Raw genomic sequence first — 56,171 nt, 5'->3', positions numbered from 1 at the left:
CGGCGGGTGGTGGTGCACCACGTAGCTGTAGACCTCGCCGAGACCGGCGGCGACCAGGTGCGTCGGCGAGGTCGCGCCGCACTCCGGGCACATCGGGCCGGGCGGGTGGCGCAGCAGGCCACACCCGCCGCAGCGCTGGATGCGCAGCTCGCGGCGGGCGGTGCCCGCCCAGAAGTAGGCGGTGTCCCGGTTGACGGCGGGCAGGATGGCGGGGGCCGGTTCCGGTGCGGCGGCCGCCGGGGCGGGCGATTCCTGCTGCGGTGGGCGGAACTTCAGCATCCGGAACATCATCTCGGCGACCGGTTCCGCCCCGGAGTACCAGGTGCTGCGGGTGGTGACGAACCAGCCCTCGCCGAGCGCGGTGCGCTTGGGGCCGACCACCGATTCGAGCCGGGTGGTGACGCCGATCCGCTCGCCGTGGCGCAGGTAGCGGTGGTAGGTCTGCTCGCTGTTCGTCGCCACCACCGAGGTGAAGCCGTGCCCGTCCAGCTCGGTCATCATCGCGTGCAGCGGGTCGTCGGTGTCGAAGTCGGGGCGCAGCCCGGGCATCGTCCACACCTGCACCATCGCGGGCGGCGCGACGAGTCCACCATGGACGGACGTGGCGGCCGCGGATTCGTCGGTGTAGACGGGGTTCTCGTCGCCCAGCGCCTCCACCCAGTTGTTGATCATCGGCTGGTTCACCGGGTCCCGCGCGAGCCGCGGCCCCGACTCCCCCGCCGCCCGGATCCGCTCGGCCGCCGCCCGGACCTCCGCATCGACGTCCCGTCCCACCTGCACGTCCATCGCCGTTCCCTCCGCTTCACCGGGGAACTCGGGGCAGCCCGAGCCCGGTCGTGGCGATCAGTTCCCGCTGGACCTCGTTGACGCCGCCGCCGAAGGTGAGCACCAGGTTCCGCTTGGCCTGCACGTCCAGCCAGTCCAGCAGCCGCCCGGTGCCGGGGTCGGCGGGGTCGCCGTGCCGGGCCACCACCTCCTCGAACAGCCTGCCCAGGGACTGGATCCGCTCGGAGGTGAGCACCTTCGTCGTCGAGGCGTCCGCCGCCGCCACCGGCCCGCCCGCGGCGACCTGCCAGTTCAGCAGTTCGTTCACCCGGGTGCAGGCGTGCGCGTGCGCCAGGGCGCGGCGCACGTCGGGCAGTTCCACCAGCGGGGCGCCGTCCGGGTCGTGGCGCACCGCAGCCCAGTCCCGGACCCGCGCGGCCATGCCGTCGAGGCGCCCGGCGGGCCCGAGCATGACCCGCTCGTGGTTGAGCTGGGTGGTGATCAGCCGCCAGCCGCGGTCCTGCTCCCCCACCAGCCGCGATGCGGGCACCCGGACTCCGCTGAAGTAGGTGGCGTTGACGTGGTGCGCCCCGTCGCAGGTGATGATCGGCGTCCACGAGTAGCCGGGGTCGGTGGTGTCCGCGATGAGGATCGAGATGCCCCGGTGCTTCGGCGCGTCCGGGTCGGTGCGGCAGGCCAGCCAGATGTGGTCGGCGTCGTGCGCGCCGGTGGTGAAGATCTTCTGCCCGTCCACCACGTAGTCGTCGCCGTCGCGGACCGCGCGGGTGCGCAGCGCGGCCAGGTCGGTGCCCGCGTCCGGTTCGGTGTAGCCGATGGCGAAGTGCAGCTCCCCGGCGAGGATCTTCGGCAGGAAGTGCGCCTTCTGCTCCGGCGTGCCGTGCGCCAGCAGCGTCGGGCCGACGGTCTGCAGGGTGACCGAGGGCAGCTGCACGTCGGCGCGCGCCGCCTCGCTGGCGAAGATGTGCTGGGCCACCGGGCCGAAACCGCGGCCCCCGTACTCCTCCGGCCAGCCGACGCCGAGCCACCCGTCGCGGCCCATCCGCCGCACCACGTCGCGGAACACCGCGCCGTGCCGGTCGGTGCCCATCGCGGCGCGTTCCGCGTCGCTGAGCAGGCCGCCGAAGTACTCGCGCAGTTCGGCGCGCAGCGCCTGCTGCTGCTCGGTGCAGTCGATGAACACGGGTGCTCCTCACCGCGGTGCGAGCCGGTCGGCCAGGGCGTCCACCGCGCGCCCGGGGCCGCCCAGCAGCCTGGTCAGGTCCTTCACCAGCGCGTGGTGCCGGTGCAGCGGGTAGGTGATGTCGAGCCCGATGCCGCCGTGCAGGTGGTGGCAGGTGTGCAGTGCCGCAGGGGCCTGGTCGGTGAGCCACAGGGCGGCCACCGCGAGGTCGTCGTCCGCGGGGCGCCGCTCGTCGAGCCGCCAGCACGCGGCGAGCACCGCCAGGTGCAGGGTGCGGGCGGCGATGTGCACGTCGGCGATCTGCCCGGCCACGGCCTGGAACGCCGCGAGCGGCCTGCCGAACTGGGTGCGGGTGCGCACGTGCTCGGTGGTGAGCGCGAGCGCGCCCGCGAGGGCGCCGTCGCCGAGCGCGCAGATCCCGGCCCGCGCGCACCGCAGCAGGTCGGGCAGCGCGTCCGCACCGCCGAGCCGTTCGCCGCGCGCCCGCTCGAAACGCACCGTCCACGCGGTGCCGCTGGACAGCGGGGTCGGGTCCAGTGCGACGCCGGCCGCGTCGGGCCGCACGAGCGCGACCGCGGTCCCGCCGCCGTCGACGGTGACCGGGACGAGGATCTCGCGGGCCGCGTCGGCGGCGAGCACAGCGGTCTTGGTGCCCGTGACGAGCAGGTCCGCGCCGTCCGGCCGCGCCGAGGTGCGCGGCGCGGCGGTCAGCGGCGCGGAGGGTTCGCCGAGCGCGGCGGTCAGCACCTGCCCGGACCCGACCTCGGCGAGCAGCCGGTCCTGCTGGTCGCGGGTGCCGTGCCGGGCCACCGGCAGCACGCCGAACGCGGTGGTCGCCAGGGCGGGGACCGGCGCGGCGTGCCTGCCTACTTCGGTGAGCAGCACGGCGGTGGCCAGCGGGCCGAGCCCGGCGCCGCCGAGTCGCTCCGGCACGGCGAGCGAGAGCAGCCCGGCGGCGGCCAGCGCCTTCCAGGTGCGAGAACCGGTTTCGGCTTCGCTCCCGCCGGGCGCACCGCGGCTCCGATCGCGTTCGCGGGTGAGGACGTCGTTCGCCAGTTCCCGCAACGATTCATGCGTGTCGTCGAGCGCGAAATCCACATCGGCTCCCCGCGTCGCACAGCCGTACCTTGGATGAAACTTGTTCTAGTTCTAGCCGGAAGAGCGGTCCGTCCGCAAGCGTTCACCCCCGCGGCAGGCCGAGGACCCGCTCGGCCGCGACCGTGCGCAGCACCTGCGTGGTGCCCCCGGCGATGCTCAGGCAGCGGCTGAGCAGGAACTCCCGCGCCGGTCCCGCCGCGGCGCCGTCGGCCGCCGCGCCCTCCGGCCCGAGCAGCTCCAGCGCGGTCTCCGCGACCTGCTGGCGATGCCGCACCCCGACGAGCTTCTCCACGCTCGCCTGCGCGCCGGGATCGCGTCCTTCCAGGCTCAGCAGCGTCGCCCGCAGCCGCAGCAGCGACACCGACAGGCCTTCCGCCACCCGCGCCCCGACCTGGTCGAGGCAGGGCTCGTCGGCCGCGCGCGCCACCGCCAGCAGCGCCTCCACGTCCGCGCCCAGCGCGGAACCGCCGCCCATCGCGACCCGCTCGTTGGACAGGGTGGTGCGCGCCAGCCGCCAGCCCTGGCCGGGCTCGCCCACCACCTGCTCGTCGGGCACGAACACGCCGTCCAGGAACACCTCGTTGAACACCGACTCGCCGGTGATCTCCCGCAAGGGGCGCACGTCGATGCCGTCGGCGGCCATGTCCACCAGGAAGTAGGTGATGCCGCGGTGCTTCGGCGCGTCCGGATCGGTGCGGGCCAGGCAGATCGCCCAGTGCGCCTCGCGGGCCATCGAGGTCCACACCTTCTGCCCGTGCAGCCGCCAGCCGCCCGGCACCCGTTCGGCACGGGTGCGCAGCCCGGCCAGGTCGGACCCGGCCTCGGGTTCGCTGAACAGCTGGCACCAGGTGATCTCGCCGAGCGCGGTGGGCCGCACGAACCGCTCCCGCTGCGCGTCCGTGCCGTGTTCGAGCAGCGTCGGCACCGCCCAGCCACCGATCACCAGATCCGGGCGGACGACTCCGGCGGCACGCAGCTCCTCGTCGATCAGGAGTTGGAGCCCGGGCCCGGCGGCGAGGCCGTGCGGGCGGGGCCAGTGCGGGGCGAGGTACCCGGTGTCGACCAGCCGCGCCCGCAGCGCACCGGCCGGGGTGCGCGCGAGTTCTCCGGCGGTGGCGCGGACTTCCGCGCGCCGCTCCCGCACGTCCGCGGGCAGGTCGCCGCCGACGCCGAGGGTGCGGCGGGCACCGGAGAGGGCGAGTTCGGCGGTGCGCGCCCGCCACCCGCCGCCGAGCCACTGCCGCAGCGCCACCGCGCGCCGCAGGTGCAGGTGCGCGTCGTGCTCCCAGGTGAAGCCGACGCCGCCGAGCACCTGCACGCAGTCCTTCGCGGCGTCCACCGCGGCGTCCAGCGCGACCGCCCCGGCCGCGGCGGCCGCGAGCGGGTGCTGGCCGGAGTCCTCGTCGAGCGCGCGCGCCGCGTCCCAGGCGAGCGCGGCGATCTGCTCGGCGCGGCACAGCATCTCGGCGCACAGGTGCTTGACGGCCTGGAAGCTCCCGATCACCCGGCCGAACTGCTCGCGGGTGCCCGCGTGCGCCACCGCCGCGCGCAGGCACCACCCGGCGACCCCGGAGGCCTCGGCGGCCGCGAGGGTCACCAGCACGTCGCGGACCCGCGCCGTGTCCAGCGCGGGCAGCAGCGCGTCGGGCCCGACCTCGACCGCGGCGAGCTCGATCCGGCCCAGCGAGCGGGAGAAGTCCAGCGCGCGGCGCGGCTCGATCCGGGCGCGGTCCGCGTCGAGCAGGAACCACGCGTCCCGCCCGTCCGGACCGCGCGCGGCGAGCAGCAGGTGCGCCGCGTCCGGTGCGGACGGCACCGGATCGACCACTCCGGACACGAGCAGTCCGCCGCCCGGACCCCCTTCGGCGACCAGCCGTCCGGACCCGGCCGCGACGGCCACCGGAGCCTTCCCCGCGGCCACTTCCGGGAGCACGGCGGGGAGATCTCCACCGCGGCCGAGCAGCACGCCGGCCGCGCAGGTCGAGGAGATCGGCCCGGGCGGCAGCGCTTCGGCCACCGCTTCGAGGGCCGCCGCCAGGTCGGCGACGCCGCCGCCCGCGCCACCGGCGCGTTCCGGCACGGCGATGGCGAACACCCCCAGCTCGGCCAGCTCGGCCCAGGACCGGCCCGGCGCCCACCGGGTGTCGGGTTCCTCGCGGGACCGCACTTCGCCGGTGCCGTCGAGCCGGTCGGCCCACGCCCGGATCGAGTCCTGCACGTCGCGTTGCAAGTCGGTGCTCGCGATCGGCATCGCGCCCTCCCACGCCGAGGAACCATTGGTAGAACACGTTCTACCTGATTCGGGGTGTTCCTGCGTAGGCTCGGCGGGACAGCCGGACCCGAAAGGACTCACGTGACACCGACCGCCGCGACCGACACCCCCAGCCTGCCGCCCGAACTCGCGGCGAAGGCCGAGCGGGCGATCGGCTTCATGCCCGCCGACGAAGGGCTCGCGCTGCACCGCGCCGCCCTCGACTTCCTCGGCACCGGGCTGGCCGTCGAGGTCGGGTCCTACTGCGGGAAGTCGACGATCTACCTGGGCGCGGCGGCCCGCGCCACCGGCGGCCGCATCGTCACCGTCGACCACCACCGCGGTTCCGAGGAGCACCAGCCCGGCTGGGAGTACCACGACCCGGACCTGGTCGACCCGCAGGTCGGCAAGCTCGACACGCTCGGGGTGTTCCGCCGCACGATCGCCGACGCGGGGCTGGAGGACGAGGTGGTCGCGGTCGTCGGCAGCTCCCGCACCACCTCGTCGTTCTGGCGCAGCCCGCTGAACCTGCTGTTCGTCGACGGCGGGCACACCGACGACGCGGCGAACACCGACTTCGAAGGCTGGGCGCCGTGGGTCGTCCCCGGCGGGGCGCTGGTCATCCACGACGTGTTCCCGGACCCGGCCGACGGCGGGCAGGCGCCGTACCGGATCTACCGGCGCGCGATCGACGGCGGGAACTTCCGGGAGGTCCGCCAGGTCGGCTCGCTGCGCGTGCTGGAACGCATCACGGGCGAAACCGGCACCCTCTGACCCCGCTCCCACACCAGGTGAATGGCCCATCGGACCGGTGAGACCGGTCGAATGGGCCATTCACCTGCTAGTCGGTGACCAGTTCGGAGAGCCGCTCGGGGCAGCCGCAGGCGTCGTCGACCGGGCGCGCGCCCGCGGGCGGGCCGGGGCGGGCGGTGTGGAAGATCGCGGCGCCCGGGGTCGCGCGGCACAGCGCGTCCGCGGCCAGCACCACCGCCGCCCCCGTCCACGTGGTGCGCTCCACCGGCCACCGCTTGCCGTCGGAGTAGACCAGGCCGGTCCAGTACGAACCGTCCTCCTCGCGCAGGTGCTGCATCGCGGCCAGCGCCTGCACCGCCAGCTCCCGCCGCCCCAGCAGTTCCAGGCTCAGCACCAGCTCGCAGGTCTCCGCGCCGGTCACCCACGGGTTGTCGTCCACGCACCGCACGCCGAGCCCGTCGACGAAGAAGTCCGACCAGCGCCGCATGATCCGGTCGTGGCCGGTGGCGTCGCGCAGCGGCCCGCCCAGGACCGGGTAGTACCAGTCCATCGCGTAGCGGTCCTTCGCCGCGAACGCCTCCGGGTGGTGGCGCAGCGCGTGCGCCAGCCGCTCCAGCGCCACCTCCCAGTCCGGCTGCGCGACGCCGAGGTGCTCGGCCAGCGCCAGCGCGCACACCAGGCTGTGGTGGATGCTGGCGCTGCCCGCCAGCAGCGCCTCCCCCGCGACCTCGCCGCCGGTGCCCCGCGCCCAGGCGACCTCGCCGCGGACCTGCTGCAGGCCCAGCACGAAGTCGATCGCCCGCCGCACCACCGGCCACATCCGCTCGGCGAACCCGTCGTCGCCGGTCGTGCTGACGTGGTGCCAGACGCCGACCGCCGGGTAGGCGCAGAAGTTGCTGTCCGACGCGGCGTCCTCCACCGCGCCGTCCCGCACCTGCAGCGGCCACGAACCGTCCGCGCGCTGCGTCGCCCGCAACCACTCGTAGGCGCGTTCCGCCTCGGCGGTCAGCCCGGCCGCCGACAGGGCCATCGCCGACTCCACGTGGTCCCACGGGTCCACGTGCCCGCCGGGGAACCACGGCACCGCGCCGGAGCGCAGCTGCACCGCGGCGATGGACCGCGCGGTCTCCCGCACCTGCGGCGCGGAGATCACCCCGTCGACGGCCGGCAGGTCAGGCACCCACGACCCCCGGCTTGTACAGGTACACCGCCAGGCTCTTGCCGAGCACCGGGTTCAGCGCGGACTCGACGGTCCGGGTCAGCCACGGCTTCTGCATCAGGTCCCACACCAGCAGCTTGTGGTAGAGCTTCGGCAGCGGGTGGTCCCCGTTGTCCACGCCCACCGCGCACTTGAGCCACCAGTACGGCGAGTGCAGCGCGTGCGCGTGGTGGTGGTGCACCTCGCGCAGCCCGGCCTCCCGCAACCGGCCGATCAACTGCTCGCGCCGGTAGATGCGCACGTGCCCGCCCTCGACCTGGTGGTACTCGTCGGACAGCGCCCAGCAGATCCGCTCCGGCCACTGCCGCGGGACCGTCACCACGACCCGGCCGCCGGGACGCACCACGCGCACCAGTTCGCGCATGGCCTTCTCGTCCTCCGGGATGTGCTCCATGATCTCGGAGGCGATGACCTGGTCGAAGTGGTCGTCCGGGAACGGCAGGCCGAGCGCGTCCCCGCTGACCGTCGTCGCCGACGCCCCCTCCGGCACCTCACCGGCGGCGGCCATCGCGCCGAACATCGTCTCCACCTCGGCGAGCGCCTCGGTGTCCTGGTCGAAGGCCACCACGTTCGCGCCCCGCCGCAGGTATTCGAAGGAGTGCCGTCCGGCACCGCACCCGAGGTCCAGCACCCGCTGACCCGCCCGCACGCCGAGCAGGTCGAAATCCACCGTCAGCACCGCTTGCCCACCATTTCCGCCTCCGCTTCGGCATACCGTTCCGCGGTGGCCGCGGCCACCGACGCCCAGCTGTACTCGCGCAGCACCCGCTGCCTGCCGTTCTCGCCCATCCGGCGCCTGCGCTCCGGGTCGTCCAGCAGCGAGCCGAGCGCCCCGGCGAGCGCTTCGGCGTCCCCGGGCGGCACCAGGTCGGCGCACTCCCCGTCGGGTCCGGCGACCTCCGGGATCGCGCCCGCGCGGCTGGCGACCAGCGGGGTGCCGCAGGACATCGCCTCCACCGTGGGCAGCGAGAAGCCCTCGTAGAGCGAGGGCACGCAGGCGATCTCGGCCGAACCGACCAGCTCGGCGAGCTCCTCGTCGCTGATGCCGCTGACGGTGCGGACCGCGCCGGAGATGTCCAGCTCGTCGATCAGCCGCTCGGTCGGCCCGCCCGGCGTCGGCGAGGCGATGAGAACGAGTTCCACCTCGCGCTCGGTGCGCAGCTTCGCCACCGCCTCCAGCAGCGTGCCGACGCCCTTGAGCGGGGTGTCCGCGCTGGCCATCGCGACGATCCGGCCGGGCACCCGCGGGCGCTGCGGCGGCCGGAACACCTCGTGGTCCACGCCGAGCGGCACCACCCGCAGCCGTCCCGGTTCCACACCGAAGTCCTCGACGATGTCGCGGGCCGAGGACTCCGAGACGGTGAGCAGCTCGGGGATGCGCCGCGCCACCCGGCCCTGCATCCGCAGGAACCCGTACCAGCGGCGCACGCCGAACCGGCGCCAGCCCTCGGCGGCGGCCAGCTCCAGCCTGCGGTCGTGGGTGATCGGGTGGTGCACGGTCGCCACCAGCGGCAACCCGGCGCGGCGCAACCCGAGCAGCCCGTAGCCGAGGCACTGGTTGTCGTGCACCACGTCGAACTCGTCGGCGCGCGCCCGCAGCAGCTTCGCCGCGCGCAGGCTGAACGTGAGCGGTTCCGGGAAGCCCGCCGACCACATGGTGGCGACCTCCAGCACGTCGGTGAGGTCGCGCAGCTCCCGCCAGTGCGGGGTGCGGAACGGGTCGGGTTCCCGGTACAGGTCCAGGCTCGGCACCCGGGTCAGCTCGACGCCCGGGTCCAGGTCCGGGTAGGGCGGACCGGAGAACACCTCGACGCGGTGGCCGAGCGCGACCAGCTCGCGGCTCAGGTTCCGGACGTAGACGCCTTGCCCGCCGCAGTGCGGCTTGCTCCGGTACGACAGCAGCGCTACTCGCACGAATTCACCTCGCAGGGCCGCCGCGGCACGCAACGGGTAGAGTGGAACATGTTCTCATCCAGGCATGCGGCCGGCGCAGCCCCGCCGGGAGGGACGCCGCCCGCGCGGGCGGCGCAGCGAGACCGACGCACGAGAGGACCGACCTCATGAACGCCATGCCGCGACGCGGTGCCGCGAGCAGCGCGGCGAGCCTGCTGGCCGATGACCAGGGCGGTTCGGCGGCGCAGAACGCGCGCCGCAAGCGGATCATCGACGCCACCATCGCCCTCGCCGGGAAGGGCGGCTACGAGGCCGTGCAGATGCGCGCGGTGGCGGAGAAGGCCGACGTGGCGCTGGGAACGCTCTACCGGTACTTCCCGTCGAAGATCCACCTGCTGGTGACCGGCCTGGCCCGCGAGTTCGAGCGTTCGCTGGACCGGCTGGACCGCAGCAAGATCCCCGGCGACACCCCGTACGACCGGGTGCTGCACGTGCTGTCCCGCACGACCCGCACCATGCAGCGCAATCCGCAGCTGACCGAGGCGATGACGCGGGCGTTCATGTTCGCCGACACCTCGGCGGCGACCGAGGTGGACGCCGTCGGCGCGCTGACCGAGTCCCTGTTCAGCGGGGCGATGACCACCGGCGACGAGGAGCCGACCGACGAGCAGCGCGCGATCGCCCGCGTGATCGCGGACGTGTGGCTGTCCAACCTGGTCGCCTGGGTGACCCGCCGCGCCTCGGCCACCGACGTGGCGAACCGGCTGGAGCTCACGGTTCGCCTGCTGCTGCGCTGAATCCGGGCGCGCGCCGTGCCGCCGTCCCATCACGCCTGCCGGTAGCGGTCGACACCGTCCGAAGTGGACCGGTGCAGGCGGCCGCGCTCGACCAGCACGTCCAGGTGCGCCAGGGTCTCGCCGACGGCCAGGATCCGGTTGAACTCGTCCAGCTCGGCGAAGGCCCGCTCCCGGCGCGTCCAGCCGAGCGCGCTCGCGGTCTCGAAACCGGTGGCCGCACCGGCGAGCACCGCGGCCTCCGTCTGGTCGAGGCGGCGCTCGTGGTGGTCGAGGAGTTCGGCGACCCTGGCGTGCGCGCTGCCGGTGACCGGCCCGTGCGCGGGCAGCAGCCGCAGGTCCGGCAGCTCGCCGACCAGCCGCAGCGAGCTCAGGTAGTCGCCGAGCGGCAGCGGGGTGCGAGCGGCCTCCAGGCCGATGGACGGGGTGATGTGCGGCAGCACGTGGTCCCCGGCGAACAGCAGCCCGTTCGCCGCGTCGACGAACACGACGTGCCCGCGGGTGTGGCCGGGGGTCTCCAGCACGCGCAGCGTCCGGGTGCCGACCCGGACCTCGGCGCCGTCCGGCAGCCACTCGTCGGGCTGCTCGTAGTCCTGCTCCGGTCCGCCGCCGTCACCGACCAGCGCGTCGCGGACCATCGTGGCGAGCTCGTCGGCGCCGGCGCGTTCCAGCTTGCCGAGCTGCCGGTCCGCGGTGCCGTCCAGCAGCGCCTCCAGCGAGGGGCGTTCGCCCGCGCCGAGGGCGATGGTGGCGCCGGTCTCGGCGCGCAGCCGCACCGCGAGGGTGTAGTGGTCGCGGTGCAGGTGGGTGACCAGGAACCGGCGCACGTCGCCGATCCCGCGCCCCAGCAGCCCGAGGGCGCTCTCCAGCGCCTCGCGCGCCTCCGGCAGCGCCCACCCGGCGTCGACGAGGGCGAGCCCGTCGCCGTCCTTCAGGGCGTAGACGTTGACCGCGCGCAGACCGTCGCCGGGCATGGGCAGCGGAATCCGGTGCACCCCGGGCGCGACCTCGAACGCACCCGGCTCGATCCACTCGTGCCGCCCGCGCGCCACGTCCACGTCCACCAACCGAACCTCCCGGATCACAACCTCGCCCCTGGCAAGGTAAACGTGAAATGTCCTCAGAAGGTCACGTGCGGTCTAGAACACACCTCCCGGGTGGGGCCCGGAGCGCCGTCCGGCCTGGTTCGACGCCCCGCGGACGGGCGCGCGGACCCGTCCGCACCCGGCCGACCAGCGATGGCCCCACCGAGCAGGAATCCTGACATCGGATCGGTGATCCCCGCCACGTGGCCCCGGCCGCGTCAACCGCCGAGCCGTTCGAGGACGGTGACGTTCGCGGTCCCGCCGCCCTCGCACATCGTCTGCAGGCCGTAGCGCCCACCGGTGCGCTCCAGCTCGCCCAGCAGGGTCGCCATCAGCTTCGTCCCCGTCGCGCCCAGCGGATGCCCCAGCGCGATCGCGCCGCCGTTCGGGTTGACCTTCGCCGGATCCACGTCGATCTCCCGCTGCCAGGCCAGCACCACGCTCGCGAACGCCTCGTTGATCTCCACCACGTCCAGGTCGGCAGCGGACAGCCCCGCCCGGCGCAGCGCGTGCCGGGTCGCCTCGATCGGCGCGGACAGCATCAGCACCGGATCGTCGCCGCGAACGCTCAGGTGGTGGATCCGGGCCCGCGCGCGCCAGCCGTGCGCGGCCACCGCCCGTTCCGAGGCGACCAGCAGCGCCGAGGCGCCGTCGGAGAGCTGGCTGGACACCCCGGCGGTGAGCAGCCCGTCCGGCCGCAGCGGCGCGAGCGCGGCCAGCTTCTCCGGCCCGGTGTCCCGGCGCGGCCCCTCGTCCCGCTCGACCCCGGCGACCGGCACCAGCTCGGCGTCGAAGCGGCCCTCGTCGATCGCGGTGATCGCCCGCCGGTGGCTGCGCAGCGCGAACTCCTCCATCTCCTCCCGCGTGACGCCCCAGCGGCGCGCGATGAGCTCGGCGCCCCGGAACTGGGTCACCTCGGCGTCGCCGTAGCGCCGCTGCCAGCCGTGCGAGCCCGAATCCGGTCCGTAGGCCACCGGGAAGTCCAGCCCCTCCGCGGCGCGCAGCGCGCTGCCGATCGGGATGGCACTCATGTTCGCCACCCCGCCCGCCACCACCACGTCCGCGGTGCCGCTGAGCACGGCCTGCGCGGCGAAGTGCACCGCCTGCTGCGAGGAACCGCACTGCCGGTCGATCGTCACGCCCGGCACGTGCTCCGGGAAGCCCGCGGCGAGCCAGCCGGTGCGGGCGATGTTGCCCGCCTGCGCGCCGACCGCGTCCACGCAGCCCCACAGCACGTCGTCCACCTCGCCGGGGTCGGCACCGGTGCGCCGCACCAGCGCCTGCAGCACGTGCGCGGACAGGTCCGCCGGGTGCACCCCGCTGAGCCCGCCGCCGCGCTTGCCCACCGGGGTCCGCAGCGCGTCGACGATGTACGCCTCGGTCATGTCGCTCCCGTCGTTCCGGCCCTGTTCGGATTCACGCCCCGTACACCGGTTCCGGTGCGGGGTCGCGGCGCAGCAGGTCGTGCACCACCGCGCCGAGTTCCGCCGGATCGCGGCGCCGGCCCGCGTCGTCGCCCGCGCCGTGGCGCCAGCCGGTCATCAGCCGCACCTCGCCGCCCTGCACCTCGAAGACGCGGCCGGTGACGGCGGCCGATTCGGCGCTGCCGAGCCACACCACCAGCGGGGAGACGTTCTCCGGCGCCATCGCGTCGAAGCCGTCCCCGTCCGGGCGGGCCATGTCGGCGGCGAACACCTGCTCGGTCATCCGGGTGCGCGCCGCCGGGGCGATCGCGTTCGCGGTGACGCCGTAGCGGCCGAGCTCGGCGGCCGCGTTCACCGTCAGCGCGGCGATGCCCGCCTTCGCCGCCGCGTAGTTGCCCTGCCCGACGCTGCCGAGCAGGCCCGCGCCGGAGCAGGTGTTCACGATCCGCGCGTCCACCCGCTCCCCCGCCTTCGCCCGGTCCCGCCAGTGCGCGGCGGCGTGCCGCACCGTCGCGGCGTGGCCCTTGAGGTGGACGCGCAGCACCTCGTCCCACTCCTGTTCGGCGAGGTTCACCAGCATCCGGTCCCGCACGAAGCCCGCGTTGTTCACCAGCACGTCCAGCCGCCCGAAGGTCTCCACCGCGCGCGCCACCAGCCGCTCGGCCTGCGCCCAGTCGGCCACGTCGGACCCGTCGGCGACGGCCTCTCCCCCGGCGTCCCGGATCTCCGCGACGACCGCGTCGGCGGCCGCCGCGTCCCCACCGGCGCCGTCGAGCCCGACGCCGATGTCGTTGACCACCACCGACGCGCCCTGGCGGGCGAACTCCAGCGCGTGGGCGCGGCCGAGGCCGCGGGCCGCGCCGGTCACCACGACCACCCTGCCCGCGCAGATTCCCGTCACGGCCACCTCCTGCTCGTCGTCGGACGCCGATCAGCGCGGCGCCTGGAACCGCTCGGCCGGCCGCGCCAGGTTCGGGTGCGGCGCACCGCCGCCGTGCACGGACAGCACGTCCCCGGTCAGGTAGCCCGCCAGCGGTGAGGCGAGGAACGCGCACAGCGCGCCGACCTCCTCCGGTTCCGCCGGGCGGCCCAGCGGAATCCCCTCCGCGAAGCCGGAATCCCGCGCCGTGGCGCCGAAGTGCTCGGCGAAGTTCTCGGTGCTCGCCACCCCGACCGCGACCGCGTTCACCCGCACCGCGGGCGCGAACTCCAGCGCGAGCGTGCGGGTCAGGTTCTCCAGCCCGGCCTTCGCGGCCGCGTAAGCGGCGATGGTGGGCGCGGGCCGCCGCGCCGCCACGCTGCTGATCATGGTGATGGAGCCGCCGGTCTCCCGCAGCACCGGCCACGCCCGCTGGCTGACCAGCAGCGGTGCCAGCAGGTTCAGCTCGACGACCTTCGCGTGGAACCGCGGCGAGGCGGTGGCGGTGTCCGCGGGCGGCGCTCCCCCGGCGTTGTTCACCAGCACGTCGAGCCTGCCCTCCGCGCGCACGATCGCCGCGATCAGCTCGTCCACCTGTTCCGGGTCGCGCACGTCGGCCGTCCGGAACTCGGCCGCCGCCGGCACCTCCGGCGGGTTCCGGGAGCACACCCACACCCGCGCGCCCGCGCGCCGCAGCACCGCCGCGATGCCCGCGCCGATGCCGCGCGTCCCGCCGGTCACCAGCGCGACCCTGCCGGACAGGTCGATCTCGACGCCCATGACACCCCTCCGGAACTCGTTGCGGCTGCGGGGAAATCCGGTGCCGCGTCGCCTCTGGCGGGAACTTCGCGGCGGTTGCTACCGTACCAGGATCAACCTAACAAGTGCTAGGTTCGGTGATGCCATGACAGTCCGAATCCACCGCCACGACAACGGAATCGCGGTGCTGACCGTCGACCACCCACCGGTGAACGCGCTCCCCGCGCGCGGCTGGTTCGAACTCGCCGCCGCCGTCCGCGGGCAAGGCGCCGATCCCGACGTCCGGGTGCTCGTGCTGCGGGCCGAGGGCCGCGGGTTCAACGCGGGCGTGGACATCAAAGAACTCGCCGCCGATCCCGGGCACGACAAGCTGATCGAGGTCAACCGCGGCTGCTACGAGGCCTTCCGCGAGGTCTACGAATGCCCGGTGCCGGTGCTCAGCGCGGTGCACGGGTTCTGCCTGGGCGGCGGCATCGGGCTGGTCGGGAACTCGGACGTGGTGCTGGCGAGCGAGGACGCCTACTTCGGGCTGCCGGAGGTGGACCGGGGCGCGCTCGGCGCCGCCACCCACCTGTCCCGGCTGGTGCCGCCGCACTTCGCGCGCGCCATGTTCTACACCGGGCGCACCGTCTCGGCCCGGCGGCTCGCGGACTTCGGCTCGGTGTGGGACGTCGTCGAACCGGCCCGGCTGCACGCGGCGGCGCTGGAGCTCGCGGGTGAGATCGCGGCGAAGGACCCGCTGGTCATCCGCAAGGCCAAGGAATCGCTCAACGGCATCGACCCGGTCGACGTGCACCGCAGCTACCGGTTCGAGCAGGGCTTCACCTTCGAGCTCAACCTCAGCGGGGTGTCCGACCGGGCGCGGGCGGAGTTCGTGCACGGCGACTCCGAGCGGGGACGGTGAGGGCGGTGCGGGACAAGCTGGTGAGCCCCGACGAGATAGCGGGGCGCCTGCGCAGCGGGATGACCATCGGCATCGGCGGCTGGGGTTCCCGGCGCAAGCCGATGGCGCTGGTGCGGGCGATCCTGCGCACCGAGGTGCGCGATCTGACGCTGGTCTCCTTCGGCGGCCCGGACGTCGGCCTGCTGGCCGCGGCGGGCAGGCTGCGGAAGGTGGTGCACGGGTTCGTGTCGCTGGATTCGATCCCGCTGGACCCGCACTTCCGGGCGGCGCGCCAGCGCGGAGAACCGGCGGTCGCCGAGTACGACGAGGGCATGGTGCTGGCGGGCCTGCGCGCCGCGGCGGCGCGGCTGCCGTTCTTGCCGACCCGCGCCGGGCTCGGCTCCGACGTGCCCGCGCTCAACCCGGAGCTGCGCACGGTGCGCTCCCCCTACCCGGACGGCGAGGAGCTGCTGGCGATGCCCGCGCTGCGGCTGGACGCGGCGCTGGTGCACCTCAACCGCGCCGACCGGCACGGCAACGCCCAGTACCTCGGGCCCGACCCGTACTTCGACGACCTGATGTGCGCCGCCGCCGACCACGGCTACCTCAGCTGCGAACGGGTGGTGCCGACCGGGGAACTGCTGCGGGCCGGGCCGGTGCAGTCGCTGCTGCTGGACCGCACCCACGTGGACGCGGTCGCGGAGACCCCGCGTGGCGCGCACTTCACCTCGTGCGCCCCGGACTACGAGCGGGACGAGGCGTTCCAGCGCCGCTACGCCGCGGCGGCCGCCGACGAGGCGAGCTGGCGGGCGTTCCACGACGAGTTCCTCGCCGGGGACGAACGGTCCTACCAGGCCGCGGTGGACGCGGCGCGGGAGGTGGACGGGTGATGGACGCGACCAGGGCGGAGGTGTGCGCCGTGGCCTGCGCCGACAGCTGGCGCGACGCCGGGGAGGTGCTGGCCTCCCCGTTCGGGCTGATCCCCTCGCTCGGCGCCCGGCTGGCCCGGTTGACCACGGCCCCGGACCTGCTGCTCACCGACGGGGAGGCGGTGCTGCTGGCCGAACCGCCCCCGCTGGGCCGCGAATCCGAGGCGACCATCGCCGAGGGCTGGATGCCGTACCGGCGGGTCCTCGACCTGCTCGCGGGCGGGCGCAGGCGGGTGATGATGGGCGCCACCCAGCTCGACCGGCACGGCAACCAGAACATCTCCCGCATCGGGCCGTGGGAGCGGCCGAAGGTGCAGCTGATCGGGGTGCGCGGGGCGCCGGGCAACAGCGTCAACCACGTCACGAACTACTGGGTGCCGAAGCACGGCGAACGCACCTTCGTGGAACGCGTCGACCTGGTCTGCGGCGTCGGGCACGACCGGGCCACCGGTGCCGCCGGTCGGTTCCACGACGTGCGGGTGGTGGTCACCGACCTGGCGGTGCTCGACTTCGCCGGGCCGGACCGGACGATGCGGCTGCGCTCGGTGCACCCGGGCACGACCGTGCGCGAAGTGCAGGAGCGCACCGGCTTCGAGCTGGACACCTCGGCGGTCGCCGAGACCCGGGTGCCCACGGGCGAGGAGCTGGAGCTGATCCGCGGCAGGCTGGACCCGGACGGGCTGCGGCACCGGGAGGTGCCCGCGTGAGCGCGCCGCGGCTGGACACCGCGCTGTGCCGGTTGACCGGGGTGCGCCATCCGATCGTGCAGACCGGGATGGGCTGGGTCGCCGGGCCGCGGCTCGTGTCGGCCACCGCGGAAGCGGGGGCGCTCGGCATCCTCGCCTCCGCCACCATGAGCCACGAGCGGCTGGCCGCCGCGATCCGGGAGGTCCGGGAGCGCACCGACCGGCCGTTCGGGGTGAATCTGCGCGCCGACGCCGCCGACGCCGAACAACGGGTCGACCTGCTCATCCGCGAACGGGTGCCGGTCGCCTCGTTCGCGCTGCTGCCCGCCGAGCGGCTCGTCGGCAGGCTCAAGGACGCGGGCGTCGTGGTGATCCCCTCCGTCGGCGCGCGCAGGCACGCCGAGAAGGTCGCGGCCTGGGGCGCGGACGCGGTGCTGGTGCAGGGCGGCGAAGGCGGCGGCCACACGGGTCCGGTCGCTACCACCGTGCTGCTGCCGCAGGTGCTGGACGCGGTGGACCTGCCGGTGATCGCCGCGGGCGGGTTCTTCGACGGCCGCGGGCTCGCCGCCGCGCTCTGCTACGGCGCGGCCGGGATCGGGATGGGCACCCGGTTCCTGCTCACCAGCGACAGCCCGGTGCCGGACGAGGTGAAGCGGCGCTACCTCGCCGCGGGCGCGCACGAGGCGCTGGTGACCGAGCGGGTGGACGGGATGCCGCACCGGATGCTGCGCAGCGCGCTCACCGACACCGCCGAATCCCGGTGGCGGCGGCTGCCCGGCGCGCTGCGGCGGGCGGCGGCGTTCAAGGCCGGCAGCGGGCTGACCTGGCGCGCGGTGCTCGCCGAAGGCCGGTCGATGCGGCGCCGCCGCGAGATGCCGTGGAGCGCGGTGCTGCTGGCCGCCAACACGCCCGCGCTGATCGAGGCGGGCCTGGTGCGCGGCGACACCGAGGCCGGCGTGCTGCCCGCCGGGCAGGTGGTGGGCGCGCTCGACGAGCTGCCCGGTTGCGCGGACCTGGTGGCGCGGATCGTCGCGGACGCCGCCCGCGTGCTCGGCGAGACCGCCGCGCGGGTCAGCCCCGCTGCGCCATGATCCCCTCGCACAGCAGCGCCACGTGCTGGTCGGCGATGACCTGCGCGTTGAGCCTGCCCCGCGGGTTGTACCAGTGCACGGTCGTCCACACCGTGTCCCGGATGAACCGGTAGGCGATCTTGACGTGCAGGTCGTCGCGGAACACGCCGTCCTGCTGCCCCTGCTGCAGCACCTTGGTCCAGGTGCGCTCGAAGTCGTTGCCCGCGCGGCGCAGGTAGGCGAACCGGTCGAACTGCGCCAGGTACTTGGCCTCGTTCTGGTAGATCGTCACCGCCGAGCGGTACCGGTCCATGGCCTGGAACGAGCGGCGCACCAGTTCGGTGATGGTGGCGCGCGGGTCGAGGTCCTCGCGCAGCACCTCGGCGTAGAGCTCCTGCTGGTAGCCGAGGAACTCGCGCAGGATCTCGTCGACCATCGACTCCTTGGAGTCGAAGTGGTGGTAGAGGCTGCCGGACAGGATGCCCGCGGCGTCGGCGATCTCGCGGACGGTGGTGACCACGAATCCCCGCCGGGCGAACAGTTCCGCGGCGATCGCGAGCAGTTCCGCCCGCCGCCGCGAGCCGGTCGCCTCCACGGCCGTCCCGGCCGAGCGCTTGCTTCCCACCATGCCGCCATCCTCTCACCACGCCGAGGTCAATGGCCCATTCACCCGTTCTGCTCGGTCGAATGGGCCACTCACCTGCGGTGCTCGCTCGCCGGAGTTCAGGGGTGCTGGCTGCTGACCGAGAGGACTTCCCCGGTCAGGTAGGTGGCGTAGTCGGAGGCGAGGAACACGATGGTGTTCGCGACCTCCCAGGGCTCGGCGGACCGGCCGAACGCCTCGCGGGATTCGAGCTCCGCGAGCAGTGGCGCGGAGGTCACCTTCGCCAGGTGCGGGTGCAGCACCAGGCTCGGCGCCACCGCGTTCACCCGGATCCCGTGCTCGGCGGCGTCGAGGGCGGCGCACCGGGTCAACGCCATCACCCCGGCCTTCGCGGCCGCGTAGTGCGCCTGCCCGGCCTGCGCGCGCCAGCCGACCACCGAGGCGTTGTTCACCACCGCTCCCCCGCCGCCGGCGTCCCGGAAGTGCCGGATCGCGGCGCGGGTGCAGCGGAACGTGCCGTTGAGGGTGACGTCGAGGACGCCGTCCCACTGCTCGTCGGTCATGTCCTGGATCGCGGCCGTGCCGCCGAGCCCGGCGTTGTTGACGACCACGTCGAGCCGCCCGAACTCATTGGTGGCGGCGTCGAACAGGTGCCGCACCTGCTGCTCGTCGGTGACGTCGCACGGCACCGCGAGCACCTCCGCGCCGGGCAGCGCGGCGAGTTCCGCCCGGGTGTCCTCCAGCCGCCGCTCGTGCCGGTCGCTGAGCACGACGCGGGCGCCTTCGCGCAGCATCCGGCGCGCGGTGGCCGCGCCGATCCCGGTGCCCGCGGCCGCGGTGACGAGCGCGGTCCGGCCGGTCAGCAGCGCGTGCGGCGCGGGTTCGGCGGGAGCGGTCACGGCCGGGCCTCCTTCGGCAGACCGAGCACCCGCTCGGCGATGATGGTGCGCTGGATCTCGTTGGAGCCGCCGTAGATGGTGTCGGCGCGGGAGAACAGGAACAGCCGCTGCCGCTCGTCGAGCTCGTACGGCGCGCCGGCCGCGACCAGCCCGGCCGCTCCGGCGACCTCCATCGCGAGTTCGCCGAGGCCGCGGTGGAAGGTGGCCCAGTACAGCTTCGCGGTGGAGGCCTCCGGTCCCGCGGTGCCCTCGGCGACGCCGGTCAGGGTGCGCAGCGCGTGGAACCGCATCACTTCCAGCCCGATCCACGCCCGGCTGATCGCGTCCCGCAGCACGGGGTCGTCCATCGCCCCGTTGCGGCGGGCGAGGGCGGTGATGCGTTCCAGTTCGCGCCGGAACACCACCTGCTGGTCGATGGTGCCGACGCCGCGTTCGAAGCCGAGGGTGCCCATCGCGACCCGCCAGCCCGCGCCGGCCTCGCCGACGAGGTGGGAGGCGTCGGTGCGGGCGCCGTCGAAGAACACCTCGTTGAACTCGGAGGTGCCGGTGAGCTGGACGATGGGCCGCACCTCGACGCCGTGCTGCCGCATCGGCACCAGCAGGCAGGACAGCCCGCGGTGGCGCTGCCCCGGCGGTCCGGTGCGGGCGAGCAGGAAGCACCAGTCGGCCTGGTGCGCCAGCGAGGTCCACGTCTTCTGCCCGTCGATCACCCAGTCCGGCCCGTCGCGGCGCGCCCGGGTGGACACGTTCGCCAGGTCCGAGCCCGCGGACGGTTCCGAGTAGCCCTGGCACCACAGCTCGCGGACCGCGACGATCTCCGGCAGGAACCGGCGCCGCTGCTCCGCGCTGCCGAAGGCGATGAGCGTGGGGCCGAGCAGCTCCTCGCCGACGTGGCCGACGCGCACCGGTGCCTCGGCCCGCGCGTACTCCTCGTGGAAGATCACCTGCTGCGCGGTGGAGGCACCGCGGCCCCCGTGCTCCACCGGCCAGCCCAGGCAGGTCCAGCCGCCCGCCGCGAGCAGCCGGTCCCAGGCGAGCCGCACCTCGAACGCCTCGTGCTCGCGCCCCGGCCCGCCCAGCCCGCGGGCGTCGGCGAACTCGCCGGTGAGGTGATCGCCGAGCCAGTCGCGGACCTCGCGGCGGAACGCCGCCTCGGCCGGGCTGTCGGTGAGATCCATCCGGGCACCGCCTTCCACCTCGCGGTTCGGATTCTGCAGCAGTCCAGCGGAAAATCAACCCCTACCAAGCACTTGCTAGTGTCGGTTAGCCTCGGGTGGCCGGGCGACTCCCGCGACGAGGAGCAGACGATGGCCGACGACGAACCGGTGGTGCGCTACGCGCGGGTCGAGCGGACCGCCGTGGTGACGATGAACCGGCCGCGGTACCGCAACGCGCAGAACTCCGCGATGACCTACGCGCTCGACGACGCCTTCTACCGGGCCTGCGCCGACGACGAGGTCGGGACGATCGTGCTGGCCGGGGCGGGCGAGCACTTCTCGGCGGGCCACGACATCGGCTCGCCCGGCCGGGACGCGGACGTGGACTTCGAGCGCCGCGCCGGGCTGTGGTGGGGCCACGTCGGCAAGTCCGGCGGCGAGTCCCGCTTCGCCCGCGAGCAGGAGGTGTACCTGGGCATGTGCCGCCGCTGGCGGGAGATGCCGAAACCGGTGATCGCGAGCGTGCAGGGCGCGTGCGTGGCGGGCGGGCTGATGCTGGCGTGGGTGTGCGACCTGGTCGTGGCCGCCGAGGACGCGTTCTTCGCCGATCCGGTGGTGCGGATGGGGATTCCGGGCGTCGAGTACTTCGTGCACCCGTGGGTGCTGGGGCCGCGGGTCGCGAAGGAACTGCTGTTCACCGGCAGGAAGCTGAGCGCGCGGCGGGCGCACGAGATCGGCATGGTCACCGAGGTGGTGCCGCGCGACCGGCTCGCCGAGGCCTCGCTGGCGCTGGCCGCGGAGGTCGCGGCGATGCCCCGGTTCGGGCTGGCGCTGGCGAAGAAGGCCGTCAACCAGGCCGAGGACCTGATGGGCAGGCACAGCGGACTCGACTCGGCGTTCGGGCTGCACCACCTGGCGCACGCGCACAACGCCGAGATCGGCGGCGACTCGCTCGCCGGGATGGACGCGAAGGGCATGAAGCGGGCCGCCGACGACGGCCCGACCCGCTGAACCGGAGGCCGCCGTGGACCTGAGCTTCTCCGCCGAGGACCTGGCGTTCCGCGACGAGGTGCGGGCGTGGCTCGCGGCCCACCTGCCGCCGGAACCGCTGCCGTCGCTGGAGACCGCGCCCGGGTTCGCCGCGCACCGCGCGTGGGAACGCGTCCTGCACGAAGCCCGGCTGTCGGTGGTGTCCTGGCCGGTGGAGTTCGGCGGCCGGGACGCGTCCCTGGTGCGGTGGCTGCTGTTCGAGGAGGAGTACCACGCGGCCGGGGCGCCGGGCCGGGTCGGGCAGAACGGCATCTTCTTGCTGGCGCCGACGATGTTCGAGCACGGCACGCCGCGGCAGCGGGAGCGCTACCTGCCGCCGATGGCGTCCGGGGCGGAGATCTGGGCGCAGGCCTGGTCGGAACCGGAGGCGGGCAGCGACCTCGCCGGGATCCGCAGCCGCGCCCACCGGGTGCCGGGCGGCTGGCGGCTGTCCGGGCAGAAGACGTGGAGCTCGCGGGCCGCCTTCGCCGACCGCGCGTTCGGGCTGTTCCGCACCGATCCGGACGCGCAGCGGCACCGCGGGCTCACCTACTTCCTGTTCCCGCTGGACGCCGAAGGCGTGGTGGTGCGTCCGATCCCCCGGCTGGACGGGAAGCCGGCGTTCGCGGAGATCTTCCTGGACGAGGTGTTCGTGCCGGACGAGGACGTGCTCGGCGGCGTCGGCGAGGGCTGGCGGGTCGCGATGAGCACCGCGAGCAGCGAACGCGGCCTGTCGCTGCGCAGCCCCGGCCGGTTCCTGGCGGCGGCGCGCCGGCTGGTGCGGGCCTGGCGGGCGCGCGACGCGGACCCGGAGGTGCGGGACGGGGTGGTGGACGCGTGGGTCGGCGCGCAGGCCTACCGGCTGGCGACCTTCGAGACGGTGACGGAGGTGCTCGACGGGGCGCGGATCGGCGCGGAGACGAGCCGCAGCAAGCTGTTCTGGTCCGAACTGGACATCGCGCTGCACGAGACGGCGCTGCAGCTGCTCGGCCCGGACGGCGAGCTGGCCGCCGACTCCCCGGGCGCGCCGGACGGCGGGTCGTGGGCGGAGGGCCACCTGTTCGCGCTGGCCGGGCCGATCTACGCGGGCACCAACGAGATCCAGCGCAACGTCGTCGCCGAGCGGCTGCTCGGCCTGCCCCGGGAGCCGCGATGAGGTTCACCCGCACCACCGCCCAGCAGGACATGGCCGAGTCGCTGCGCGCGCTGCTGACCGGCGCGGACGGGCCCGCGGTGGCGCGCGCCTGGGCGGGCGGGGACGCGGCGCCGTGGTGGGGCTGCTGGGAGCGGCTCGGCGAAGTGGGGGTGTGCGGCGTCGCGGTGCCCGGCGAGCTCGGCGGGCTCGGGCTGGGCGCGGTGGAGACCGCGGTGTGCCTGGAAGAACTCGGTTACGCGGGACTGCCCGGTCCGGTCGTGGAGACCGTGGCGGTCGCGCCCGCGCTGCTGGCGGGCAGCGACGATCAGCACCGGCTGCCGGAACTCGCCGTCGGCCGGGCGGTGCTCGCGGTCGCGTTCGACGAGGTGGTGCCGCGCGCGCTGGACGCCGACGTGGCCGCGGCCGCGTACCGCTGCGCCGGGTCGCAGGTGTTCCGGGCGGAGCCCGTCGGTGCGCCGGAGCGGTCGATCGATCCGGCACGGCGGCTCTGCGCGCTCGGTTCCGCGGGCACCGCGGTGGCCGGGGCGCACCCGGCGGCGGCGTTCGACGCCGGGGTGCTGGCGTGCGCGGCGCAGCTGCTCGGCATCGGGCGGCGGCTGCTGGACGACTCGGTGCGGCACGTGCGGGACCGGCACCAGTTCGGCAGGCCGGTGGGGAGCTTCCAGGCGGTCAAGCACCGGCTGGCGGACGTGGCGCTGCGGCTGGAGTTCGCGCGGCCGCTGCTGCACGGGGCGTGCCTGTCGCGGGACGCGGGCACACCGCTCGCACCGCGCGACGCGTCGGCGGCGAAGCTCGCGGCGGCCGAGGCCGCGCACCTGGCCGCGCGCACCGCGCTGCAGGTGCACGGCGCGATCGGCTACACCGCCGAACATCCGCTGCACCTCTGGTCGCTGAAGGCCACCGCGCTGCGCGGTGCCTGGGGCGGCCCGTCCTGGCACCGGCGACGAATCGCGGACGCCCTCGCCACCGGGAACACCACGAACATCGGAACCTGACACCCCATCCACGAACCCGGGTGCCGGGCCCGATCGTTCTCCTGTCAGCGGCGCAGCCGCTGAGCCGCCGACCACCCGAGCAACTCGCACCGCAGCGGGTTCTCAGCTGCTTCCTCGCGAGGACAGCGATTTCTCCTGTGGCGGAGCCACCGGTGAAATCGATCCCGCAGCGAGGGAGCAGCTGAGGTTCCGCCACCCGAGACCTGTGCAACGGAAGCCGAGAGGAGAGAATTTCGTGCACTTCGCGTTCACCGAGGAGCAGTGGGGCCTCCGGCTGGCGGTGCGCGCCCTGCTGGACCGGGACGGCGGGCCGCACGTGCCCGCGCCACCGCCGGCGCCCGCGCCGGCCGGGCACGACCCGGAGCTGTGGCGGCGGCTCGGCGCGGAGATCGGTGCCGCCGGGCTGACCGTCCCCGAGGAGTACTGCGGCAGCGGCGCCACCCTGGTGGAGAGCTGCCTCGTCGCCGAGGAACTCGGGCGCAGGCTCGTCCCGTCCCCGTTCGTCGGCGGCACCGCGCTCGCCGTCGAAGCCCTGCTGGCCGCGGGCGATCCGGCGGCCGCCGACCGGCTGCTACCGGGCATCGCCGCCGCCGAGCGGCTGGTGGCGCTGGCGTGGGCCGAACCGGAGAACCCGTGGCGGGACGCGGGATTCGCCACCACCGCGCGGCTCGACGCGGGGACGTGGCTGCTGGACGGGTGCAAGAGCTTCGTGCTCGACGGAGCCCGGGCGGACGCGTTCCTCGTCGTCGCGACCAGCCCGGACGGGCCCGCGCTGTTCGAGGTGGACGCGGCGGCGGTCGCGGTGCTGCCGCAGCCGACCGTCGACTCGACGCGGCCGCTGTGCGCGGTGGAGCTGGCGGCGGCGCCCGCTGTGCCGATCGGAGCGGCCGGACCGATCAGGGCGGCCGGACCGATCGGGGCTGCCGGGCCGACCGGGGCTGCCGGGCCGGTGCTGGCGCGCTGCCGGGACGCGGCGGCGGTGCTGCTCGCCGCCGAGTGCATCGGTGCCGCGGACCGGTGGCTCGGCGAGATCGTCGGCCACGTGCAGACCCGCGTGCAGTTCGGCAGGCCGATCGGCTCGTTCCAGGCGATCAAGCACCGGCTGGCCGACCTGTACGTGGCGGTGGAATCCGCCCGCTCGCTCTCGTACGCCGCGAGCTGGGCGGTCGGCACCCGCGACGAGCGCGGGTCCGCGTGGGCCTCGATGGCGAAGTCGCTGTGCTGCGAGACCTACCGGGACGTGGCCGCCGAAGGCGTCCAGCTGCACGGCGGCATCGGCATCACCTGGGAGCACGAGGCGCACCTGCACCTCAAACGCGCCCACGGCACCGCGCAGCTGTTCGGCACGCCCCGCGAGCACCGCCGCCGCCTCGAAGCCCTCCCCGGTGCCCTGGGCTCGAGGTGAGTGGCCCACCGGACCGACGAGGCTGGGCGAATGGGCCACTCACCTGGCGAGGAAACCGGTTCACGGCGGTGGCAGCGGGAACGGCAGCGGCGGCTCGGCGGCGGGCACCGGCACCGCGTCGGGAATCGGGGCGCGGGGGACGTTGGCGGAGCCGCGGACGTTGGTGGGGCTGTCCGGTGGTTCGGCGCAGTGGATGTCCGGGTTCGCCGGGATCGGCGTGGTGTCGTCGCCGAGCCGCCGCTCGGTGCCCTCGTAGCCCTTCTCGCAGGCCAGCGGGTTGAAGAAGTTGAGCACCACGCCCAGGTGGCCGCGCCCGTCGCCGTCCTGGGCGCTGTGGCTGGTCGCCGACATCATCGGCATCGCCACCAGCACGTTCTCCAGCGCGGGCCCGCGGACGTCGAGCAGCCGGACGGTGGTGAGCAGGTTCGCGGTGGTCGCGGCGAGCCCGCTGCCGCTGTCGCGCAGCAGCCCGTCGAGCTGTTCGGCGGCGGGTGGCGCGACGTCGGCGAGCCGCCGCAGGTCGGGGTCGGAGGCGCGCAGCTGCTCGGCGACCTGGCGCAGGCCGCGGCTGAACTCGATGATCTGCCCGGATTGCCGCTGCTGGGTGCGCAGCACCACGTCGGAGTTCGCCAGCAGCGCGGTGGTGCTCGGCAGGTTCCGGTCGGCGGCGGCGATGAGCGACCCGGTGCTGTCCAGCATCCGCTGCAGGTGCGGCCCGGTGCCCTGCAACGCGGTGCCGGATTCCGCGACGACGGTGCGCAGCGCGTCCAGCGGCACGTCCGCGACGAGCCGGTCCAGGTTCAGCAGCAGCGATTCCGGCGCGGGCGGCAGCTCGACGCGCTCGGCGGGGATCACCGATCCGTCCCGCAGCACCGGCCCGGGCTCGTCGTCGGGCCGCAGGTCGAGGTACTGCTCCCCCACCGCCGAGCGGTTCGCCACCGCGGCGCGCGCGTTCGCGGGGATGGGCGGGGCGGCGGAGTCGACGTGCAGGTCCAGCGCCGCTCCGCCATCGGTGAGCCGCACCCCGGTGACCCGCCCGACCGCCACTCCCCGGTAGGTGACCTCCGAGTTGGTGAACACCCCGCCGGTGTCGGGCACCTCCACCACGACGGCGTAGCCGCCCGCCCCGAACAACCGGTCCAGCCCCGCGTAGCGGGCGCCGGTGAACCCGATGCCGACGACGGCGATGAGCAGGAACAGCCCCAGCCGGATCTTCGTGGCCCTGCCGAACATCACGGCCCCCCGAGCGGGAGCGGTGCCCCGGAGCCGTCGGAGATCCCCGGCAGCGGCAGCAGCGGCCCGCTGCTGTTCGACAGGTTGCCGAGCACACTGGTCAGGTCCAGGTCGAGGTCCACGTCGACGTTCACGAAATCCCCCTTGAGCGGCACCATCGCGTCCTCCGGGAACGGGTAGCTGGCCAGGTAGCCGATGGCCTTCGGCAGGTCGGTGCCCGCCTTCGCGAGTTCGCGCAGCGTGGGCGCGAGCGCTTCGAGGTCGGCGACCAGGTCGTCCCGGCTCGCGTCGGCGGTGCGCACCGCGACCTGGGAGAACCGGTCGAGGGACTGCAGCATCCGCACCAGGTCGCCGCGCTGCCGCTCCAGGACGCGCAGCCCGGGTTCGAGCCCGTCCAGCCCGGTGGTGAGGTCGTCGAGCTGTCCGCGCAGGTCGGCGGAGAGCCGGTTCACCCCGTCGAGGGCGCGGGTGATGTCCTGCTTCTGCGCGTCCAGCCGGAACACCGCTTCGTCCACTCTGGACAGGAGCGAGCGGACCTGCGGCTCGTTGCCGCCGAGCGCGCGGTCGAGTTCCTCGACGATGCCGTTGAGCTGCGCCACCCCGCCGCCGTTGAGCAGCAGCGACAGCGCGCCGAGCACCTCTTCGACCTGCGGGTTGCGGTCGGTGCGCTCCAGCGGGATCTCCGCGCCGTCGCGCAGCGCGTCGCGGGCGGGTTCGGCCGGTGGGGCGAGTTCGACGAACTTCTCCCCCAGCAGGCTGGACTGCCGCAGCCGCGCCTCGGCGTTGGCGGGCAGCCGCACGTCCCCGTTGACCACGAGGGTGACCACCGCGGTGGCGTTGTCCGGGGCGAGCCCGATGCCGCGGACCTTGCCGACGGGTACGTCGTCGACCTTCACCCCGGCCTGCGGCACCAGGTCGAGGACGTCGGCGAACCGCACCCGCACCTGGTACGGGTGGTCACCCAGGTCGGCGCCACCCGGCAGCGGCGCGTCCTGCAGCGGGGCGCCGCAACCGGTGACCAGCAGCAGCGCGCAGCACCCGAGCGCCCGGCGCATCACGGGCCACCGAGGCCGAGCGGCAGCGGCGGGAGCTCCCCGCGGGACAGGTGGTCGACCGCTTCGCCGGGCGAGGGCAGCGGGAGGACACCGTCGAGCACCCCGGCCAGCTCCGCGCAGGTCCGCCCCAGCTCCGGCGGGACCTGGGCGGGCGCGGAGGTCTGCAGCAGCTTGCACACCAGCAGCACCGGCGGGAAGGTGAGCTCGTTGATGTTGGCGCGCACCGCGACGGTGCCGGAGGCGGCGTCGTAGGCGTTGATGAAGTTGCTCATCCCGGTCGGGGCGATGTCGAGCACTTCGCCGAGCGCCTCCCGCTGCTCCACCAGCGCCCGGGTCACGTCGGCGAGCTGGTCGACGTTGGCGGTCACCGAATCCCGGTTGTCCCGCACGAACCCGTCGAGCTCGGTGAGCGCGCCCGTCAGCGAGTGCAGCGCGGCGGCGGTCTGCTGCCGCTCGTCGGCGAGGAACCCGGCCACATCGGCGAGCCGGGTGTGGAAGTCCCGCACCTGCGCGTCGTTGGCGGCCAGCGTCGCGGTGAACTCGTTGAGGTGGTCGACGGTGGCGAACAGGTCGCCGTGCGAGCCGTCGAGGGTGGCCGACAGTTCGCCGAGCCTACGCACCGTCTCGTTCAGCTTCACCCCGTTGCCGTCGAGGTTCGCCGCGGCGGTGCCGAGCAGGTCCGACAGCGCCCCGTCCCGGTTGGCGCCGTCCGGCCCGAGGGCTTCGGTGAGCGCGTTGGCGCTGCGGTACAGGTCGTCGAGGTCGGCGGGGATCATGGTGCGGTCGGTGCCGAGCACCGCGCCCGCGGCCAGTTCCGGCCCGCCTTCGTAGGCGGGGGTGAGCTGCACGTACCGGTCGCTGACCAGGCTGGGCGCCACCACGACCGCGCCGGCCGCGGCCGGGATGCGGACCCCGCGGTCCACGCTCAGCTCCACCCGCACCCGGCCGCCGTCGGGCCGCACCGAGGCGACGTGGCCGACCTCCACCCCCAGCACCCGCACCGCGGACTGCGGGTACAGGCCCACGGCCCGCTCGAAGTAGGCGGTGATGCGGGTGCCGGGGTCGCGCAACACCCACCACAGCGCGCCGCTGATCAGCAGCACCAGCACGCAGCCGAAGGCCAGCAACGCGGTCATCGGTCGCCGGTTCATCGCCCACCTCCCCGGAGGTCGCAGCCGTGCGGGTTCACCTGCAGCGGACCGGTGTCGACCGTCGGCGGGACGAGCCCGCACAGGTAGCCGTCGAACCAGCGCCCGTTGCCGACGGTGTTGTTGAACCCGGTGACGTAGGGCCGCAGCGCGGCGATGGTGGCCGCCACCTGGTCCTGGTTGCGCTGCAGCATGGCGGTGACCTGCTGCAGTTCGCGCAGCGCCGGGTTCAGCCGCTGCTGGTTGTCGGCGATGAGCCCGCGCAGCTGCGCGGACAGGTCCTGGGTGCCGCGCAGCAGCGAGGCGAGGGACTCGCGGCGCTGCTGGAGCTCGCCGAGCAGCAGGTTCCCGTCGCCGACGAGCCGGGCGACCTGCGCGTCGCGGTCGGCGGCGATGCCGCTGACGTCGGCGGCGTGGTGCAGCAGTTCGGCGAGCTGCTCGTCGCGGGAGGCGATGGTGCGGGACAGGGCGGCGAGCCCGTCCACGGCGCCGCCGAGGTGCTGCTCGCCGCCGCGCAGGCTCTCGGACAGCACCTGGAAGCTGCGCGCGAGCTGCTCGGTGTCCACCTGCCCGGTGCTGCGGGCGACCTGGTCGAGGGCGTCGGGGATGTCGAAGGGCACCTCGGTGCGCGCGTCGGGGATGGCGCGGTCCGGGTCCTGCGGGTGCGCGCCGTCCGGCCGCAGCGCCAGGTTCTTCGCGCCCAGCAAGGTCTTCAGCTGGATGGAGGCGGTGCTGCGGTCCCCGACGGGCACGTCCTCGACGCGGAACCGCACCAGCACCCGGTTCCCGTCCAGCCGCACCTCGGTGACCTCGCCGACCCGCACCCCGGCGACCTCCACGTCGTCGCCCGCGTCGAGCCCGGCCGATTCGGTGAACCGCGCGGAGTAGGTGGTGCCGCCGAGCAGCGGCAGGTCGTTCGCGAAGAACGCCAGCAGCGCCACGGCGGTCAGCAGCCCGAGGGCGAGGACGCCGACGGTGGCCTGGTCGCGGTCGCGCAGCGCGGTGCTCATGGGCGGCACCTCTCGGGCATCCGGGTCGGGGGCAGCGGCAGCACCTGGGCGCGCACGTCGAGCCCGGAGATGCCGACGGTTCCGGTGAGGCGGCACAGGTAGAAGTTGAACCAGCTGCCGTAGCCGACGGTGCGGGTCAGCGAGTCGAGCCGTCCGGGCAGCGTCCGCAGGTCGTGCTCCAGCTGCGGCAGCCCGGCGTTGAGGTTCGCCGACAGGTCGCCGAGCGCGGCGACGTCCTCGCGCAACGGCGGGCGGGCGTCGCGCAGCAGCCCGGCGGTGGTGCCGGTGAGCTCGTCGAGGGCGCTCACGGCGTCGCCGATCGGCTCGCGTTGCGCGGCGAAACCGCTGACGAGGCGCTGCAGCGCGTCGACGAGCCCGGCGAGTTCCGGTCCGCGGGCGCCGACCTGGGCGAGCACGGCGTTGAGGTTGTCGATGACCTGCCCGATGACCTGGTCCTTCTCGGCGAGCGTCCCGGTCAGCGATGCGGTGTGCGCGAGGATGCTCTGCACCGTGCCGCCTTCCCCTTGCAGCACCTGGACGAGTTCGCCGGAGAGCCGGTTGACGTCGCCGGGTTCGAGGGCGCGCAGCAGCGGCTGGAACCCGTTGAACAGCGCGGTGAGGTTCAGCGCCGGCCGGGTCTGGGCCACGGGCAGCACCGCGTCGGCGGGCAGCACCCGCTCGCCGGGTTCGAGGGCGGCGTCGAGGGAGAGGTAGCGCTGCCCGGCGAGGTTGCGGTACTTGACGGTGGCGATCGTGTCGGCGGGCAACCGCCGCGCCGCGTCGACCTGGAAGCGGGCCAGTGCCCGGCGCCCGTCGACGACCTCCAGCGAGGTGACCTGCCCGACCCGGACCCCGGCGATGCGGACCTCGTCGCCCTCGCCGAGCCCGGAGGCGTCGTCGAACTCGGCGGCGTAGCGGGTGCCGCCGCCGACGTCGGAAGCGGCGATGGTCATCGCGAGCAGCCCGGTGAGCAGCGCGGTGACGAGGGTGAACAGCGCCAGCTTCACCAGCGGTGCGGCCAATCCCGGCCTCATCGCAGCACCACCTCCGCACCCCGGTAGACGGGTCCGACGAGCACGCTGCTCCACTCCGGCACGCCGCTCGGGGCGCGGTGCAGGTCGGGGGCGAGCAGCGCGGCGACCAGGTCGCGTTCGGCGGGCGAGTTCGCCAGCGGCCCGTCCGCGGCCTGCGGGCTGGTGGCGGCGGGTTGCTGCTCCCCCGGCCCGTGCGGCGGTGGCGGGTGCGTGGAGCCGTCCTGCAGCGGCCCGCCGGGCGGGTACTGCGGGAAGCGGTCCGGCGGTTCGACCCACGGGTAGCAGCGCGGCCCGCGGGTGTCCTCGTAGCGGGGCGTGTCGACGCCGGGCAGGTACTCGCCGCGGCTGCCGGTGATCTCGATGGTGACCTTCTGCATCGGATTCGCGTCGCCCTTGCCGAACGCCCGCTCAGCGATGGGGATGCTGCGGGTGAGCTGGTCGAGCACGCAGGTGTACTGCGGCGCGTACCGGGCGAGCAGGTCCACTGTGGACCGCGAGTCGGCCGCGAGCCGGATCAGGTTGTCCTCGTTGGCGTCCAGGAACCGGGTGGCGTTCCCCGCGGTGACCGCGGTGGTCTTCCAGACGTGCTCGAACGCATCGCGGCGTTCCGCGATCGTGCCGCTGGTGGTGGTGAGGTCGCGCATCGCGCGCAGCAGGTCGGGGGCGGCCTCGTGGTAGGTGCGGGCGACGTCGTCGACGCGGCCCAGCACCGTGCCCAGCCGCGGCAGCGACGGGTTGAACCGGGCGAGGTAGCCGTCGAGGTCGCGCAGCGTGGTCCCGAGCTGCGCACCGCGCCCGTCCAGCGCCTGCGACACCGCGTTCAGCGTGGCGGCGAGCTGCTGCGGCTGCACGGCTTGCAGCAGCGGCAGCAGGTCGTCGAGGACGCGTTCCACCTCGATCGCGGCGGAACTGCGGTCCTGTCCGATCACGTCGCCCGCGACCAGGTGCGGGCCGGTGCCGGGCCCGGTGTGGGCGAGGGACACGTAGCGCTCCCCGAACAACGTCTTCGGCAGCAGCCGCGCGGTGGCGTCGGCGGGGATCAGCTCGGCCATCTCGGGGCGCAGCGCCAGGTCCAGTTCGGCGCGGTCCGGTCCGGGCCGCACCGCGCGCACCTCGCCGACGAGCACGCCGCGCACCTTGACGTCCGAACCGGCGCGCAGCTCGTTGCCCGCCCGGTCGGTGTGCAGCACGACCGGCACCACGGGGGTGAACGACTTCCGGTAGAAGCCGATCATGCCGGTGAAGAACAGCGCGGACACCAGCAGGAACACCAGCCCGAGCAGCTGGTGCCTGCGCCGGTCCCGCCGCGGCCGCCTCATCCGGCGATCCGCACGGTCGTGGTGGAGCCCCAGATCGCCAGGCTCAGGAAGAAGTCCAGCACCGCCACCAGCACGATCGAGGTGCGCACCGCGCGCCCGACCGCGATGCCCACGCCCGCGGGCCCGCCGCGCGCGGTGTACCCGTAGTAGCAGTGCGTCAAGATCACCACGAGGCTGAACACCAGCACCTTCCCGAACGACCACAGCACGTCCTGCGGCGGCAGGAACAGGTGGAAGTAGTGGTCGTAGGTGCCCGCGGACTGCCCGTAGAACCACACGGTGATCTGCCGCGACGCGAAGTAGGAGCCGAGCAGCCCCACCACGTACAGCGGGATCACCGCCGCGAGCCCGGCCAGCACCCGGCTGGTCACCAGGTACGGCACGGTGCGCACGCCCATCACTTCGAGCGCGTCGATCTCGTCGGAGATGCGCATCGCGCCGAGCTGCGCGGTGAACCCGCAGCCGACCGTCGCCGACAGCGCCAGCCCCGCCGACAGCGGCGCGACCTCGCGGGTGTCGAAGTAGGCGGCGATGAACCCGGTCAGCGCGGAGGTGCCGAGCTGGTCCAGCGAGGAGTAGCCCTGCAAGCCGACGATCGCCCCGGTGCACACCGTCATCCCGATCATCACGCCCAGCGTGCCGCCGATGACGGCCAGCGCACCGCTGCCGAACATCACCTCGGTGAGCAGCCGCCCCGTCTCCCGCGGGTACTTGCGCAGCGTCAGCGGCGCCAGCGCCACGGCCCGCAGGTAGAACGCCAGCTGCCACCCGAGCCCGGCGAGGGCGTCACCGGGGCGGGAGAACAGCAGCGCGAACCGGCGCCGCCACGGCGTCGGCGGCGGCAGGTACTGCTCGGTCACGACCATCACAACTCCTTCGGCGGAACGAGTTGCAGGTAGATCCCGGTGATCACCAGGTTGATCGCGAACAGCAGCAGGAAGGTGATCACCACCGCCTGGTTCACCGCGTCGCCGACACCCTTCGGCCCGCCGGCCGGGTGCAGGCCCCGGTAGGCGGCGACCACCCCGGCCACGAACCCGTAGAGCAGCGCCTTGAACTCGCTGACGTAGAGGTCCGGCAGCTGCGCCAGCGCGTTGAAGCTCGCCAGGTACGCCCCGGGCGTGCCGCCCTGCAGCACCACGTTGAAGAAGTAGCCGCCGGCCACGCCCACCACGCTCACCAGCCCGTTGAGCAGCAGCGCGACGAACACGGCGCCGAGCACGCGCGGCACGATCAGCCGGTGCACGACGGAGACGCCGAGCACCTCCATCGCGTCGATCTCCTCACGGATGGTGCGGGCGCCGATGTCCGCGCACACCGCCGAACCGCCCGCCCCGGCCACCAGCAGCGCGGTGATCAGCGGGCTGGCCTGCTGCAGGATGGACAGCGCGCTGGCCGCGCCGGTGAACGACTGGGCGCCGATCTGCTGGGTCAGCGAGCCGAGCTGCATGGCGATCACCGCGCCGAACGGGATGGCCACCAGCGCGGTCGGCAGGATGGTGACGCTCGCGAACAGCCACGCCTGCTGCACCCACTCCCGCACCTGGAACGGCCGCCGGGGCATGGCGCGCAGCACTTCCCAGGACAGCGTGGCGAGCCTGCCGACCTGGGCGAAGGCCGCGCTCGCCGGGACGCGGTGGCCGGAACCGGGCGAGTTCACGGCGACTCCCCGCTCGCGCGGCCGCGCCGCGCCACTTCGACACCCATCGCTCCACCACCTGAGGTTCGGCCGATCACGGGGCCAGGGAATGCGTTGCGGTGGCACCTCCGTCCACGACGAATTCGGCGCCGGTGCAGTAGGAGCTGTCGTCGCTCGCGAGGAACGCGACCAGGTTCGCGACCTCGTCGGGTCGTCCGACGCGGCCGAGGGCGAGCCGGGCGGCGGCGAAGTCGTCCAGCGCGGCGCCCACCTGCGCGCGCACCATCGCCGTGTCGATCACGCCGGGGTGCACCGAGTTGACCCGGATGCCGCGGTGGCCGAGCTCCAGCGCGGCCACCTTCGTCATGCCGCGCACCGCGAACTTGCTCGCCGAGTAGGCGATCGAACCGGCCATCCCGGCCAGTCCCTCCACGGAGGACACGTTGATGATGGAGCCGCCGTCGGGCATCGACCGCTGCACCGCCCGCATGCCGAGGAACGCGCCGAACTGGTTGATCCGCACCACGCGTTCGAAGTCGGCGGGCTCGGTCTCGGCCAGCGGGGCCAGGTGCAGCACTCCCGCGTTGTTCACCAGCACGTCGACCGGCCCGAACGCGTCCTCGGCGGCCGCGACGGCACCGGCCCAGTCGGCTTCGTCGGTGACGTCCACGTGCCGGAACCGGGCGTGCTCCCCGAGTTCCGCGGCCAGCTCGCGACCGGCCTCGTCGGCGACGTCGCCGAGCAGCACCCGCGCGCCGCCGGCGACGAGGCGCCGCGCCGCGGCCGCGCCCTGCCCGCCCGCCGCACCGGTGATGATCGCGACCTTGTCGCGCAGCCCGGCCACGTCACATCATCTCGTCGGTCAGCGGCAGCAGCACCGACTTCAGCTCGGTGTAGGCCTCGTAGGCGCTGCGACCGCCTTCGCGGCCCAGCCCGGACTGCTTGTACCCGCCGAACGGCAGGTGCGGTTCGACCTGGAACCCGTTGATGCCGACGGTGCCCGCCCGCAGCTTCCGCGCGACCCGGAACGCCCGCGCCGCGTCGGCGGTGAACACGCCCGCGCCGAGCCCGTACTCGGTATCGTTGGCCAGCCGCACCGCCTCGTCCTCGTCGGTGAACGGCACCACCGACAGCACCGGGCCGAACACCTCCTGGCGGGCGATCTCCATCCCGTTGTCCACCTCGGCGAAGATCGCGGGGGTGACGAAGTTCCCGGCCGCCAGCTCGCCGTCGGCGCGCACGCCGCCGGTGACCAGCCGGGCGCCGTCCCGCTCGCCGCGCTCCACCAGCCCCAGCACCCGCTCCAGCTGCCGCTCGTTGATCAGCGGGCTGGACAGCACGCCCGGGTCGAACGGGTCGCCGTAGGTGACCGAGGCGGCGATCAGCTCGGCGGCGCCGAGGAATTCGTCGTAGACGTCCCGGTGCACCAGCGCCCTGGTGTGCGCGACGCACGCCTGCCCGGACAGCCCCAGCGTCACCATGCCCATCGCGGTCATGCCCGCCATCCCGGCGTCGGCGTCCGGGAACACCAGCGCGGGGCTCTTGCCGCCAAGTTCCAGCGAGACCCGCTTGAACGTGGGCGCGGCGGCCTCGACGATGCGCCGCCCGACCTCGCGGCTGCCGGTGAAGCTGACCTTGTCGACCATCGGATGGGTGATGAGCGCTTCGCCGGTGATCTCGCCGGTCCCGGTGACCACGTTGAGCGCCCCACCGGGCAGCCCGGCCTCGACGAGCAGTTCCACCATCCGCAGCACCGAGAACGTCGCGTGCTCGGAGGGCTTCAGCACCACGGTGCACCCGGCGGCCAGCGCGGGCGCGACCTTCTGCGCGAACAGCAGGAACGGCGCGTTCCACGGCAGGATCGCGGCGACCACGCCGATCGGTTCGCGCAGCGTCATCGCCAGGTGGTCGCCGCCCTGGTACGGCGGCAGCGTCTCACCACCGGCCTTGTCGATCCACCCGGCGTGGTGGTCGAAGACGTCGGCGGCCACGTCCACGGAACCGGCGTAGACGGTGCCGAACGACAGCGGCACCCCGTTGTCCAGCGCCTGCAGCCCGCGCAGTTCCTCGGCGTGCGCGCGCAGCGATTCCGCGTACCGGTGCAGCAACCGGGCGCGGCGGCCGACCGGTAGTCCCGGCCATTCGCCCTCGTCGAAGGCGCGGCGGGCGGCGCGGACCGCGTCGTCCACGTCCTCGGCGCCCGCGACCGGGAACGTGCCGATCTCCTCCTGGGTGGCGGGGTGGTGGTGGGTCCAGGTGCGACCGGAGCGGGCCGGGCGCCGCTCGCCGTCGACGAGCAGCGAGCCGTCCGGCAGCCCGATCCGCTCGCGGTGCTGGTGCACGGTCAGCGACATCCTCGTCACTCCTCCTGGTCGGGCGGGCGGTCAGGCGGTCGAGCGGGCGGTGGAGCATGTGGTCGAGCGGTCCTGCGGTCGAGCAATCGAGCGGTCCTGCGGTCGAGCGGTCGAGCGGTCGAGCGAGTGGGCGGGCGTGCCCCGGTCTAGCCCAGCGACAGCACGTCGTCGCTGGTGAACATGCCGCCCGTGCGGTCGGCGAAGTGGCCGCCGACAGCGCGGTGCAGCTCCGCGGTGGTCCAGGTGGGTCCGGTGGCGTCGAACCGGCGCTCGATGGTCGGCGGCGCCAGCAGCGCCACCTTCCCGCCGTGCACCACGAACACCTGGCCGTTGACGGCGTCGGCGGCCGGGGCGGCCAAGTAGGCGACGAACGGGGCGACGTGCTCGGTGGACAGCGGGTCCACGCCGCCGTCCGGTGCGGGCCCGAAGACGTCCGCGGTCATCCCGGTGCGGGCGCGCGGGCAGATCGCGTTGGTCCGCACTCCGTAGCGGGCCGTGGCGCGGGCGGTGGAGACGGTGAGCGCGGCGATCCCGGCCTTCGCGGCCGCGTAGTTCGGCTGGCCGCCGGAGCCGAGCAGGAACGCCTCGGAGGAGGTGTTCACGATCCGGGCCCCGACCTCCTCGCCGGTCTCCTTGCACAGCCGCCGCCAGTGCGCCGTGGCGGTGCGGGTGAGCAGGAAGTGCCCGCGCAGGTGCACCCGGATCACCTCGTCCCAGTCCTGGTCGGACATGCCGAACACCGTCCGGTCGCGCAGCACGCCCGCGTTGTTCACCACCACGTGCAGCGCGCCGAAGTGGTCGAGGGCGGCGGCCAGCAGCCCGTCCGCGGTCTCCCGTTCGGCCACGTCGCCGCGCACCGCGACGGCCCGCCCGCCCGCGGCGGTGATCTCGGCGGCGACGTCGTCGGCGGCGGTGGAGACGTCGTTGAGCACCAGGCTCGCCCCGGCATCGGCGAGCGCGAGCGCCTCGGCCCGGCCGAGGCCGGCGCCCGCGCCGGTGACGACGGCGACCCGGCCGTCCAGCCGCAGCTCCGGACTCTGCTCCACAGTGGACTCCTCAGGTCGGTGGCTCTGCTGGTCGATGGTCCTGCCGTCCGGCGTCCGGTCGGTGGCCCGGCCGGTCGGCGGCCCGGCCGGCCGGTCGCCGGTCGATCGGCGCCCGGGTCGGACGTCGTGCGAGCACGTCGATCGCCGCCGGTCCGGCCGGTCGATGCCCTAGTCGAAGGTGACGATCTGCCGCACCAGCGCGGCATCGCCGCCCCGCAGCGCGCCCAGCCCGTCGTTGATCTCGTCCAGCGGCAGGCGCCTGCTGACCATGCCCTCCAGGTCGAGCAGCCCGGCGCGCCAGAACCGCAGCATCCGGTCGATGTCGCGGCGCGGATCGGCCGAGCCGTAGAACGACGGCAGGATCTTGCGCTCGGTGATGAACAGCTCCTGGGCGGTGAACTCGACCCGCTGCTCCGGCCCGCCCGCGCCGACGACGACGGTGCTGCCGCCGCGCCGGGTGGCGTCGTAGGCGGCGCGGATGGTGCCCGCCAAGCCGACCACCTCGATGGCGCAGTCGAACCCGGCGCCGCCGGTGAGCTCCTGCTTCAGCTCGTCGAACCCGTCGGGGGTGGCGGTGTGCGTGGCGCCGAACCGGCGCGCCCCGGCGTGCTTGTCCACGACCGGGTCCACCGCGACGATCGTGCCGGCCCCGGCCAGCCGCGCGCCCTGGATCACCGAGATCCCGACGCCGCCGCAGCCGATGACGGCGACGGTGGAGCCCGGTTCGAGCCGCGCGGTGTTGAGCACGGCGCCGACGCCGGTCAGCACCCCGCAGCCCAGCAGCGCGGCCACGTCGAACGGCACGTCCGGGTCGACCTTGATCGCTCCGGCGCGGGGCAGCACGAGCTCTTCGGCGAAGGTGCCGCACCCGGCGAACCCGAACACCGGCTGCGCGCCCACTTCGAACCGCGGGGAGGTGAACGCGGCGACGGTGTGCACCGCGCACAGGTGCGGCTGGCCGTGCAGGCATTCCCGGCAAGTCCCGCAGGGCGGGACGAAGGTGATGGTGACGTGGTCGCCGGGTGCCAGGTCGGTCACCTGGTCGCCGACGGCGAGCACCTCGCCGGCGCCTTCGTGGCCCATCACGCCGGGGGCGAGCGCGGGCAGCGTGCCGTTCATCGCGGACAGGTCGCTGTGGCAGATCCCGGCGGCGCGGATCCGCACGTGCACGTCCGTCGGGCCGGGGGCGACGACGGTGGCGTCCGCGCGGACGTGGAGCCGGTCGTCGCCGATCTGATCGAGCACCGCTGCTTTCACGGGCGTGTCCTCTCGCCGCGTCCACGTCCGCCGGGGCGGACTGTTATCTGCGACACACGGTAGAACGTGTTCCCGTTCTGCTCAAGAGCCGGAATCACCTTCGTTATCCGCGAAGAACAAGGCGCCCTTCGGGCACAGCTGCACCGCTTTGGAAACACGTTCTACCTGCTCGACGGGGACGGGGCGGTGGACGTGCAGCCGCTCGTCGTCGTCCAGCTCGAAGACCTCCGGGGCGAGCCCGGCGCAGACACCGTTGGCCTCGCACAGCTCCGGTCGCACGCCGATCTCCATCGCCACCTCCGCGCTCGGGGACCCCGTCCGCGCGGCGAATCGGCACCGGCCTTCCGAGGGGGCAACGAGCCACCCCCGCCCGGAGACACCGTCCGGCCGCCGGATCACCCGGGCGGACCAGTGCGCCGAGCACCCGGGAACGGAATCCGAACCTAGAACGAGTTGCACGTTAACCGACCAGCCGACTCGGATGCGATGGATGACGACCAGTAGGAGGAAGGTCGACCCGCGCCCACCCGCCGGTCTATGGTCACTGCAACACGTTGCACTTCTACCGGGCACCGCTCGCGCCAGGAGGGCTCATGCGGATCGGCTTCACCCCCGAGCAGCAGCGGTTGCGGCACCGGCTGCGCGACTACTTCGCGGACCTGATGACCGACGAGCTGCGCGCCGAGCTCACCGGCGACGGCGACTACGGTGACGGCGGGGCCTACGAGCAAGTGGTGCGCAGGCTCGGCGCCGACGGCTGGCTCGCGCTCGGCTGGCCCCGCGAACACGGCGGGCACGGCGGCAGCATGCTGGACCAGCTCATCTTCACCGACGAAGCCGCCGTCGCCGGGGTTCCGGTGCCGTTCCTGACGCTCAACAGCATCGCCCCCACGATCATGCGCTACGGCACGCCGGAGCAGCGCGCCCGGTACCTGCCGGGGATCGCCGCGGGAGAGCTGCACTTCGCCATCGGCTACTCCGAGCCCGAGGCGGGCACCGACCTCGCCGCGCTGCGCACCACCGCGGTGCGCGACGGCGACCACTACGTGATCAACGGGCAGAAGATGTGGACCAGTCTGGTGCAGTACGCCGACCACATCTGGCTGGCCTGCCGCACCGACCCGGACGCCCGCAAGCACGAGGGCCTCAGCGTGCTCGTGGTGCCGACCGACTCCCCCGGCTTCTCCTGGACGCCGGTGCGCACCGTCGCCGGGCCCACCACCAGCGCCACCTACTACGAGGACGTGCGGGTACCGGTGAGCGCGCTGGTCGGGACGGAGCACGGCGGCTGGCCGCTGATCACCAACCAGCTCAACCACGAGCGGGTCGCGCTCACCTCCGCCGCCCCGATCACCACGGCGCTCGGGCAGGTGCGGGAGTGGGCGCGGCGCACCGAGCTCGGCGACGGACGCCGGGTGCTCGACCAGGAGTGGGTGCGCTCGCACCTGGCCCGGGTGCACGCGGGGACCGAGGTGCTCAAGCTGATGAACTGGAAGATCGCCTGGACCGCCGAGCAGCGACCGGCGCCCGCCGCGGCGTCCGCGACGAAGGTCTACGGCACCGAGCTGGCCATCGAGGCCTACCGGCTGCTGATGGAGGTGCTCGGACCCGCGGGGCACGTCCGCGGCGGCTCGCCGGGCGCGGCGCTGCGCGGCCGGATCGAGCGGATGCACCGGGCCGCGCTGATCCTCACCTTCGGTGGCGGCACCAACGAGGTGCAGCGCGACATCGTCGCCACCGTGGGCCTTGGACTGCCGCGCGCCCGCCGGTGAGGCGGGCCGGAACCCACCACTCGCAGAGGAGCACCGCGATGGACTTCGCCCCCACCGAGCAGCAGCAGGACCTCACCGAGCTGACCCGCCGCATCGCGACCGGCCGGGTGACCGCCGACCGGCCGCACGAGGCGGAGTCCGAGCACTTCGACCGCGCGCTGTGGGCGGACCTGGCGAAGGCCGGGGTGCTCGCCGCCGCGCTGCCCGACTCCCTCGGCGGCGCCGGCTGCGGGCCGCTGGAGCAGTGCTCGGTGCTGGTGGAACTCGGCCGCGCCGTCGCCCCGGTGCCGTACCTGACCTCGCTGGTCACCGCGGCCGGTGCGCTGGCCCGGTTCGGCGACGAGCACCAGCGCGAGCGGTGGGCACGTCCGGCGGGCACCGGCGAACTCGTGCTCACCGCCGCGTTCGCCGAAGGCGCCGAGCACGATCCGCGGCCGCCCGCGACCCGCGCGGACCGGACCGGTGACCGGTGGGTGCTGGACGGCGCGAAGGTCGCGGTGCCCGCCGGGACCGTCGCCGACGCGTTCCTCGTCCCGGCCACCACCCCGGACGGCACCCGGGTGTTCGTGGTGGCCGCCGCCGACCCGGGCGTCTCGGTGCGGGCGCAGCGGGTCGTGGACGGTGACGCCGAAGCGGTGGTGGAGCTGGCCGACGTCCCGCTCGACGAGGACCGGCTGCTCGGCGGCGCCGACGTCGCCGGGTGGCTCGCCGACCGGTTCGCGCTCGGGACGTGCGCGGAACAGCTCGGCGTGCTGGAGCGCGCGCTGGAGCTCACCGCCGCGCACGCCCGCGACCGCGTGCAGTTCGACCGCCCGATCGGCACCTTCCAGGCGGTGTCGCAGCGGCTGGCGGACGCCTACGTGGACGTGGAGGCGGTGCGGCTCACGACGTGGCAGGCCGCCTGCCGCGCCGCGCAGGACCTGACGTGCACCGCAGCGGTCGCGGTCGCGAAGTTCTGGGCCGCCGAAGCCGGGCACCGCGTCGCGCACACCGCGGTGCACGTGCACGGCGGCACGGGCATCGACCTGGACCACCAGCTGCACCGCTACTTCACCGCCGCCAAGCGCCGCGAGTTCGCCCTCGGCGGGGCCACCGCCCAGCTCCACCGCATCGGCGCGGCGCTCGCGGCGGAGGAGGAGACGGACACCTCGTGCGACGAGGACGGGCAGCGCGAGCACGGGTAGCGCGAGCACGGCGCCGGTCGCTCGGCGTCCAGCGGTTCCGCCACGCGCAGGACACCTCAGGTGCATGACCCAGCTGCCCACCGTGGCCGGGCGAATGGGCCATTCACCTGGGTTGGAACCGGGTTTCGACGGGAGGAGCGGGCATGGCCGAGCAGACGCCGACGGTGACCGAGCTGTTGCTGGCGCGGGCCGACGACCCGCGGCCGGGACTGCGCTTCGAGGACCGGGAGTGGAGCTGGGCGGAGCACGTGCGCCGCAGCGCCGAACTCGCCGCCCTGCTCCGCGCGCTGCTGCCCGCCGACCGGCCGCCGCACGTCGGGGTGCTGCTGGACAACGTGCCGGAGTTCTCGTTCCTGCTGGGCGCGGCCGCGCTGTCCGGCACCGTCCTGGCCGGGCTCAACCCGGGCCGCCGGGGCGCGGCGCTGGCCCGGGACGTGCGGCTCGCGGACTGCGCGCTGGTGCTCACCGAGCCGCGGTACGCCCCGCTGCTGGACGGCGCCGACCTCGACGCCGAGGTGCTGTTGCTCGGCTCACCGGAGTGGGAGCGGGCGCTGGCCGCGCACCGCGGCGCCCCGCTCGACCCGGCACCGGCCGCCCCGGACGACCTGTTCGCGCTGCTGTTCACCTCCGGCACCGGCGGCGAGCCGAAGGCGGTGCGCTGCACGCACGGCAAGGTCGCGTTCCCGGGCCGGATGCTCGCCGACCGGTTCCGGCTGGACGGGCGGGACGCCGCGTACGTGTCGATGCCGCTGTTCCACTCGAACGCGCTGTTCGCCGGGTGGGCGGTCGGTCTGGCGGCGGGTGCCGCGATCTCGTTGCGGCGCCGGTTCTCCGCGTCGGAGTTCCTGCCCGACGTGCGCCGGTTCGGCGCCACCTACGCGAACTACGTCGGCACTCCCCTGTCCTACGTGCTGGCCACACCACCGCGGCCGGACGACGCGGACAACCCGCTGCGGATCGCCTACGGCAACGAGGGCGCCGAGCGGGACCTGGCCCGGTTCGCCGATCGCTTCGGCTGCCGGGTGGTCGACGGGTTCGGCTCCACCGAGGGCGGGGTGGCGATCTCCCGCACCCCGGACGCGCCGGCCGGCTCGCTCGGCAAGCCCGGCCCCGGCGTCGCGGTGCTGCACCCGGACACCGGTCGGCGGTGCCCGCCCGCGGTCTTCGATCGGGACGGGCGGCTCGCCAACCCGGACGAGGCGGTCGGCGAACTGGTCAACACCGACGGCGCCGGTTGGTTCGCCGGGTACTACGGCGCGCCGGAGGCGGACGCGCAGCGGATGCGCGGCGGCATGTACCGCAGCGGCGATCTCGCCTACCTCGACGCGGACGGCTTCTGCTACTTCGCGGGCCGGTCCGCGGACTGGCTGCGGGTGGACGGGGAGAACCTGGGTGCCGCGCCGATCGAACGGGTCCTGCTGCGGCACCCGTCGATCGCGCACGCCGCCGTGTACGCGGTGCCGGATCCGGTGGTCGGCGATCAGGTGATGGCGGCGCTGGTGCTCGCGGGCGAGCTCGACGACCTCGGGGACTTCCTGGCCGCGCAACCGGATCTGGGGCCGAAGCAGCTGCCGCGGTTCGTCCGGATCGCCGCGGAGCTACCGCGCACCGGCACGCACAAGGTGCTCAAGCGCCAGCTCGCCGCCGAGCGCTGGACCTGCCCGGACCCGGTGTGGTGGCGCCCGGGCCCGGAACCCCGCTACGAGCTCCTGCTGCCGGAGCGGGCGGCCGCGCTGGACCACCGGCGCACCACGACACCACCCGGGTGAATGGCCCACCTGCCCCGCAGGAGTGGGCGAATGGGCCGTTCACCTGGCCGATTTCAGCGGAGGTTCCCCAGGCGGGCGAGTGTGTCGTCGGTTTCGCGCAGCAGCTCCGCCATCAGCTCGTCCACGCCGCGCACCGCGTTCATCCGGCCCACGACCTGCCCGACCGGCATCGACACCACCCCCGGGTCCTCGGCGGCGGTGATCCGCTGGTGCGCCTCGCTGACCAGGATGTTCTGCAGCGGCATCGGCAGCGGTTCCGGCGCGTCCGGTTCGCTCCACGCCTCGGTCCAGCGGGTCTTGAGCAGCCGCGCCGGTTTGCCGGTGTAGATGCGGGTGCGCACGGTGTCCGCGGAACCCGCGGCGACCAGCGCGCGCTGCATCGCCGAGCCGCCGGTGGTCTGCACGTACTCGCGGGTCGCCAGCCAGTACGAACCCATCCACGCCCCGCTCGCGCCCAGCGCCAGGGCGGCCGCGATCTGCCGCCCGGACCCGATGCCGCCCGCGGCGAGCACCGGGGCGCGGTCGCCGACGGCGTCCACGATCTCCGGCACCAGCACCATGGTGGCGATCTCGCCGGTGTGCCCGCCCGCCTCGTGGCCCTGCGCCACGACCAGGTCCACGCCCTGCTCGACGTGCCTGCGGGCGTGCTCGGCCTTGCCGGCGAGGGCGGCGACCTGCACGCCGTGCTCGTGGGCGCGGCCGATCACGTCCGGCGGCGGGGAACCGAGCGCGTTGGCGATGAGCCGCACCGGGTGCCGCAGCGCCACGTCCACGTGCGAGCGGGCCACCGAGTGCAGCCAGCCGAGCACCGCGTCCCCGGTCTCCTGCCCGGCGGGCAGTTCCGGCACGCCGAGCCGGTCGAGGGTGCGGCGCACGAAATCCCGGTGCTGCTGCGGCACCATCGCCGCCAAGTCCACATCGGACCCCTCGGTGGGCACGGTGGAGGGCATCACCACGTCCACGCCGTAGGGGCGGTCGCCGGTGGCGCGGTCCATCCAGTCCAGCACCGCGTCGAGCTCGGCCGCGTCGTTGAACCGCACGCAGCCGAGCACACCGAGTCCGCCCGCGCGGCTGACCGCGGCGGCCACGTGCTCGGACGGGGTGAAGGCGACGATCGGGTGCTCGATGCCGAGCCGGTCGCAGAGGTCGGTGCGCATCACGGAGTCCTTTCGGCGGTGCCCCGCGCCGCGGAGCCGGGGTCGTCGGCGGGTGGTTCGGGAGCGGACTCCGCTGCGGCGGCGCCCTCCGACGCGGGACCGGATTCCGCCGCGGCGGCGGGGGTGCTGCCGGTTCCGGAACGGGCGCAGCTGGGCCGGAACCGCTCGGCGAGCCCGCGGGCCCACCGGTAGTCCGGCTTGCCGCTGGGCGAGCGGCGCACCTCCCCCGCCAGCCACAGCTTGCGCGGCACCTTGTACCCGGCGATGTGCCGGCGCGCGTGCCGGTCCAAGTCGTCCCAGGCGGGTGCCGCCCCGTCGCGGGTCTGCACGACGGCGGCCACGCACTGCCCGAGCCGCTCGTCGGGGACGCCGAACACGAGCGCGTCGAACACGACGGGGTGCGCCTTGAGCACGCCCTCGACCTCTTCGGGGTAGACCTTCTCGCCGCCGGTGTTCACCGACATCGAGCCGCGGCCGAGCATGGTGACGGTGCCGTCGGGTTCGTAGCGGGCGTAGTCGCCGGGCACCACGTAGCGGGTGCCGTCGATCTCCACGAACACCGCGCCGGTCTTGTCCGGGTCCTTGTAGTAGCCCAGCGGCACGTGCCCGGAGCGGGCGAGCAGCCCGACCTCGGTGGAGTCCGGCGGCAGCAGCGTCCCGTCCCGGCCGATGATCGCGGTGGCCGCGTCGGCGTTCACCCGGGGACCGCCACCGGTCGCGGTGTCCTTGCTCAGCACGCCGATGCCGCTGAACCCGGTCTCGGAGCTGCCGATGGAGTCGGTGAGCAGCACGCCGGGCAGCGCGTCGAGGTACTGGCGCTGCACCGACGGGGAGAACAGCGCAGCGCTGCTGGAGATCGCGACCAGCGAGGACACGTCGTGCTCGCCCTCGTGCAGCGCTTCGATCAGCGGCCGGGCCATCGCGTCGCCGGTGATGGCGAGGACGTGCACCCCGTGGCGTTCGACGGCGCGCCAGATCTCGTGCGGGTCGAACTCGGGGACGATCACGACGGGGCTGCAGGCGAACAGGTTCCCGAACGCGGCCCACTGCGCGGCGCCGTGGATGAACGGAGCGGCCGGTAATCGCACGAGCCCACCGTTCGCGGCGCCGTCGCGGGCCTGTTGCCACTCGTCGGCCATCGGCTCGCCGGTCATGAAGTCGATGCCGCCGCCGAGGGTGCGCCAGACGTCCTCGTGGCGCCACATCACGCCTTTCGGGTTCCCGGTGGTGCCGCCGGTGTAGAGCAGGAACAGGTCGTCGTCGGAGCGGGCCGGGAAGTCCCGCTCCTCGGAACCCTCGGCGAGGGCGGTCTCGTACGGGGTCGCGGCGCAGTCCAGGTCGCTGCCGTCCTCCAGGACGAGCACGTGCCGCAGCCCCGGCGGCAGCGCCTGCGCCACCCGGTCGGCGTAGCGGCGTTCGTGGACGAGCGCGACGAGGTCGGCGTCCTCGTAGAGGTAGCGCAGTTCTCCCGCCACGTAGCGGTAGTTGACGTTGACCGCGACCGCGCGCAGCTTGTACGCGGCCAGCATGACCTCGAGGGCTTCGATGCGGTTGCGGGTGTGCACCCCGATGTGCGAGCCCCGGCCCAGCCCGCGGGCGGCCCAATGGTGGGCGAGCCGGTTCGATCGGCGTTCCAGTTCGGCGAAGGTGGCCCGGTGCTCGCCGCAGATCACGGCGACGCGCTCGGGTGTCAGGTCGACGGCGTGCTCGAAGAGATCCGCGATGTTGTGTGCCACCCGATCGAAATTAGAACATGTTATTGTTCGAGGCAACGGGCCGATCGGTTCACGTTTCCCTGCAACGCATTTCCCGCTCGCACCACGGGAGGAACGCATGCCCGAAACATCCCCGCACTGCCTGGTGGACCGGCGCGGCGCGGTGCTCGTCGTGACGCTCAACCGGCCGGAGGCGCGCAACGCGCTGTCCGCCGAGATGATGGCGATCATGCAGCGCGCCTGGGACGAGGTGGACGCCGATCCGGAGATCCGCGCCTGCGTGCTCACCGGCGCGGGCGGCGCGTTCTGCGCCGGTGCGGACCTCAAGGCCATGACCACCAGCCACCCCGGCGACACCACGGCGGGCCGGGACCTGTCGGTGATCGAACCGCTGCTGAAGGGCCGCCGGCTCACCAAACCGCTCATCGCCGCCGTCGAAGGACCGGCCGTGGCGGGCGGCACCGAGATCCTGCAGGCCACCGACATCCGGATCGCGGGCCGCAGCGCGCGGTTCGGGGTGTCGGAATGCCGGTGGGGCCTGTTCCCGCTCGGCGGTTCCGCGGTCCGGCTGCCGCGGCAGATCTCCTACGCGCGGGCCGCCGAGATCCTGCTGACCGGCAGGCACGTGAGCGCCGAGGAGGCCGCGGAGATCGGCCTGATCGGCCGGGTGGTGCCGGACGGCGAGGCGCTGCCGACCGCGCTGGAGCTCGCCGAGGCCGTGGCCGCGAACGGGCCGCTGGCGGTGCGGGCGATCCTGCGCACCATGCGCGAGACCGAGGGGATGCCGGAGCAGGAGGCCTTCCAGGTGGACACCCGCCTGGGACTGGAGGTCTTCCGCAGCGCGGATGCGAAGGAAGGTCCGCGCGCGTTCGCGGAGAAGCGCACCCCGCACTTCCGCGGCGAATGACCAGCCAGGTGAATGGCCCGTTCACCCGATCCCCTTGGGCGAGTGGGCCATTCACCTGAATCCGATCGGGTGGTGCCGGTCAGGATTTGAGCTTGCGCTTGTACAGCTTCCCGTTGGGGTCGCGCGGCAGCTCCTCGGTGTAGTCGACCACGCGGGGGAGCTTGAACTTGGCGAGGCGTTCGGCGGCGAACTCCAGCAGTTCGGCGGTGAGCGCCTCCTCCCACGCGACGCCGGGCGCGGGCTGCACGACGGCCTTGACCTGCTCGCCCCAGTCCTCGTGCGGCACGCCGAACACCGCGACGTCGGCGACCTTCGGGTGCACCGAGAGCACGTTCTCGATCTCCGCCGGGTAGATGTTCACCCCACCCGAAATGATCATGTCGCTCTTGCGGTCCCGCAGGTACAGGTACCCGTCCGCGTCGAGGTACCCGACGTCGCCGAGGGTGAACAGGTCGCCGACGCGCCCGCTGCGGGTCTTCTCCGGGGCCTGGTGGTACTCGAAGCTGGAGGTGCCCATCCGCATGTACACCGTGCCGACCTCGCCCGCCGGGAGCTCCGCCCCGGCGTCGTCGAGGACCCGCACCACCGATCCGGGCCAGGCGCGGCCGACCGATCCGGGTTTGCGCAGCCACTCGCCGGCGGGGATGACGGTGCCGCCGCCTTCGGTGGCCGCGTAGTACTCCACGACCACCGGTCCCCACCAGTCGAGCATCCGCCGCTTCACCTCGATCGGGCAAGGCGCGGCGCCGTGGATGGCGACGCGCATCGAGGAGACGTCGTGGCGCTCCCGAACCTCGGCGGGCAGCGCGAGCAGCCGGTGGAACTGGGTCGGCACCATGTGCGTGTGCGTCACCCGGTGCCGCTCGACGAGCGCGAGCATCCGCTCCGGGTCCCACCGGTCCACCAGCACCACCGGGTGCCCCAGTTGCAGCGAGATGCTCGCGAAGTTCAGCACCGCGGTGTGGTAGAGCGGCGAGCCGCACAGGTGCACGTGCCCGTCGAACGGTTCCAGCCCGAAGATGCCGAAGAACCACTGCGAGTACACCGGCACCTGGTCCGGGTCGGCGCCGGTCAGCGCGCGCCGCACGCCCTTGGGCCTGCCGGTGGTGCCGGAGGTGTAGAGCATCGGCGAGCCCGCGGTGCGCACGTCGGGCCGGGTCGCGGGCTCGTCGGCGCCGAGCTCGGCCAGCGGCCGGAACCCGGGGATCTCGCCGACCGCGAACCGGCGGTGCCCGTCCAGCCCGGCCTGCTCGGCGGCGTCGGTAGCGGCCGCGGCGAAGCGCTCGTGCGCGAGGAACGCCCCGGCTCCGCTGTCGTCGAGGATGTAGGCGATCTCGGCGCCGACGAGGTGCCAGTTCACCGTGACCACGTACAGCCCGGCCTGCAGCGCGGCGAAGTAGGCGGCGAGCAGTTCGGGCCCGTTCGGCAGCAGCAGCACCACGCTGTCGCCGGGTTCGAGCCCCATCGCCTGCCAGCCGCGGCCGATCCGGTCGGCCTCGGCGGCCAACGCGCCGTAGCCGATCTCCCGTTCGTCCGGCGCGATCAGCGCGGTGCGGCCGGGATCGTCGGCGGCGATGTTCCAGAGTCCGATGTCGGTCACGGCGCACTCCTGTCCCCGGGGGCCGGCGGTTCCCACCAAGCTAGAACGCGTTTCACTTCTACGGCAAGGGTTCGTCGTCCGCACCGAGCACCGCGTCCGCCACCGCGTGCAGCTGCGCGACGTCCCGGCAGCCCACCAGCAGCACGTCCACCCCGGCCCGCCGCCAGGCGCGCACCCCGGCGCGGACCTGCTCGCGGTCGCCGATGATCGCGACGTCGTCGACGAGCTCGTCCGGCACCGCGGCGACCGCCTCGGCGCGGCGCCCGGCCTGGAAGTGCGCGGTGATCTCCTCGACCGCGGCGGTGTAGCCCATCCGCCGGAACAGGTCCGCGTGGAAGTTCATCTCGGTCGCGCCCATGCCGCCGATGTACAGCGCCAGCGACGGCTTGACCTGCTCCTTCGCCGCTGCGGCGTCGTCGGTGACCACAACCTGGCAGGTGGCGGCGACCTCGAACCCGGCGCGGTCCCGCCGGGCGCCGGGCCGGGCGAAGCCGTCGGCGAGCCACTGCTGGTAGAGCGGGGCGGCGCGCAGCGAGAAGTACACCGCGATCCAGCCGTCGGCGATCTCCGCGGTCTGCGCCACGTTGCGCGGCCCCTCGGCACCGAGCCAGATCGGCAGGTCCGCGCGCAGCGGATGGGTGATCGGCCGCAGCGCCTTGCCGAGCCCGAGCGCGCCCGGGCCGGTGGCGGGCAGCGGGTAGTGCGGGCCGTCGTTGCGCACCGGCGCCTCGCGGGCCAGCACCTGGCGCACCACGTCGACGTATTCCCTGGTGCGCGCCAAGGGTTTCCCGAACGGGGCGCCGTACCAGCCCTCCACGACCTGCGGCCCGGAGACGCCGAGCCCGAGCACGTGGCGCCCGCCGGAGAGGTGGTCGAGGGTGAGCGCGTGCATCGCGCAGGCCGCCGGGGATCGCGCGGACAGCTGCGCCACCGAGGTGCCGAGCCGCACCCGGCTGGTGGCGCTGCCCCACCAGGCCAGCGGGGTGAACGCGTCGGAACCCCAGGACTCGGCGGCGAAAACCCCGTCGAAACCAGCGGATTCGGCGGCGGCGATCAGCGCGGGCGCGTCCGCCGGAGGCGCCGCTCCCCAATATCCGAGTTGCAGTCCGAGCCGCACGGCGGGCCTCCTCGCGTCGGGGTGCGGCCGGGTGGCCGCGGGTGTCCCCATCGTGCGCCGAGCATTGCCGCCTTGGCGAGAACATGTTTCACTTCATCGCGTGACCGAGATCGCGGAACCGCTCAGCGCCCCGCTCGAAGTCGGCTTCGACTACACCCGTTCGCCGGGCCCCGTACTCGGCCGCTTCGCCGCCGGGTTGCGGCAGCGGCGGATCACCGGGGTGCGCGGCTCGGACGGCCGGGTGCACGTGCCCGCCGTCGAGCACGACCCGGTCACCGCCGCCCCGCTCGACGAGCTCGTCGAGGTCGGCGACACCGGGACGGTGCGCAGCTGGTCGTGGATCCCGGAACCCCTCGAAGGCCAGCCGTTGCCGCACGCGTTCGCGTGGGCGCTGGTGCGGCTGGACGGGGCGGACACCTCGCTGCTGCACGCGGTGGACGCCGGATCGCCGGACCGGATGCGCACCGGGATGCGGGTGCGGGCGCGGTGGGCGGCGGACCGGGTCGGCGGCATCCGGGACATCTCCTGCTTCGAACCGGTTCCCGACGGGCCCGGTTCCTCCGATGGCTCCGGTTCCTCCGACGGCGCTGGTTCCTCCGACGGCTCCGGTTCACCGGACGACGCCGCGACTCCCGACGGCCCCACCTCCCGCAGCGCCTCCGGTTCGCCCGACGACGCCGACGACCCCGCCGCCCCGCGGGACGAGTCCGGCCTCGACCCGGTACCGCTGCTCACCACCCCGATCCACCTGCACTACAGCCATTCCGCCTCCCCGGAGGAGAGCCGCTACCTGCGGGGGCTCGCCGAAGGCCGGCTGCTGGGCCAGCGCTGCCCGGCCTGCGGCAAGGTCTACCTCCCGCCGCGGGGCGCCTGCCCCACCGACGGCGTGCCCACCGAGCAGGAGGTGGAGCTGCCGGACACCGGGATCGTCACGACCTTCTGCATCGTCAACGTCCCGTTCCTGGGCCAGCGCCTCACCCCGCCCTACGTCGCGGCCTACGTGCTGCTCGACGGCGCGGACATCGCGTTCCTGCACCTGGTGCTGGGGTGCGCGGCCGAGGAGGTCCGGATGGGCATGCGGGTGCGGGCCGAGTGGAAGCCACGAGCCGAGTGGGACACGACGCTGCGCAACATCGACCACTTCCGCCCGTCCGGCGAACCGGACGCGCCGTACGAGTCCTACGCCCACCACCTGTGACCGGCCGGCCTTGGGAGCGCGCATGACCGACAGCGATGTGGCCGTCGTGGGTTTCGCCCAGGCGCCGAACGTCCGCGCCACCAGCGGCACCACGAACGGCGTGGAGATGCTGGTGCCGGTGTTCGAGGAACTGCTCTCCGGCGCGGGGATGCGCAAGGAGGACGTGGGGTTCTGGTGCTCGGGTTCGTCGGACTACCTGGCGGGCCGGGCGTTCTCGTTCATCGCGGCGATCGACGCGATCGGCGCGTTCCCGCCGATCAACGAGTCGCACGTGGAGATGGACGCGGCGTGGGCGCTGTACGAGGCGTGGGTGAAGATCCGCACCGGCGAGGTGGACACGGCGCTGGTGTACGGCTTCGGCAAGTCCTCGGCCGGTGAGCTGCGGCGGGTGCTGGCGTTGCAGCTGGACCCGTACTTCGCCGCGCCGCTGTGGCCGGATTCGGTGGGCGTCGCCGGGTTGCAGGCGCGGTTGTGCCTGGAATCCGGGGTGTGCTCCGAGCACGGCATGGCGGAGGTCGCGGCCCGTTCGCGCGCCGACGCCGAGCAGAACCCGCACGCGCAGCTGTCCGGCCGGGTGCTGGTCGCGGAGCTGCTGGCGCGGCCGTACCTGGCCGATCCGCTGCGCGCGCACGACTGCGCGCCGATCACCGACGGCGCCTCGGCGGTGCTGCTGGCGAGCGCGGAACGGGCCCGGGAGCTGCGGGACCGACCGGCGTGGATCACCGGGGTGGAGCACCGCGTCGAGTCGACCGAGCTGGGCGGCCGGGACCTCACCGCCTCACCGTCCACTGCGGACGCGGCGCGGGCGGCGGGGGCCGAGGGCGTCGAGGTCGCCGAGCTGCACGCGCCGTTCACCCACCAGGAGCTGGTGCTGCGCCGGGCGCTCGCCCTGGACGAGTCGGTGCGGATCAACCCCTCCGGCGGAGTCCTGTGCGGCAACCCGATGTTCGCCGCCGGGCTGACCCGGATCGGCGAGGCGGCGCGGCGGGTGTGGTCCGGCGAGGCGGGCAAGGTCCTCGCGCACGCGACCAGCGGACCCGCGTTGCAGCAGAACCTCGTGTGCGTGATGGAGGGCTGATGGGCAAGCAGATCGCCGCGGTGCTCGGAACCGGCCAGACCCGGCACGCCAGCCGCCGCACCGACGTGTCGATGGCCGGGCTGTGCCGGGAGGCGGTGGACCGGGCGATGGCCGACGCCGAGGTCGGCTGGGACGAGGTGGACGCGGTCGTCGTCGGCAAGGCCCCCGACCTGTTCGAGGGCGTGATGATGCCGGAGCTGGTCCTCGCCGATGCGTTGGGCGCCAACGGGAAACCGCTGCTGCGGGTGCACACCGCCGGATCGGTGGGCGGGTCGACGGCGAACGTGGCGGCGAGCCTGGTGCAGGCCGGGGTGCACCGGCGGGTGTTGGCGGTGGCGTTCGAGAAGCAGTCCGAGTCGAACGCCATGTGGGCGCTGTCGATCATGCCGCCGTTCTCGATGCCGGTGGGCGCGGGTGCGGGCGGCTACTTCGCCCCGCACGTGCGCTCCTACATCCGCCGCTCCGGCGCCCCGCCGCACATCGGGGCGATGGTGGCGGTCAAGGACCGGCGCAACGGCAGCCGCAACCCGTGGGCGCACGTGCGCCAGGCGGACCTGACGGTGGAATCGGTGCTGGCCTCGCAGATGCTGTGGGACCCGATCCGCTACGACGAGACCTGCCCGTCCTCGGACGGGGCGTGCGCGATGGTGCTCGGCGACGAGCAGGCCGCCGCGGCCACCGGCCACCCGGTGGCCTGGATCCACGCCACGGCGATGCGCACCGAGCCGACCACGTTCGCCGGCCGCGACCAGGTGAGCCCGCAGGCCGGCCGGGACGCGGCGGCGGCGCTGTGGGCGCAGGGCGGCATCAACGATCCGATGTCCGAAGTGGACGTCGCCGAGCTCTACGTGCCGTTCTCCTGGTTCGAGCCGATGTGGCTGGAGAACCTGGGTTTCGCCGCCGAGGGCGAGGGCTGGAAGCTCACCGAATCGGGCGAGACGGCGATCGGCGGCAGGCTGCCGGTGAACCCGTCCGGTGGTGTGCTGTCGTCGAACCCGATCGGCGCCTCCGGGATGCTGCGGTTCGCCGAGGCGGCGATGCAGGTGATGGGCCGGGCGGGCGAGCACCAGGTGGACGGGGCGCGCACCGCGCTCGGGCACGCCTACGGCGGGGGCTCGCAATACTTCTCGATGTGGGTCGTGGGCGCCGCGCGGCCCGGGGAGCGCTGATGGAGTTCACGTTGTCCGTGGCCATGTGCCCGCTGCCGGAGCTGACCGCGCTGGCGCGCGCGGCGGAGGAGGCCGGGTTCGCCGCGATCGCGCTGCCGGACTCGCTGTTCTACTCCGAGCACGTCGCCGCCGACTACCCGTACACCCCCGACGGCGAGCGGATGTGGACCGCGGAGACGCCGTGGACCGATCCGCTGGTGGCGGCCGCGGCGATGGGCGCGGTGACCGAGCGGCTGCGGTTCTACACCTCGGTGCTGAAGTTGGGTCCGCGCAATCCGTTGCTGCTGGCGCGGCAGGTGGCGTCGGTGGCGGCGCTGACCGGGGACCGGTTCGGGCTCGGCGTCGGCATCGGCTGGACGCCGGAGGAGTTCGAGTGGTGCGGGGCGCCGTTCGAGCGGCGCGGGGCGCGGGTGGACGAGGCGATCGAGGTGCTGCGGTTGGTGCTCGGCGGCGGGATGGTGGAGCACCACGGCGAGTTCTTCGACTTCGGCCGGCTGCAGATGTCCCCCGCTCCCGGCCGCCGGGTGCCGATCTACGTGGGCGGGCACACCGAGCGGGCGCTGCGGCGGGCGGCGGCCCGCGGGGACGGCTGGTCCTCGGCGATGATGCGGATCTCCGAGCTGCGCGCCACCATCGCCCGGCTCGGCGAGCTGCGCGCCGAGTTCGGCCGCGACGCGGAGCCCTTCGAGATCCAGGCGGTGTGCGTGGACCGGTTCGGCGCGGACGGCTACCGGGAGCAGGCGGCGGCGGGCGTGACCGATGCGATCGTGGTGCCGTGGGTGCTCGACGGCCACGGTTTCGACGCGGACATCGAGGTGAAGCGGGACTCGCTGCGGCGCTTCGCCGACGAGGTGATCCACCCGCTGGCGGCCGGATGAGCGGCCCGGATGCGACGGAGGCGACGATGACCGGTTCGGTGCGGTGGGACGCGACCGAGGCCGACCACCCGGCGCGGCGGGCGGCGCGGGCCTCGATGGCGGCGGTGGCGCGCGGCGCGAAGGCGGACTGGCTGGCGCTGTTCGCCGCGGACGCGCTGGTGCAGGACCCGGTGGGCCCGTCTCCGCTGGATCCGTCCGGGCAGGGGCATCGCGGCACGGCGGCGATCGGCGCGTTCTGGGACTCGGTGATCGCCGGCGCGGCGAGCCTGCACTTCCACGTGCACGATTCGTTCGCCGCGGGCTCGGAGGTCGCCAACACCGGCCGCATCCGCACCCGCCTCCCCGACGGCGCGACGATGGACGCCGACGGCGTGTTCGTCTACCGCGTGGACGACAACGGCCTGCTCATCTCGATGCGAGCCTTCTGGGAGTTCGACCGAGCAATGGCGACCCTCACCCAGCCTGACCCCTGACCGCTTCTTGTCGTTCTCCTGTCAGCGGCGCAGCCGATGAGCTGCCGACCGCCTGGGACACCGGCACCGCCGCGGGTTCTCAGCGGTGTCCTCGCGAGGACAGCGATTTCTCATGTGGCGGAGCCACCTGTGAAATCGATCCCGCAGCGAGGGCGCCGCTGAGGTTCCGCCACCCCACCCCTACGCGGACGACCCGATCAATCGCCGAATTCACGGCGGGCCGCATCGATTTCTTCCAGGTAGGTGTGGGTCCAGTCGCACATCCCGTGCACGACCTGGCGCAGCGCCCGGCCCGGTTCGGTGAGCTCGTAGTCCACCCGCGGCGGCACGGTCGGGTGCACGGTGCGGTCCAGCAGGCCGTTGCGCTCCAGCATCCGCAGGTTCTGGGTGAGCATCTTGTGGCTGATGCCCTCGATCCGCCCGCGCAGCTCGCTGAAGCGCAGGCTGCGCTCCTCCCCGAGCAGGTCGATGATCAGGAACGCCCACTTGTTGGCGACCTCGGTGAAGATCTCCCGCGCGAGGGAGTCGGCGCGCCGCAGGTCGGCCTCGTCTTCGAGCGGGCTGGTGAAGTTCGTGGTTCCCATCAGGTTCCCCGGTTACGAAAAAGTGCGTTCTTCCACTTCACGCGCCACTCTCCTACGGTTTCCCGGTAACCACAAGAGAGCACGGAGGAACACGATGGCCATCACGCTGGTGAACCCGGACGGGTTGCCGGAGGTCGAGCTCTACCGGCAGGTGTCGGTCGCGACCGGTTCGAAGCTGGTCTTCGTCGCCGGGCAGGTCGCCCGGGACGCGCACGGGAACCCGGTCGGGACGGGTGATCTCGCCGCGCAGGTCGAGCAGGTGTACCGCAACGTCGCCACCGCGCTAGCGGCGGCGGGCGCCTCGTTCGCGGACGTGGCGAAGCTGACCGCCTACCTCGTGGACTGGACACCGGAGAAGTTCGAGCAGTTCATGGCGGGGCGAGCGCGGGCGAGCGCCCAGCTGGGCGGGGCCGTGCTGCCCCCGTTCACCGGCATCGGGGTTGCCGCCCTCGCCGAGCCGGACATGCTCGTCGAGCTGGAGGCGACGGCGGTCGTCGACTGAACGGCTGTGCCCTCGCGCTGCGGAGCACTGGGGTGGCGGAACCTCAGCGGGTGGTCCCGCTGCGTGCGTGGTCGGCGGCTCAGCGGCTCCGCCGGTGACAGGAGACGGCGAAACGACCAAGACCTGCCGGGCGGGTTCAGGGACAGAGCGCGGGCACGCCTGCTCGCGGGCGGATCACCGGTAGCGGACCTGGAACTCCTTGATGCCGTTGAGCCAGCCGGAGCGCAGCCTGCGGGGTTCGCCGGCCTTGGCGATGTCGGGCATCCGGTCGGCGATGGCCTGGAAGATGAGGTCGATCTCCAGCCGCGCCAGGTTCGCGCCGAGGCAGTAGTGCGCGCCGGTGCCGCCGAACCCGACGTGCGGGTTGGGGTCGCGGGTGATGTCGAAGCGCTCCGGTTCGTCGAAGACCTCGGGGTCGAAGTTCGCCGAGCTGTAGAACATCGCGACCCGTTCGCCGCGCCCGATCGCCACCCCGTTCAGCTCGGTGTCGGCGAGCGCGGTGCGCTGGAAGGACATCACCGGTGTCGCCCAGCGCACGATCTCGTCCGCGGTGGTGGCGGGCCGCTGCTCCTTGAACAGCTCCCACTGCTCGGGGTGGTCGAGCATGGCGAGCATGCCGTGGGTGATGGCGTTGCGGGTGGTCTCGTTGCCCGCGACGGCGAGCAGCAGCACGAAGAAGCCGAACTCGTCGTCGCTGAGCGCGTGCCCGTCCACGTCGGCCTGCACGAGCTTGGTGACGATGTCGTCCATCGGGCAGCCGCGGCGCTCCTCGGCCATGCCCATGCTGTAGCCGAGCAGTTCGGTGGCGGCGGCGGCCGGGTCGATGGAGTACTCGGGGTCGTCGTAGGCGATCATCTGGTTGGACCAGTCGAAGATGTTCTTGCGGTGCTCCTGCGGCACGCCGAGCAGTTCGGCGATGGCCTGCAGCGGGAGTTCGCAGGCGATGTCGGTGACGAAGTCGCCGGTGCTGCCGTCGAGCGCGGTGTCGACGATGTGCTC

The 56,171-nt window shown here is 74.0% G+C and carries 53 protein-coding genes (2 of these 53 only partly in view); 20 read left to right on the top strand and 33 right to left on the bottom strand.

The features are described from left to right. From AC29IT_RS01055 to AC29IT_RS01040, 4 genes are all read right to left on the bottom strand, one after another. Positions 1–786, bottom strand: partial view of a bifunctional MaoC family dehydratase N-terminal/OB-fold nucleic acid binding domain-containing protein gene (locus tag AC29IT_RS01055; RefSeq protein WP_488217499.1) — the 5' portion only. Its footprint begins 186 nt before the window's first position; the window shows 786 of its 972 coding nt (coding positions 1–786); the start codon lies at positions 784–786; its stop codon lies off the left edge, out of view. A 16-nt stretch (positions 787–802) separates the two neighbouring features. Beyond that, positions 803–1,966, bottom strand: coding sequence for an acyl-CoA dehydrogenase family protein (locus tag AC29IT_RS01050; protein ID WP_488217498.1), 1,164 nt, complete (start codon positions 1,964–1,966; stop codon positions 803–805). A 9-nt stretch (positions 1,967–1,975) separates the two neighbouring features. Then, positions 1,976–3,064: an acyl-CoA dehydrogenase family protein gene (locus tag AC29IT_RS01045; RefSeq protein WP_488217497.1), complete on the bottom strand. Its 1,089-nt coding sequence runs from the start codon at positions 3,062–3,064 to the stop codon at positions 1,976–1,978. Positions 3,065–3,146: 82 nt separating this feature from the next. Further along, a complete protein-coding gene (locus AC29IT_RS01040; protein ID WP_488217496.1) occupies positions 3,147–5,315 on the bottom strand; it encodes an acyl-CoA dehydrogenase family protein in 2,169 nt (722 codons plus the stop codon). A gap of 102 nt (positions 5,316–5,417) precedes the next feature. Here AC29IT_RS01040 and AC29IT_RS01035 point away from each other — a divergent pair, with 102 nt between their 5' ends. Beyond that, positions 5,418–6,089, top strand: a complete 672-nt coding sequence (locus tag AC29IT_RS01035; protein WP_488217495.1) for a class I SAM-dependent methyltransferase — start codon at positions 5,418–5,420, stop codon at positions 6,087–6,089. Positions 6,090–6,156: 67 nt separating this feature from the next. On the opposite strand, the gene AC29IT_RS01030 is transcribed toward AC29IT_RS01035, so the two are convergent. From AC29IT_RS01030 to AC29IT_RS01020, 3 genes are read right to left on the bottom strand one after another with little or no spacing between them, the layout of a single operon-like run. After that, complete coding sequence (locus AC29IT_RS01030; RefSeq protein WP_488217494.1) at positions 6,157–7,248, bottom strand: prenyltransferase; 1,092 nt, start codon at positions 7,246–7,248, stop codon at positions 6,157–6,159. Beyond that, entirely contained in the window at positions 7,241–7,966 is a 726-nt protein-coding gene (locus AC29IT_RS01025) for a class I SAM-dependent methyltransferase (protein ID WP_358445244.1), read from the bottom strand. The genes AC29IT_RS01030 and AC29IT_RS01025 overlap by 8 nt, the downstream gene beginning before the upstream one ends. After that, complete coding sequence (locus AC29IT_RS01020) at positions 7,960–9,201, bottom strand: glycosyltransferase family 4 protein (RefSeq protein WP_488217493.1); 1,242 nt, start codon at positions 9,199–9,201, stop codon at positions 7,960–7,962. Before AC29IT_RS01020 ends, AC29IT_RS01025 begins: the two co-directional genes overlap by 7 nt. Before the next feature lie 155 nt (positions 9,202–9,356). On the opposite strand from AC29IT_RS01020, the gene kstR reads away from it, so the two are divergent. Beyond that, entirely contained in the window at positions 9,357–9,977 is a 621-nt protein-coding gene (kstR, locus tag AC29IT_RS01015; protein WP_488217901.1) for a cholesterol catabolism transcriptional regulator KstR, read from the top strand. Between the two features lie 29 nt (positions 9,978–10,006). On the opposite strand, the gene AC29IT_RS01010 is transcribed toward kstR, so the two are convergent. The 4 genes from AC29IT_RS01010 to AC29IT_RS00995 form a co-directional block, all read right to left on the bottom strand. Beyond that, the gene (locus AC29IT_RS01010; RefSeq protein WP_488217492.1) at positions 10,007–11,038 is read right to left on the bottom strand and encodes an MBL fold metallo-hydrolase; all 1,032 of its coding nucleotides are present in this window, start codon (positions 11,036–11,038) and stop codon (positions 10,007–10,009) included. Between the two features lie 239 nt (positions 11,039–11,277). Then, a complete protein-coding gene (locus AC29IT_RS01005) occupies positions 11,278–12,444 on the bottom strand; it encodes an acetyl-CoA C-acetyltransferase (RefSeq protein ID WP_488217491.1) in 1,167 nt (388 codons plus the stop codon). 31 nt (positions 12,445–12,475) lie between these two features. Next, positions 12,476–13,384: an SDR family oxidoreductase gene (locus tag AC29IT_RS01000; protein ID WP_488217490.1), complete on the bottom strand. Its 909-nt coding sequence runs from the start codon at positions 13,382–13,384 to the stop codon at positions 12,476–12,478. A gap of 30 nt (positions 13,385–13,414) precedes the next feature. Next, the gene (locus AC29IT_RS00995) at positions 13,415–14,182 is read right to left on the bottom strand and encodes an SDR family oxidoreductase (RefSeq protein ID WP_488217489.1); all 768 of its coding nucleotides are present in this window, start codon (positions 14,180–14,182) and stop codon (positions 13,415–13,417) included. 124 nt (positions 14,183–14,306) lie between these two features. On the opposite strand from AC29IT_RS00995, the gene AC29IT_RS00990 reads away from it, so the two are divergent. The 4 genes from AC29IT_RS00990 to AC29IT_RS00975 are packed head-to-tail and all read left to right on the top strand — an operon-like array spanning position 14,307 to position 17,750. Next, on the top strand, positions 14,307–15,065 hold the full coding sequence (locus AC29IT_RS00990; protein WP_358445223.1) for an enoyl-CoA hydratase family protein: 759 nt from the start codon (positions 14,307–14,309) through the stop codon (positions 15,063–15,065). Positions 15,066–15,070: 5 nt separating this feature from the next. Continuing rightward, entirely contained in the window at positions 15,071–15,934 is an 864-nt protein-coding gene (locus AC29IT_RS00985) for a CoA transferase subunit A (protein WP_358445220.1), read from the top strand. Continuing rightward, positions 15,934–16,680: a CoA-transferase subunit beta gene (locus AC29IT_RS00980; protein WP_488217488.1), complete on the top strand. Its 747-nt coding sequence runs from the start codon at positions 15,934–15,936 to the stop codon at positions 16,678–16,680. Before AC29IT_RS00985 ends, AC29IT_RS00980 begins: the two co-directional genes overlap by 1 nt. Before the next feature lie 11 nt (positions 16,681–16,691). Beyond that, complete coding sequence (locus AC29IT_RS00975; protein WP_358445270.1) at positions 16,692–17,750, top strand: NAD(P)H-dependent flavin oxidoreductase; 1,059 nt, start codon at positions 16,692–16,694, stop codon at positions 17,748–17,750. Here AC29IT_RS00975 and AC29IT_RS00970 read toward each other — a convergent pair. The 3 genes from AC29IT_RS00970 to AC29IT_RS00960 all read right to left on the bottom strand — a co-directional run bounded on the left by AC29IT_RS00970 (position 17,731) and on the right by AC29IT_RS00960 (position 20,410). Continuing rightward, a complete protein-coding gene (locus AC29IT_RS00970) occupies positions 17,731–18,357 on the bottom strand; it encodes a TetR/AcrR family transcriptional regulator (protein ID WP_488217487.1) in 627 nt (208 codons plus the stop codon). The two genes, AC29IT_RS00975 and AC29IT_RS00970, sit on opposite strands and share 20 nt — an antisense overlap. Positions 18,358–18,452: 95 nt before the next feature. Next, the gene (locus AC29IT_RS00965) at positions 18,453–19,232 is read right to left on the bottom strand and encodes an SDR family oxidoreductase (protein WP_358445212.1); all 780 of its coding nucleotides are present in this window, start codon (positions 19,230–19,232) and stop codon (positions 18,453–18,455) included. Next, entirely contained in the window at positions 19,229–20,410 is a 1,182-nt protein-coding gene (locus AC29IT_RS00960; protein ID WP_358445209.1) for an acyl-CoA dehydrogenase family protein, read from the bottom strand. The genes AC29IT_RS00965 and AC29IT_RS00960 overlap by 4 nt, the downstream gene beginning before the upstream one ends. 129 nt (positions 20,411–20,539) lie before the next feature. On the opposite strand from AC29IT_RS00960, the gene AC29IT_RS00955 reads away from it, so the two are divergent. The 4 genes from AC29IT_RS00955 (at position 20,540) to AC29IT_RS00940 (ending at position 24,974) form a co-directional block, all read left to right on the top strand. Next, positions 20,540–21,400: an enoyl-CoA hydratase gene (locus AC29IT_RS00955; RefSeq protein ID WP_488217486.1), complete on the top strand. Its 861-nt coding sequence runs from the start codon at positions 20,540–20,542 to the stop codon at positions 21,398–21,400. A 13-nt stretch (positions 21,401–21,413) separates the two neighbouring features. Beyond that, a complete protein-coding gene (locus tag AC29IT_RS00950; protein ID WP_488217485.1) occupies positions 21,414–22,574 on the top strand; it encodes an acyl-CoA dehydrogenase family protein in 1,161 nt (386 codons plus the stop codon). Further along, entirely contained in the window at positions 22,571–23,569 is a 999-nt protein-coding gene (locus tag AC29IT_RS00945) for an acyl-CoA dehydrogenase family protein (RefSeq protein WP_488217484.1), read from the top strand. The genes AC29IT_RS00950 and AC29IT_RS00945 overlap by 4 nt, the downstream gene beginning before the upstream one ends. 235 nt (positions 23,570–23,804) lie before the next feature. Beyond that, a complete protein-coding gene (locus AC29IT_RS00940; RefSeq protein WP_488217483.1) occupies positions 23,805–24,974 on the top strand; it encodes an acyl-CoA dehydrogenase family protein in 1,170 nt (389 codons plus the stop codon). A gap of 60 nt (positions 24,975–25,034) precedes the next feature. Here AC29IT_RS00940 and AC29IT_RS00935 read toward each other — a convergent pair whose 3' ends face one another. From AC29IT_RS00935 to AC29IT_RS00875, 13 genes are all read right to left on the bottom strand, one after another. Beyond that, complete coding sequence (locus AC29IT_RS00935; protein WP_488217482.1) at positions 25,035–26,207, bottom strand: MCE family protein; 1,173 nt, start codon at positions 26,205–26,207, stop codon at positions 25,035–25,037. After that, a complete protein-coding gene (locus tag AC29IT_RS00930) occupies positions 26,207–27,262 on the bottom strand; it encodes an MCE family protein (protein ID WP_488217481.1) in 1,056 nt (351 codons plus the stop codon). The genes AC29IT_RS00935 and AC29IT_RS00930 overlap by 1 nt, the downstream gene beginning before the upstream one ends. Then, positions 27,262–28,413 carry an MCE family protein gene (locus AC29IT_RS00925; RefSeq protein WP_488217480.1) on the bottom strand — a complete coding sequence of 384 codons (1,152 nt, stop codon included), beginning with the start codon at positions 28,411–28,413 and terminating at the stop codon, positions 27,262–27,264. The genes AC29IT_RS00930 and AC29IT_RS00925 overlap by 1 nt, the downstream gene beginning before the upstream one ends. Continuing rightward, a complete protein-coding gene (locus tag AC29IT_RS00920) occupies positions 28,410–29,420 on the bottom strand; it encodes an MCE family protein (protein ID WP_488217479.1) in 1,011 nt (336 codons plus the stop codon). Before AC29IT_RS00920 ends, AC29IT_RS00925 begins: the two co-directional genes overlap by 4 nt. After that, entirely contained in the window at positions 29,417–30,454 is a 1,038-nt protein-coding gene (locus AC29IT_RS00915; protein ID WP_488217478.1) for an MCE family protein, read from the bottom strand. Before AC29IT_RS00915 ends, AC29IT_RS00920 begins: the two co-directional genes overlap by 4 nt. Then, positions 30,451–31,773 (bottom strand): MCE family protein, encoded by a 1,323-nt coding sequence (locus tag AC29IT_RS00910; protein ID WP_488217477.1) that lies wholly within the window; start codon positions 31,771–31,773, stop codon positions 30,451–30,453. Before AC29IT_RS00910 ends, AC29IT_RS00915 begins: the two co-directional genes overlap by 4 nt. Next, the gene (locus AC29IT_RS00905) at positions 31,770–32,639 is read right to left on the bottom strand and encodes an MlaE family ABC transporter permease (protein ID WP_358441705.1); all 870 of its coding nucleotides are present in this window, start codon (positions 32,637–32,639) and stop codon (positions 31,770–31,772) included. Before AC29IT_RS00905 ends, AC29IT_RS00910 begins: the two co-directional genes overlap by 4 nt. Next, complete coding sequence (locus tag AC29IT_RS00900) at positions 32,639–33,433, bottom strand: MlaE family ABC transporter permease (RefSeq protein ID WP_358441702.1); 795 nt, start codon at positions 33,431–33,433, stop codon at positions 32,639–32,641. Before AC29IT_RS00900 ends, AC29IT_RS00905 begins: the two co-directional genes overlap by 1 nt. 73 nt (positions 33,434–33,506) lie before the next feature. Then, positions 33,507–34,256 carry a glucose 1-dehydrogenase gene (locus AC29IT_RS00895; RefSeq protein WP_358441699.1) on the bottom strand — a complete coding sequence of 250 codons (750 nt, stop codon included), beginning with the start codon at positions 34,254–34,256 and terminating at the stop codon, positions 33,507–33,509. A 1-nt stretch (position 34,257) separates the two neighbouring features. Next, complete coding sequence (locus tag AC29IT_RS00890) at positions 34,258–35,766, bottom strand: aldehyde dehydrogenase family protein (protein WP_488217476.1); 1,509 nt, start codon at positions 35,764–35,766, stop codon at positions 34,258–34,260. A gap of 146 nt (positions 35,767–35,912) precedes the next feature. Then, positions 35,913–36,794 carry a 3-oxoacyl-ACP reductase gene (locus AC29IT_RS00885; RefSeq protein ID WP_488217900.1) on the bottom strand — a complete coding sequence of 294 codons (882 nt, stop codon included), beginning with the start codon at positions 36,792–36,794 and terminating at the stop codon, positions 35,913–35,915. A 186-nt stretch (positions 36,795–36,980) separates the two neighbouring features. Beyond that, positions 36,981–38,069 carry a Zn-dependent alcohol dehydrogenase gene (locus AC29IT_RS00880; RefSeq protein ID WP_488217475.1) on the bottom strand — a complete coding sequence of 363 codons (1,089 nt, stop codon included), beginning with the start codon at positions 38,067–38,069 and terminating at the stop codon, positions 36,981–36,983. A gap of 81 nt (positions 38,070–38,150) precedes the next feature. Next, positions 38,151–38,360 (bottom strand): ferredoxin, encoded by a 210-nt coding sequence (locus AC29IT_RS00875; protein WP_488217474.1) that lies wholly within the window; start codon positions 38,358–38,360, stop codon positions 38,151–38,153. A 302-nt stretch (positions 38,361–38,662) separates the two neighbouring features. On the opposite strand from AC29IT_RS00875, the gene AC29IT_RS00870 reads away from it, so the two are divergent. From AC29IT_RS00870 to AC29IT_RS00860, 3 genes are all read left to right on the top strand, one after another. Then, entirely contained in the window at positions 38,663–39,841 is a 1,179-nt protein-coding gene (locus tag AC29IT_RS00870) for an acyl-CoA dehydrogenase family protein (RefSeq protein WP_488217473.1), read from the top strand. Positions 39,842–39,879: 38 nt separating this feature from the next. Next, entirely contained in the window at positions 39,880–41,025 is a 1,146-nt protein-coding gene (locus tag AC29IT_RS00865) for an acyl-CoA dehydrogenase family protein (protein WP_488217472.1), read from the top strand. 143 nt (positions 41,026–41,168) lie between these two features. After that, positions 41,169–42,794, top strand: coding sequence for a long-chain-fatty-acid--CoA ligase (locus AC29IT_RS00860; RefSeq protein ID WP_488217471.1), 1,626 nt, complete (start codon positions 41,169–41,171; stop codon positions 42,792–42,794). A 53-nt stretch (positions 42,795–42,847) separates the two neighbouring features. On the opposite strand, the gene AC29IT_RS00855 is transcribed toward AC29IT_RS00860, so the two are convergent. Together AC29IT_RS00855 and AC29IT_RS00850 are read right to left on the bottom strand one after the other, a co-directional pair. After that, a complete protein-coding gene (locus tag AC29IT_RS00855; protein ID WP_488217470.1) occupies positions 42,848–43,951 on the bottom strand; it encodes an NAD(P)H-dependent flavin oxidoreductase in 1,104 nt (367 codons plus the stop codon). Then, on the bottom strand, positions 43,951–45,687 hold the full coding sequence (locus AC29IT_RS00850; RefSeq protein WP_488217469.1) for an acyl-CoA synthetase: 1,737 nt from the start codon (positions 45,685–45,687) through the stop codon (positions 43,951–43,953). Before AC29IT_RS00850 ends, AC29IT_RS00855 begins: the two co-directional genes overlap by 1 nt. Positions 45,688–45,784: 97 nt before the next feature. Between AC29IT_RS00850 and AC29IT_RS00845 the strand changes: the two genes are divergently transcribed. Further along, positions 45,785–46,573, top strand: coding sequence for a crotonase/enoyl-CoA hydratase family protein (locus AC29IT_RS00845; protein WP_488217468.1), 789 nt, complete (start codon positions 45,785–45,787; stop codon positions 46,571–46,573). A gap of 79 nt (positions 46,574–46,652) precedes the next feature. On the opposite strand, the gene AC29IT_RS00840 is transcribed toward AC29IT_RS00845, so the two are convergent. Together AC29IT_RS00840 and AC29IT_RS00835 are read right to left on the bottom strand one after the other, a co-directional pair. Continuing rightward, complete coding sequence (locus tag AC29IT_RS00840; RefSeq protein ID WP_488217467.1) at positions 46,653–48,173, bottom strand: acyl-CoA synthetase; 1,521 nt, start codon at positions 48,171–48,173, stop codon at positions 46,653–46,655. Positions 48,174–48,231: 58 nt separating this feature from the next. Continuing rightward, a complete protein-coding gene (locus AC29IT_RS00835; protein WP_488217466.1) occupies positions 48,232–49,290 on the bottom strand; it encodes an LLM class F420-dependent oxidoreductase in 1,059 nt (352 codons plus the stop codon). A 100-nt stretch (positions 49,291–49,390) separates the two neighbouring features. Between AC29IT_RS00835 and AC29IT_RS00830 the strand changes: the two genes are divergently transcribed. Genes AC29IT_RS00830 through AC29IT_RS00810 form a run of 5 tightly spaced genes read left to right on the top strand, consistent with a single transcriptional unit; the run spans position 49,391 to position 54,086 of the window. Continuing rightward, the gene (locus AC29IT_RS00830) at positions 49,391–50,488 is read left to right on the top strand and encodes a Zn-ribbon domain-containing OB-fold protein (RefSeq protein ID WP_488217465.1); all 1,098 of its coding nucleotides are present in this window, start codon (positions 49,391–49,393) and stop codon (positions 50,486–50,488) included. A gap of 22 nt (positions 50,489–50,510) precedes the next feature. Beyond that, on the top strand, positions 50,511–51,566 hold the full coding sequence (locus AC29IT_RS00825; protein ID WP_488217464.1) for a thiolase domain-containing protein: 1,056 nt from the start codon (positions 50,511–50,513) through the stop codon (positions 51,564–51,566). Further along, positions 51,566–52,735, top strand: coding sequence for a thiolase domain-containing protein (locus AC29IT_RS00820; protein ID WP_488217463.1), 1,170 nt, complete (start codon positions 51,566–51,568; stop codon positions 52,733–52,735). The genes AC29IT_RS00825 and AC29IT_RS00820 overlap by 1 nt, the downstream gene beginning before the upstream one ends. After that, positions 52,735–53,613, top strand: coding sequence for a TIGR03619 family F420-dependent LLM class oxidoreductase (locus tag AC29IT_RS00815; protein ID WP_488217462.1), 879 nt, complete (start codon positions 52,735–52,737; stop codon positions 53,611–53,613). Before AC29IT_RS00820 ends, AC29IT_RS00815 begins: the two co-directional genes overlap by 1 nt. 26 nt (positions 53,614–53,639) lie before the next feature. Then, positions 53,640–54,086 (top strand): nuclear transport factor 2 family protein, encoded by a 447-nt coding sequence (locus AC29IT_RS00810; RefSeq protein ID WP_358441657.1) that lies wholly within the window; start codon positions 53,640–53,642, stop codon positions 54,084–54,086. Between the two features lie 197 nt (positions 54,087–54,283). Here the strand turns inward: AC29IT_RS00810 and AC29IT_RS00805 are convergent, their stop codons facing one another. Next, entirely contained in the window at positions 54,284–54,670 is a 387-nt protein-coding gene (locus tag AC29IT_RS00805) for a winged helix-turn-helix transcriptional regulator (RefSeq protein WP_358441655.1), read from the bottom strand. 94 nt (positions 54,671–54,764) lie between these two features. On the opposite strand from AC29IT_RS00805, the gene AC29IT_RS00800 reads away from it, so the two are divergent. Then, the gene (locus AC29IT_RS00800; protein ID WP_358441653.1) at positions 54,765–55,172 is read left to right on the top strand and encodes a RidA family protein; all 408 of its coding nucleotides are present in this window, start codon (positions 54,765–54,767) and stop codon (positions 55,170–55,172) included. A gap of 174 nt (positions 55,173–55,346) precedes the next feature. Here AC29IT_RS00800 and AC29IT_RS00795 read toward each other — a convergent pair whose 3' ends face one another. Further along, on the bottom strand, positions 55,347–56,171 hold the 3' portion of the coding sequence (locus tag AC29IT_RS00795; RefSeq protein ID WP_488217461.1) for a cytochrome P450. It continues 402 nt past the right edge of the window; the window shows 825 of its 1,227 coding nt (coding positions 403–1,227); the start codon falls outside the window, past its right edge; it ends in the stop codon at positions 55,347–55,349.

The organism is Saccharopolyspora sp. MMCC62 (assembly GCF_057736575.1).
This window is presented reverse-complemented; position numbering and strand designations above follow the sequence as displayed.

Coding starts and splice junctions, on each gene's coding strand:
- AC29IT_RS01040 (WP_488217496.1), bottom strand. CDS start 5,315: ATGCCGATCGCGAGCACCGACTTGCAACGCGACGTGCAGGACTCGATC.
- kstR (WP_488217901.1), top strand. CDS start 9,357: ATGCCGCGACGCGGTGCCGCGAGCAGCGCGGCGAGCCTGCTGGCCGAT.
- AC29IT_RS01005 (WP_488217491.1), bottom strand. CDS start 12,444: ATGACCGAGGCGTACATCGTCGACGCGCTGCGGACCCCGGTGGGCAAG.
- AC29IT_RS00995 (WP_488217489.1), bottom strand. CDS start 14,182: ATGGGCGTCGAGATCGACCTGTCCGGCAGGGTCGCGCTGGTGACCGGC.
- AC29IT_RS00990 (WP_358445223.1), top strand. CDS start 14,307: ATGACAGTCCGAATCCACCGCCACGACAACGGAATCGCGGTGCTGACC.
- AC29IT_RS00980 (WP_488217488.1), top strand. CDS start 15,934: ATGGACGCGACCAGGGCGGAGGTGTGCGCCGTGGCCTGCGCCGACAGC.
- AC29IT_RS00970 (WP_488217487.1), bottom strand. CDS start 18,357: ATGGTGGGAAGCAAGCGCTCGGCCGGGACGGCCGTGGAGGCGACCGGC.
- AC29IT_RS00960 (WP_358445209.1), bottom strand. CDS start 20,410: ATGGATCTCACCGACAGCCCGGCCGAGGCGGCGTTCCGCCGCGAGGTC.
- AC29IT_RS00955 (WP_488217486.1), top strand. CDS start 20,540: ATGGCCGACGACGAACCGGTGGTGCGCTACGCGCGGGTCGAGCGGACC.
- AC29IT_RS00945 (WP_488217484.1), top strand. CDS start 22,571: ATGAGGTTCACCCGCACCACCGCCCAGCAGGACATGGCCGAGTCGCTG.
- AC29IT_RS00935 (WP_488217482.1), bottom strand. CDS start 26,207: ATGTTCGGCAGGGCCACGAAGATCCGGCTGGGGCTGTTCCTGCTCATC.
- AC29IT_RS00930 (WP_488217481.1), bottom strand. CDS start 27,262: ATGCGCCGGGCGCTCGGGTGCTGCGCGCTGCTGCTGGTCACCGGTTGC.
- AC29IT_RS00925 (WP_488217480.1), bottom strand. CDS start 28,413: ATGAACCGGCGACCGATGACCGCGTTGCTGGCCTTCGGCTGCGTGCTG.
- AC29IT_RS00920 (WP_488217479.1), bottom strand. CDS start 29,420: ATGAGCACCGCGCTGCGCGACCGCGACCAGGCCACCGTCGGCGTCCTC.
- AC29IT_RS00915 (WP_488217478.1), bottom strand. CDS start 30,454: ATGAGGCCGGGATTGGCCGCACCGCTGGTGAAGCTGGCGCTGTTCACC.
- AC29IT_RS00910 (WP_488217477.1), bottom strand. CDS start 31,773: ATGAGGCGGCCGCGGCGGGACCGGCGCAGGCACCAGCTGCTCGGGCTG.
- AC29IT_RS00905 (WP_358441705.1), bottom strand. CDS start 32,639: ATGGTCGTGACCGAGCAGTACCTGCCGCCGCCGACGCCGTGGCGGCGC.
- AC29IT_RS00890 (WP_488217476.1), bottom strand. CDS start 35,766: ATGTCGCTGACCGTGCACCAGCACCGCGAGCGGATCGGGCTGCCGGAC.
- AC29IT_RS00875 (WP_488217474.1), bottom strand. CDS start 38,360: ATGGAGATCGGCGTGCGACCGGAGCTGTGCGAGGCCAACGGTGTCTGC.
- AC29IT_RS00870 (WP_488217473.1), top strand. CDS start 38,663: ATGCGGATCGGCTTCACCCCCGAGCAGCAGCGGTTGCGGCACCGGCTG.
- AC29IT_RS00865 (WP_488217472.1), top strand. CDS start 39,880: ATGGACTTCGCCCCCACCGAGCAGCAGCAGGACCTCACCGAGCTGACC.
- AC29IT_RS00860 (WP_488217471.1), top strand. CDS start 41,169: ATGGCCGAGCAGACGCCGACGGTGACCGAGCTGTTGCTGGCGCGGGCC.
- AC29IT_RS00855 (WP_488217470.1), bottom strand. CDS start 43,951: ATGCGCACCGACCTCTGCGACCGGCTCGGCATCGAGCACCCGATCGTC.
- AC29IT_RS00845 (WP_488217468.1), top strand. CDS start 45,785: ATGCCCGAAACATCCCCGCACTGCCTGGTGGACCGGCGCGGCGCGGTG.
- AC29IT_RS00825 (WP_488217464.1), top strand. CDS start 50,511: ATGACCGACAGCGATGTGGCCGTCGTGGGTTTCGCCCAGGCGCCGAAC.
- AC29IT_RS00820 (WP_488217463.1), top strand. CDS start 51,566: ATGGGCAAGCAGATCGCCGCGGTGCTCGGAACCGGCCAGACCCGGCAC.
- AC29IT_RS00815 (WP_488217462.1), top strand. CDS start 52,735: ATGGAGTTCACGTTGTCCGTGGCCATGTGCCCGCTGCCGGAGCTGACC.
- AC29IT_RS00810 (WP_358441657.1), top strand. CDS start 53,640: ATGACCGGTTCGGTGCGGTGGGACGCGACCGAGGCCGACCACCCGGCG.
- AC29IT_RS00805 (WP_358441655.1), bottom strand. CDS start 54,670: ATGGGAACCACGAACTTCACCAGCCCGCTCGAAGACGAGGCCGACCTG.
- AC29IT_RS00800 (WP_358441653.1), top strand. CDS start 54,765: ATGGCCATCACGCTGGTGAACCCGGACGGGTTGCCGGAGGTCGAGCTC.